The sequence below is a fragment of the Herbidospora galbida genome (assembly GCF_005233835.1).
GTDB lineage: Bacteria > Actinomycetota > Actinomycetes > Streptosporangiales > Streptosporangiaceae > Herbidospora > Herbidospora galbida.
Genome location: NZ_SZQA01000005.1, coordinates 169750 through 224589 on the forward strand (window position 1 = coordinate 169750; position 54840 = coordinate 224589).

Annotated in this window: 56 protein-coding genes and 1 tRNA gene (2 of these 57 cut by a window edge); 30 read left to right on the forward strand and 27 right to left on the reverse strand. The window is 69.9% G+C overall.

Annotated features, from left to right (window positions below; translation table 11 throughout):
- On the forward strand, positions 1–4 hold the final stretch of the coding sequence (locus tag FDA94_RS08210; protein WP_137246419.1) for a DUF309 domain-containing protein. Its footprint begins 431 nt before the window's first position; only the last 4 of its 435 coding nucleotides appear in the window; its start codon lies beyond the left edge, outside the window; the stop codon is at positions 2–4.
- Here FDA94_RS08210 and FDA94_RS08215 read toward each other — a convergent pair.
- Complete coding sequence (locus FDA94_RS08215) at positions 1–1176, reverse strand: MFS transporter (protein WP_137246420.1); 1176 nt, start codon at positions 1174–1176, stop codon at positions 1–3. The genes FDA94_RS08210 and FDA94_RS08215 overlap by 4 nt on opposite strands.
- A 100-nt stretch (positions 1177–1276) precedes the next feature.
- Between FDA94_RS08215 and FDA94_RS08220 the strand changes: the two genes are divergently transcribed.
- Positions 1277–2236, forward strand: coding sequence for a helix-turn-helix domain-containing protein (locus tag FDA94_RS08220; protein ID WP_137246421.1), 960 nt, complete (start codon positions 1277–1279; stop codon positions 2234–2236).
- A gap of 4 nt (positions 2237–2240) precedes the next feature.
- Here FDA94_RS08220 and FDA94_RS08225 read toward each other — a convergent pair whose 3' ends face one another.
- The gene (locus FDA94_RS08225; protein ID WP_137246422.1) at positions 2241–3827 is read right to left on the reverse strand and encodes an ATP-binding cassette domain-containing protein; all 1587 of its coding nucleotides are present in this window, start codon (positions 3825–3827) and stop codon (positions 2241–2243) included.
- A 77-nt stretch (positions 3828–3904) separates the two neighbouring features.
- Between FDA94_RS08225 and FDA94_RS08230 the strand changes: the two genes are divergently transcribed.
- On the forward strand, positions 3905–4585 hold the full coding sequence (locus FDA94_RS08230) for a TetR/AcrR family transcriptional regulator (RefSeq protein WP_212735224.1): 681 nt from the start codon (positions 3905–3907) through the stop codon (positions 4583–4585).
- Here the strand turns inward: FDA94_RS08230 and FDA94_RS08235 are convergent.
- Positions 4582–5772: a MarP family serine protease gene (locus FDA94_RS08235; RefSeq protein ID WP_246059645.1), complete on the reverse strand. Its 1191-nt coding sequence runs from the start codon at positions 5770–5772 to the stop codon at positions 4582–4584. The two genes, FDA94_RS08230 and FDA94_RS08235, sit on opposite strands and share 4 nt — an antisense overlap.
- 111 nt (positions 5773–5883) lie before the next feature.
- Between FDA94_RS08235 and FDA94_RS08240 the strand changes: the two genes are divergently transcribed.
- Complete coding sequence (locus tag FDA94_RS08240; protein WP_137246423.1) at positions 5884–6429, forward strand: HEAT repeat domain-containing protein; 546 nt, start codon at positions 5884–5886, stop codon at positions 6427–6429.
- Here FDA94_RS08240 and FDA94_RS08245 read toward each other — a convergent pair.
- Complete coding sequence (locus FDA94_RS08245) at positions 6379–7023, reverse strand: NUDIX hydrolase (protein ID WP_137246424.1); 645 nt, start codon at positions 7021–7023, stop codon at positions 6379–6381. The genes FDA94_RS08240 and FDA94_RS08245 overlap by 51 nt on opposite strands.
- Positions 7024–7060: 37 nt before the next feature.
- Positions 7061–7765, reverse strand: a complete 705-nt coding sequence (nth, locus tag FDA94_RS08250; RefSeq protein WP_137246425.1) for an endonuclease III — start codon at positions 7763–7765, stop codon at positions 7061–7063.
- A gap of 128 nt (positions 7766–7893) precedes the next feature.
- On the opposite strand from nth, the gene FDA94_RS08255 reads away from it, so the two are divergent.
- Positions 7894–8469 carry a hypothetical protein gene (locus FDA94_RS08255; protein WP_137246426.1) on the forward strand — a complete coding sequence of 192 codons (576 nt, stop codon included), beginning with the start codon at positions 7894–7896 and terminating at the stop codon, positions 8467–8469.
- Here the strand turns inward: FDA94_RS08255 and FDA94_RS08260 are convergent.
- Both FDA94_RS08260 and FDA94_RS08265 read right to left on the reverse strand, forming a co-directional pair.
- Positions 8456–9643 (reverse strand): NAD(P)-binding domain-containing protein, encoded by a 1188-nt coding sequence (locus tag FDA94_RS08260; protein WP_246059647.1) that lies wholly within the window; start codon positions 9641–9643, stop codon positions 8456–8458. The two genes, FDA94_RS08255 and FDA94_RS08260, sit on opposite strands and share 14 nt — an antisense overlap.
- Positions 9644–9651: 8 nt before the next feature.
- Positions 9652–10191: an OsmC family protein gene (locus tag FDA94_RS08265; protein WP_137246427.1), complete on the reverse strand. Its 540-nt coding sequence runs from the start codon at positions 10189–10191 to the stop codon at positions 9652–9654.
- Positions 10192–10237: 46 nt separating this feature from the next.
- Here FDA94_RS08265 and metX point away from each other — a divergent pair, with 46 nt between their 5' ends.
- The 3 genes from metX to FDA94_RS08280 are packed head-to-tail and all read left to right on the forward strand — an operon-like array spanning position 10238 to position 13208.
- The gene (gene metX, locus FDA94_RS08270) at positions 10238–11422 is read left to right on the forward strand and encodes a homoserine O-acetyltransferase MetX (RefSeq protein WP_246059648.1); all 1185 of its coding nucleotides are present in this window, start codon (positions 10238–10240) and stop codon (positions 11420–11422) included.
- Positions 11419–12741, forward strand: coding sequence for an O-acetylhomoserine aminocarboxypropyltransferase/cysteine synthase family protein (locus tag FDA94_RS08275; protein WP_137246429.1), 1323 nt, complete (start codon positions 11419–11421; stop codon positions 12739–12741). Before metX ends, FDA94_RS08275 begins: the two co-directional genes overlap by 4 nt.
- On the forward strand, positions 12738–13208 hold the full coding sequence (locus tag FDA94_RS08280) for a CoA-binding protein (RefSeq protein WP_137246430.1): 471 nt from the start codon (positions 12738–12740) through the stop codon (positions 13206–13208). Before FDA94_RS08275 ends, FDA94_RS08280 begins: the two co-directional genes overlap by 4 nt.
- Here FDA94_RS08280 and FDA94_RS08285 read toward each other — a convergent pair.
- Complete coding sequence (locus FDA94_RS08285; RefSeq protein ID WP_212735225.1) at positions 13205–14131, reverse strand: polyprenyl synthetase family protein; 927 nt, start codon at positions 14129–14131, stop codon at positions 13205–13207. The genes FDA94_RS08280 and FDA94_RS08285 overlap by 4 nt on opposite strands.
- A 24-nt stretch (positions 14132–14155) precedes the next feature.
- Positions 14156–15049 (reverse strand): SDR family NAD(P)-dependent oxidoreductase, encoded by an 894-nt coding sequence (locus tag FDA94_RS08290; protein WP_137246431.1) that lies wholly within the window; start codon positions 15047–15049, stop codon positions 14156–14158.
- Positions 15050–15140: 91 nt separating this feature from the next.
- On the opposite strand from FDA94_RS08290, the gene FDA94_RS08295 reads away from it, so the two are divergent.
- Both FDA94_RS08295 and FDA94_RS08300 read left to right on the forward strand, forming a co-directional pair.
- Positions 15141–15731: a TetR/AcrR family transcriptional regulator gene (locus tag FDA94_RS08295; protein ID WP_137246432.1), complete on the forward strand. Its 591-nt coding sequence runs from the start codon at positions 15141–15143 to the stop codon at positions 15729–15731.
- A gap of 41 nt (positions 15732–15772) precedes the next feature.
- Complete coding sequence (locus tag FDA94_RS08300) at positions 15773–16453, forward strand: Crp/Fnr family transcriptional regulator (RefSeq protein WP_030456245.1); 681 nt, start codon at positions 15773–15775, stop codon at positions 16451–16453.
- Here the strand turns inward: FDA94_RS08300 and FDA94_RS08305 are convergent.
- Genes FDA94_RS08305 through sp36 form a run of 4 tightly spaced genes read right to left on the reverse strand, consistent with a single transcriptional unit; the run spans position 16450 to position 18649 of the window.
- A complete protein-coding gene (locus FDA94_RS08305) occupies positions 16450–17232 on the reverse strand; it encodes an MBL fold metallo-hydrolase (protein WP_137246433.1) in 783 nt (260 codons plus the stop codon). The two genes, FDA94_RS08300 and FDA94_RS08305, sit on opposite strands and share 4 nt — an antisense overlap.
- Positions 17232–18020 carry an NUDIX hydrolase gene (locus tag FDA94_RS08310; protein WP_137246505.1) on the reverse strand — a complete coding sequence of 263 codons (789 nt, stop codon included), beginning with the start codon at positions 18018–18020 and terminating at the stop codon, positions 17232–17234. Before FDA94_RS08310 ends, FDA94_RS08305 begins: the two co-directional genes overlap by 1 nt.
- Before the next feature lie 21 nt (positions 18021–18041).
- A complete protein-coding gene (locus FDA94_RS08315; protein WP_137246434.1) occupies positions 18042–18497 on the reverse strand; it encodes a RidA family protein in 456 nt (151 codons plus the stop codon).
- Positions 18494–18649: a Sp36 family protein gene (sp36, locus tag FDA94_RS08320; RefSeq protein WP_137246435.1), complete on the reverse strand. Its 156-nt coding sequence runs from the start codon at positions 18647–18649 to the stop codon at positions 18494–18496. The genes FDA94_RS08315 and sp36 overlap by 4 nt, the downstream gene beginning before the upstream one ends.
- A 62-nt stretch (positions 18650–18711) precedes the next feature.
- Here sp36 and bagA point away from each other — a divergent pair, with 62 nt between their 5' ends.
- Both bagA and bagB read left to right on the forward strand, forming a co-directional pair.
- Positions 18712–19692, forward strand: a complete 981-nt coding sequence (gene bagA / locus FDA94_RS08325; RefSeq protein WP_137246436.1) for an ATPase BagA — start codon at positions 18712–18714, stop codon at positions 19690–19692.
- Positions 19689–20807: an ATPase BagB gene (bagB, locus tag FDA94_RS08330; protein WP_062430920.1), complete on the forward strand. Its 1119-nt coding sequence runs from the start codon at positions 19689–19691 to the stop codon at positions 20805–20807. The genes bagA and bagB overlap by 4 nt, the downstream gene beginning before the upstream one ends.
- A gap of 3 nt (positions 20808–20810) precedes the next feature.
- On the opposite strand, the gene FDA94_RS08335 is transcribed toward bagB, so the two are convergent.
- Positions 20811–21107, reverse strand: a complete 297-nt coding sequence (locus tag FDA94_RS08335) for a WhiB family transcriptional regulator (RefSeq protein ID WP_030456252.1) — start codon at positions 21105–21107, stop codon at positions 20811–20813.
- A gap of 287 nt (positions 21108–21394) precedes the next feature.
- Here FDA94_RS08335 and FDA94_RS08340 point away from each other — a divergent pair, with 287 nt between their 5' ends.
- On the forward strand, positions 21395–23605 hold the full coding sequence (locus FDA94_RS08340) for a transglycosylase domain-containing protein (RefSeq protein WP_342778454.1): 2211 nt from the start codon (positions 21395–21397) through the stop codon (positions 23603–23605).
- Between the two features lie 63 nt (positions 23606–23668).
- On the opposite strand, the gene FDA94_RS08345 is transcribed toward FDA94_RS08340, so the two are convergent.
- On the reverse strand, positions 23669–24124 hold the full coding sequence (locus FDA94_RS08345; protein WP_137246438.1) for a GatB/YqeY domain-containing protein: 456 nt from the start codon (positions 24122–24124) through the stop codon (positions 23669–23671).
- An 81-nt stretch (positions 24125–24205) separates the two neighbouring features.
- Here FDA94_RS08345 and FDA94_RS08350 point away from each other — a divergent pair, with 81 nt between their 5' ends.
- Both FDA94_RS08350 and FDA94_RS08355 read left to right on the forward strand, forming a co-directional pair.
- Entirely contained in the window at positions 24206–25108 is a 903-nt protein-coding gene (locus tag FDA94_RS08350; protein ID WP_137246439.1) for a metallophosphoesterase, read from the forward strand.
- A 46-nt stretch (positions 25109–25154) separates the two neighbouring features.
- Positions 25155–25228, forward strand: a tRNA-Pro gene (locus FDA94_RS08355).
- A 92-nt stretch (positions 25229–25320) separates the two neighbouring features.
- Here the strand turns inward: FDA94_RS08355 and FDA94_RS08360 are convergent.
- Positions 25321–26394 carry a site-specific integrase gene (locus FDA94_RS08360; protein ID WP_137246440.1) on the reverse strand — a complete coding sequence of 358 codons (1074 nt, stop codon included), beginning with the start codon at positions 26392–26394 and terminating at the stop codon, positions 25321–25323.
- An 895-nt stretch (positions 26395–27289) separates the two neighbouring features.
- On the opposite strand from FDA94_RS08360, the gene FDA94_RS41020 reads away from it, so the two are divergent.
- Together FDA94_RS41020 and FDA94_RS08365 are read left to right on the forward strand one after the other, a co-directional pair.
- Positions 27290–27418 (forward strand): hypothetical protein, encoded by a 129-nt coding sequence (locus tag FDA94_RS41020; protein WP_281286547.1) that lies wholly within the window; start codon positions 27290–27292, stop codon positions 27416–27418.
- Positions 27419–27563: 145 nt separating this feature from the next.
- Positions 27564–28118, forward strand: a complete 555-nt coding sequence (locus FDA94_RS08365; protein WP_212735226.1) for a pentapeptide repeat-containing protein — start codon at positions 27564–27566, stop codon at positions 28116–28118.
- Between the two features lie 740 nt (positions 28119–28858).
- Here the strand turns inward: FDA94_RS08365 and FDA94_RS08370 are convergent.
- Both FDA94_RS08370 and FDA94_RS08375 read right to left on the reverse strand, forming a co-directional pair.
- Complete coding sequence (locus FDA94_RS08370; RefSeq protein WP_137246442.1) at positions 28859–30721, reverse strand: serine hydrolase; 1863 nt, start codon at positions 30719–30721, stop codon at positions 28859–28861.
- A gap of 207 nt (positions 30722–30928) precedes the next feature.
- A complete protein-coding gene (locus FDA94_RS08375) occupies positions 30929–31813 on the reverse strand; it encodes a helix-turn-helix domain-containing protein (protein ID WP_137246443.1) in 885 nt (294 codons plus the stop codon).
- Positions 31814–31967: 154 nt separating this feature from the next.
- On the opposite strand from FDA94_RS08375, the gene FDA94_RS08380 reads away from it, so the two are divergent.
- The 5 genes from FDA94_RS08380 (at position 31968) to FDA94_RS08400 (ending at position 37415) form a co-directional block, all read left to right on the forward strand.
- Entirely contained in the window at positions 31968–32816 is an 849-nt protein-coding gene (locus tag FDA94_RS08380) for an SDR family NAD(P)-dependent oxidoreductase (RefSeq protein WP_137246444.1), read from the forward strand.
- A 144-nt stretch (positions 32817–32960) separates the two neighbouring features.
- Positions 32961–33407, forward strand: coding sequence for a (2Fe-2S)-binding protein (locus FDA94_RS08385; protein WP_137246445.1), 447 nt, complete (start codon positions 32961–32963; stop codon positions 33405–33407).
- Positions 33400–34380: an FAD binding domain-containing protein gene (locus FDA94_RS08390; protein WP_137246446.1), complete on the forward strand. Its 981-nt coding sequence runs from the start codon at positions 33400–33402 to the stop codon at positions 34378–34380. Before FDA94_RS08385 ends, FDA94_RS08390 begins: the two co-directional genes overlap by 8 nt.
- Positions 34377–36584 (forward strand): xanthine dehydrogenase family protein molybdopterin-binding subunit, encoded by a 2208-nt coding sequence (locus FDA94_RS08395; RefSeq protein ID WP_137246447.1) that lies wholly within the window; start codon positions 34377–34379, stop codon positions 36582–36584. Before FDA94_RS08390 ends, FDA94_RS08395 begins: the two co-directional genes overlap by 4 nt.
- Before the next feature lie 57 nt (positions 36585–36641).
- Complete coding sequence (locus FDA94_RS08400; protein ID WP_137246448.1) at positions 36642–37415, forward strand: hypothetical protein; 774 nt, start codon at positions 36642–36644, stop codon at positions 37413–37415.
- On the opposite strand, the gene FDA94_RS08405 is transcribed toward FDA94_RS08400, so the two are convergent.
- Positions 37412–38788 carry a serine/threonine-protein kinase gene (locus FDA94_RS08405; protein WP_170990835.1) on the reverse strand — a complete coding sequence of 459 codons (1377 nt, stop codon included), beginning with the start codon at positions 38786–38788 and terminating at the stop codon, positions 37412–37414. The two genes, FDA94_RS08400 and FDA94_RS08405, sit on opposite strands and share 4 nt — an antisense overlap.
- 80 nt (positions 38789–38868) lie before the next feature.
- Here FDA94_RS08405 and FDA94_RS08410 point away from each other — a divergent pair, with 80 nt between their 5' ends.
- Positions 38869–39471 (forward strand): TenA family protein, encoded by a 603-nt coding sequence (locus tag FDA94_RS08410; RefSeq protein ID WP_137246450.1) that lies wholly within the window; start codon positions 38869–38871, stop codon positions 39469–39471.
- 200 nt (positions 39472–39671) lie between these two features.
- On the opposite strand, the gene FDA94_RS08415 is transcribed toward FDA94_RS08410, so the two are convergent.
- The 4 genes from FDA94_RS08415 to FDA94_RS08430 form a co-directional block, all read right to left on the reverse strand.
- Entirely contained in the window at positions 39672–40511 is an 840-nt protein-coding gene (locus FDA94_RS08415; protein ID WP_137246451.1) for a PhzF family phenazine biosynthesis protein, read from the reverse strand.
- A gap of 8 nt (positions 40512–40519) precedes the next feature.
- Positions 40520–40969, reverse strand: a complete 450-nt coding sequence (locus FDA94_RS08420; RefSeq protein ID WP_062340627.1) for a DUF3307 domain-containing protein — start codon at positions 40967–40969, stop codon at positions 40520–40522.
- Between the two features lie 84 nt (positions 40970–41053).
- The gene (locus tag FDA94_RS08425; RefSeq protein WP_137246452.1) at positions 41054–41710 is read right to left on the reverse strand and encodes a Crp/Fnr family transcriptional regulator; all 657 of its coding nucleotides are present in this window, start codon (positions 41708–41710) and stop codon (positions 41054–41056) included.
- On the reverse strand, positions 41707–42588 hold the full coding sequence (locus tag FDA94_RS08430; protein ID WP_137246453.1) for an LLM class flavin-dependent oxidoreductase: 882 nt from the start codon (positions 42586–42588) through the stop codon (positions 41707–41709). The genes FDA94_RS08425 and FDA94_RS08430 overlap by 4 nt, the downstream gene beginning before the upstream one ends.
- A gap of 105 nt (positions 42589–42693) precedes the next feature.
- On the opposite strand from FDA94_RS08430, the gene FDA94_RS08435 reads away from it, so the two are divergent.
- Complete coding sequence (locus FDA94_RS08435; RefSeq protein WP_137246454.1) at positions 42694–43833, forward strand: MFS transporter; 1140 nt, start codon at positions 42694–42696, stop codon at positions 43831–43833.
- 18 nt (positions 43834–43851) lie between these two features.
- Here the strand turns inward: FDA94_RS08435 and FDA94_RS39845 are convergent, their stop codons facing one another.
- Together FDA94_RS39845 and FDA94_RS40355 are read right to left on the reverse strand one after the other, a co-directional pair.
- The gene (locus FDA94_RS39845) at positions 43852–44736 is read right to left on the reverse strand and encodes a hypothetical protein (RefSeq protein ID WP_212735228.1); all 885 of its coding nucleotides are present in this window, start codon (positions 44734–44736) and stop codon (positions 43852–43854) included.
- A gap of 25 nt (positions 44737–44761) precedes the next feature.
- Complete coding sequence (locus FDA94_RS40355; RefSeq protein WP_246059659.1) at positions 44762–45043, reverse strand: hypothetical protein; 282 nt, start codon at positions 45041–45043, stop codon at positions 44762–44764.
- Here FDA94_RS40355 and FDA94_RS08445 point away from each other — a divergent pair.
- From FDA94_RS08445 to FDA94_RS08455, 3 genes are all read left to right on the forward strand, one after another.
- Positions 44924–45901, forward strand: a complete 978-nt coding sequence (locus FDA94_RS08445; protein WP_246059657.1) for an NAD(P)-binding domain-containing protein — start codon at positions 44924–44926, stop codon at positions 45899–45901. The two genes, FDA94_RS40355 and FDA94_RS08445, sit on opposite strands and share 120 nt — an antisense overlap.
- Positions 45902–45976: 75 nt before the next feature.
- Complete coding sequence (locus FDA94_RS08450; RefSeq protein ID WP_137246456.1) at positions 45977–46927, forward strand: ATP-binding cassette domain-containing protein; 951 nt, start codon at positions 45977–45979, stop codon at positions 46925–46927.
- Between the two features lie 12 nt (positions 46928–46939).
- Positions 46940–47764, forward strand: coding sequence for an ABC transporter permease (locus FDA94_RS08455; RefSeq protein WP_137246457.1), 825 nt, complete (start codon positions 46940–46942; stop codon positions 47762–47764).
- Here the strand turns inward: FDA94_RS08455 and FDA94_RS08460 are convergent.
- The gene (locus tag FDA94_RS08460; RefSeq protein ID WP_212735229.1) at positions 47746–50787 is read right to left on the reverse strand and encodes an AfsR/SARP family transcriptional regulator; all 3042 of its coding nucleotides are present in this window, start codon (positions 50785–50787) and stop codon (positions 47746–47748) included. The two genes, FDA94_RS08455 and FDA94_RS08460, sit on opposite strands and share 19 nt — an antisense overlap.
- A 37-nt stretch (positions 50788–50824) precedes the next feature.
- Here FDA94_RS08460 and FDA94_RS08465 point away from each other — a divergent pair, with 37 nt between their 5' ends.
- Positions 50825–51685: a DUF4429 domain-containing protein gene (locus FDA94_RS08465; protein ID WP_137246459.1), complete on the forward strand. Its 861-nt coding sequence runs from the start codon at positions 50825–50827 to the stop codon at positions 51683–51685.
- Between the two features lie 22 nt (positions 51686–51707).
- Entirely contained in the window at positions 51708–52574 is an 867-nt protein-coding gene (locus FDA94_RS08470) for an aldo/keto reductase (protein WP_137246460.1), read from the forward strand.
- On the opposite strand, the gene FDA94_RS08475 is transcribed toward FDA94_RS08470, so the two are convergent.
- A complete protein-coding gene (locus FDA94_RS08475) occupies positions 52558–53013 on the reverse strand; it encodes an NUDIX domain-containing protein (RefSeq protein WP_137246506.1) in 456 nt (151 codons plus the stop codon). The genes FDA94_RS08470 and FDA94_RS08475 overlap by 17 nt on opposite strands.
- 107 nt (positions 53014–53120) lie before the next feature.
- On the opposite strand from FDA94_RS08475, the gene FDA94_RS08480 reads away from it, so the two are divergent.
- On the forward strand, positions 53121–54840 hold the 5' portion of the coding sequence (locus FDA94_RS08480; protein WP_137246461.1) for an MMPL family transporter. The gene runs 503 nt beyond the window's last position; 1720 of the gene's 2223 nt are visible here — the first part of the coding sequence; the start codon lies at positions 53121–53123; its stop codon lies beyond the right edge, outside the window.

Here is a 54840-nt window from a genome sequence, read left to right on the forward strand (position 1 = left end):
CTAGGCGGAGACCTCCGCGGGTCCGGGCCGCAGACCCGGAGCCAGGGCCAGGGTGACCGCGAGCGACGCCACGGCCAGCACCGTCATCGCGGTCGCCGGGCTGCTGAACTGGGCCACCGACCCCGCCACCGCCGCGCCCACCCCCTGCATGACCATCATCCCCGAGCCGTTCAGACCCAGGGCGTGCCCGCTGAGCTCGTCGGGGGTGAGGGCCATCAGCCGTTCCTGGAGGAGCAGGCCGGCGGCGTACCCGACGGAGGCGAGGGTCACCGCGGCGACCGCGACGCCGATCGGCGGGTCGGTGAAGAAGACCAGGTAGGGGACGGCCAGGAGGAGGCGCATCGGGGCGCCCAGCCGTGGCCGCCATCCGGCCGGGACGAACCGCCCGATGAGGGTGTCGCCGATCAGCATACCGAAGGCGGCGAAGGCGAACAGGACGCCGGCGCGGCCCGGGTCGTACGAGACGAACAGCGATTCGCACCCCACGATCAGCCCGTTCGGCACCCAGAGGGCCAGGAAGACATACCGCCGGGGCTTGGACGCCCACAGCCGCGAATTGCCCTGCCACGTCTGCGCCACCGACGGCCGCCCGGCCGCGCGCGGCGGCCGTTTCGACAGCCCGACCAGCACGACCAGCGCCGCGACGAACTCCAGGGCGGCGCTGATCAGCAGCGTCTGGACGGGGGTGAGCAGCGCGACCAGCAGCCCGCCGGCCGCGAACCCGGCGATCTGCGAACCGCCGACGGCCATGTTGAGCACGGAGCGGCCGAGCAGGAACCCGTCCCGCGTGAGGATCTCGTTCAGCAGCCCGTAACGCACCCCGCCGCCGACCGACGCGACCACGCCGACCACGACCAGCACGGCGAACCGCACCGCGATCGGCAGGTCGGGCACGGCCTGCACAGCCGAGCCGAGCCCGAACACCACGGCGAGCCCCGAGAGCGCCATCCGGGGCGGCAGCCGGTCGGCGGCCGACATCAGCAACGTCGCCCCGAAGACCTGCGCGAGCAGCGGCCCGAACATGGCCAGCGCCGACAGCAACGGCGACCCGGTCGCCTCGAACACGAGCGTCCCGAGCGCGAGATTCCCGATCGTCGAGGCCACGACCTGCAACGTGGACGTCGCGAACAGGGGCGCGAACTCCTTGGTAGCGAACAACTCCCGATATGTACGCATGAGGAGCACATTCCATCCCCGCAGGTCAGACCAGGTAAGGTTTCGCGCGGACGCGAAACGACCGGCCCCGAAGGCCTCTGAATCGATCGGGAGGGTGTGCATGGGCTGGTGGCAGATCGGCGCCGACACGTTGGCCGGGAGCAGGTTCGTGGTGTCGCCGCTCGCCGAGACCACCGCGTGCATGTTCGCCCTCGGCCGCGCCCACCCCGCCCACCCCGGTGAGCAGCACTGGTTCGAGCGGCACGCCGACCGCTACAAGGCCCGCCTCGCCGACGACCCCCTCGACGCCCTGCTGATGCGCGCCGCGAACGGAGCCGAGTGGGTCGCCGACTTCCTCGTCCCGACGCCCGCCGGAACCGGGGAACCGACGTTCGATGACGAGGTCGCCACCATCAGGGCCACCCCGCCCGACGTCGTGTACGCCGACCTCGAGGTCTCACTCGGCCGCATGCTGCCCGGCCCGCTGCGCCGCACCGACCTGGCCGAACGGGCGGCGTGCGTACTGGAATGGGTGTGGAAGGAGGCGGTCGAACCCACCTGGGACCGGCGCAGGCGCGTCCTCGAAGCCGACATCATCGGCCGCATCGGCAGCCTCAGCATGGGCGGCTGGGAGGCGGCGCTCAACGACATGCGGCCGGGCATGCGCTGGCTCGGCGACAGCCGCTTGCAGATCAACACGACCAGCAACCCGCCCCGCGACCTCGCGACGGCGCGGCTGATGTTCGTGCCGGTCACGCCCCGGCACAGATGGGTGTCGTGGGAGCATCCGCACCGATACGCGGTGATCTATCCGGCCGCGGGCGTCCTCACCGAGATCCGCGACGTCTCCAAGCCGCTCGGGCGGCTGCTCGGCAGCGCCCGCGCGACCGTGCTCGTCCTGCTCGACACCCCGAAGAGCACGACGCAGCTCGTCGCGCTGACCGGCCAGGGGCTCGGTTCGGTGGGCCGCCATCTGAAGGTGCTGCTCGACGCGGGCCTGATCGAACGCCGCCGGGCGGGCAAGTCGGTCCTCTACTACCGCAGCCGCACCGGCGACGCGGTGGTGGCGTCGTCGGGATAGCCGCTCACGACCAGACCGGTTCGGCGCTCTCGAAGACGGTCCCGTCGGCCCCGAAGACCAGGAACCGGTCGAAGTCGGCCGCGAACCACCGGTCGTGCGTCACCGCCAGCACCGTGCCGGTGAAGCCCGCCAGCCCCTGTTGCAGGGCCTCGGCGCCGGCCAGGTCGAGGTTGTCGGTGGGCTCGTCGAGCAGGAGCAACGTCGCCCCCGACAGCTCCAGCAGCAGGATCTGCAGTCGCGCCTGCTGTCCGCCCGACAGGGTCTCGAACGGCTGGTTGGCGGCGGGAGCGAGTTCATAACGCGCCAGCGCGGCCATCGCCTCGTTCAGGATCAGCGCGCCGGCCGCCATGACCAGTTCGACCGGCCGGCGGCCGTGCAGGTCGGGCCGCGCGTGGGTCTGGACGAAGCGGCCGGGCCGCACCCGCGCCCCGAGCCGGACCGCCGGGTTCGTCCCGTCGTAGGCCGCCTCCACGACCTGGAGGAACGTCGACTTGCCCGACCCGTTGGAGCCCAGCACGCCCACCCGCTCGCCGAACCAGACCTCGGCGCCGAACGGTTCGGTCAGCCCGGCCAGCTCCAGGCCTTCGCAGGTCACGGCACGTTTCCCGGTCCGGCCGCCGCGCAGCCGGATGCGGACGTTCTGGGCCTTCGGCGCGCGTTCGGGCGGTCCGGCCTGCTCGAACCGGCCGAGCCGGGTGCGGGCGGCGCGGTAGGCCGACGAGAGGGCGTCGTTGTTGGCCGAGGTCTGCCGCAGGGTGTGGACGAGCTGCCGGAGCTTGGCGTGCTCCTCCTCCCAGCGGCGGCGGCGCTCCTCCAGCCGGTCGATCCGGTCGGCGCGGGCGGTGGCGTAGGTCGCGAAGCCGCCGCCGTGGATCCAGACGCCGCGGTCCTCCACGGTGACGACGCGGTCGGCCACGTTCGCCAGGAGCTGCCGGTCGTGGGAGACCAGCAGCACCGTCTTGCCGCTGGCGGCCAGCCGGCTTTCCAGCCACTGCTTCCCGGCGACGTCGAGGTAGTTGTCGGGCTCGTCGAGCAGCAGGACCTCGTCGGGGCCGCGCAGCAGGGCCTCCAGGACGAGCCGTTTCTGCTCCCCGCCCGACAGCGTCGTGACCTGGCGTCCGCGGACCGCCTCGAACGGCAGGCCCATCGACGCGGTCACGCACACGTCCCAGACGGTCTCCATGGCGTAGCCGCCGGCGTCGGCGTAGTCGGAGACGGCCTGCGCGTAGGTGAGCTGGGCCGCCTCGTCGTCGCGGGCGGCCAGCGCCGCCTCGGCCGCCGACACGGCCTCGGCCGCGGCCTTGACGTGCGGGGGCGCGACCGACAGCAGCAGGTCGTGGACGGTGCTCCGGTCGCGGATGCTCCCGACGAACTGCCGCATGACGCCGAGCCCGCCGGTCTGCGCCACCCGCCCGTCGTCAGGTAGCAGGTCGCCGGCGATGAGCCTGAGCAGGGTGGTCTTGCCCGCGCCGTTCGGCCCGACCAGCCCCGCCTTCACGCCGTCGCCGACCCGGAACGACACGTCGCTGAGCAGCAGACGCCCGTCGGGCAGGACGTAACTCAGATGATCGACTTCGACATGGCCCGGCATCTCACCCTCCACCGGATCGTTGTTCGAGTAACCGGACCAACGATCCGGTCCTCGAACGTCATACTAGACTCGGCCAGGTGAACGCGAGAACCGGTGGGGTGTGGCTGAGGGCGTCCAGCCGCGAAGAACGGGGTGGCCCCCCGCTCAGCAGGCGGCGGATCGTCGAAGAGGCCGTGGCGCTGCTCGACGCCGAGGGGGCCGACCGGCTGACCATGCGGCGGCTGGCCGAGCGGCTCGGCACCGGGTCGACGACCCTCTACTGGCACGTGAAGACCAAAGACGACGTCCTCGACCTCGCGCTCGACGCGATCTTCGCCGCCGTCCCGATCCCCGAAGATCAGGAATGGCGGGCGGGCGTCACCCGCCTGATCGGCGACTGGCGGGCCACCCTGCTGCGCCATCCCTGGTCGGCCGCGCTACTGGGCCGCCCGATGCTGGGGCCGAACGTGCTGGCCAGAAGCGATTTCCTGTACGCCGCCCTCATCGGCGCCGGAGTCGCCGAACCCCACCTCACGGCCGCCGCGTTCGGGCTGTCGAACTTCGTCATCGGCTCGGCCCTCATGCAGGCGACCTGGCTCGTCAACGCCGACGCCGAGACCCGCGACGCCGCCCGCGACCACATGGACCACCAGCGCGACCGCTACCCGGCCCTCGCCGCGCACGGCCCGCTGACCGCGACCGACGACTGGGACGAGAGCTTCGAGCGCGGCCTGAACTGGCTGCTCGACGGGGTCGAGGCCACGATCGCGACCGGTTAGTCGCACTCCTGCGTGTCGACCCGGGCGATGGCCGCGCTGCCGTCTTCGGCGTCGGTGCGGACCTCTTCGGCCGTCAGCGCGTAGCCGGTGTCCTTCTGGTCGGTGGCGGCGGCGAAGATGACGCCGAAGACCCGGCCGTCGGGGGCGAGGAGCGGCCCGCCCGAGTTGCCCGGCTGCACCTCGCCGCGGATCGCGTAGACCTCGCGGTCGACCGTGTGGCGGTTGTAGATGTCGTAGGACTCGGCGGGCTGCTTCACCCGGATGCGGGCCGGCTTGATGGTGAAGCCGTGGCCCTTCGGGTAGCCCGCAATGATGGCGTCGTCTTTCGACTCGGCCGCCATGTCGAACTTCAGCGGGTTGACGTCGAGCGACTCGACGTAGAGGACCGCGATGTCGCGGTCGGGGTTGTAGAGAACGACCCGCGCCTCATGGCTGGCGCCCCGGTAGTCGGTCACCCGCAGGTCCTGCGACACGCCGGCCACGACGTGGGCGTTGGTCATGATGCGGTGCGGGGCGTAGGCGAAGCCGGTGCCCTCGATACGCTTGCGGCAGGTCGGGGCGGTGCCCTGCACCTTCACGATCGCGCGGCGCGCCCGCGCCAGCTGCGGGTCGTTGATGATGCTCTCGTCGGGGGCGGGCACGTCGACGAACTGCGCGCCGCCGATCGCGGTGAACACCTCGGGCCACGGCGAGGCGTCGACGAACTCGCGGAAGCCGCGCGTCAGGTCGCGGGCCGCCTCGGGCATCGCCTGGTCCATCGTCTTCAGCAGCAGGGAGTCGTTCACCTGCTGCTTGGGCAGCGGGAAGTTCATCGAGATGATGAGCGAGCCGATCAGCCAGGCGAACACCAGCACCGACAGGCCGCTGGCGAGCGAGCCGCCGAAGGCGTCGATGACGCGCGCGGGTTCCCAGGTGACGTGGGAGCGTACGACCGCGCCGATCGTCGAAGAGGCGAACTGGCCGACCGTCGCGGCGAGGAACACGATGACGATGGCGAGCAGGGCGCGTTCGGTCTCACCGTTGACCAGGGCTCCGGCGATCGGCGGCGCGATGAACATCCCGACCAGCGCGCCTCCGGCGAAACCCACGAAGCTGAACGCGCCGATGATGAAACCCTGGCGATACCCGGACACCGCGAAGGCCAGAATCAGGCCGATCAGGATGAGGTCGAGCAGATCGCCTTGCACGCCTGTTTTCCACCTCTATCGCCACCGGGCCCGGCCACCACCCTTAACCGTATCCAGCCACGCGCGGTCTCGTGCACGGGTTCTTCGCAGTCCACTCGATATCGTGACGCCATGGGGGGACCTGTTGAGGAACTGATCCAGACCGCACTGGCCGATGGAGACCCGGACGGCCCGACCCGCTGGGACGCCATCGCCGCCCTGCAAGAACGCGGTGACCTGGAGACATTCACCGCCGCGCGGCGCCTGTGCGCCGCCGACACGGCCACGGAGAGAATTCTCGGAATAGACATTCTGGGAGAACTCGGGCGTGACCGGCCGTTCGCCGACAAGACCTTGCCGGTGCTGCGTTTCCTGGCCGCGAGCGAGACCGAACCTCGCGTGCTCTACTCGGTGCTCATCGCCTTCGGTCATCTGCGCGACCCCCGGGCGCTGCCCTCGGTCATCGAACTCGCGTCGCATCCGGAGGCGACGGTCCGCTACGGCGCCGCGTACGCCCTCCCCAACGTCGTCGGCCGCCCGGCCGACCCGGCGGGGGTCGCGGCGCTGCGCCGCCTGGCGGCCGACCACGACGACGACGTGGCCGACTGGGCGACGCTGGGGCTGGCGCTAACGGGAGGCGAGGTTCACGACGTCAGGGGGCAGGTCCTCGATCCGTGACCGGTCCCACGGAACCTCGAACCCGCAGGTGGCGAGCATGCCGTCGAGCACTCCGGCGGTGAAGCCCCAGACCAGCAGGCCGCGCACGCGGAACGCGGGGCCGACGAACCCGCTCGGGTGACGCAGCTTGAACCGGTTGGCGGGATCGACGAGTTCGGCGACCGGAACGCGTTCGACCGACTCGACCTCGTCTGGTGAGGCGGCGTGGACGGCACAGGGGGTGTGCCACCAGCCGATGACGGGGGTCACGCGGTTGTCGCTGTGCGAGAGGTAGAGCTCGGGCATGGTGCCGAGCACCTCGACGCCCTCGGGGTCGAGGCCGGTCTCCTCGGCGGCCTCGCGGAGGGCCGCGCCGACCGGGCCGTCGTCGTCGGGGTCGACCCCGCCGCCGGGGAAGGCGGGCTGGCCGGCGTGGTTGCGTCCGGTGGAACTGCGCTGGATGAGCAGGATGTCGGGCCCGGCCGGGCCCTCGCCGAACAGCAGCAGAACGGCGGCCCTGCGGCCGCCGTTCCGTGGTGGGCGCATGGCCGGAGGGACGGGGGATCGACCGGCCTTCTCCGCCGCGTCGGTGATCCAGGCCGGTACGTCGGTCATGGACACTCCAACCGCCGGCGCCCCGCGAAGCTTCCCGTCACGAGAACGGCCCGGAACGCACCAGCTTGGCGGCCACTTCGGGATCGGTCGGGCCGGTGCCGTACGAAGGACAGAGCGCCGCCAGCGGACACGCCCCGCAGGCCGGTTTGCGAGCGATGCAGATCCGGCGGCCGTGCCAGATGATGCGGTGGGAGAAGACCGTCCACTCGTTCTTCGGGATGAGCTGCCCGATCTCCTGCTCGATCTTGACCGGGTCGAGCTCGCCTTCGATCCACCCGAACCGCCGCACCAGCCGCTGGAAGTGCGTGTCGACGGTCAGCCCCGGCACGCCGAACGCGTTCCCGAGCACGACGTTGGCCGTCTTGCGCCCCACCCCCGGCAGGGTGACGAGGTCGGCCATCTTGCGCGGCACCTCACCGCCGAACCGGTCTCTGATCGCGATCGACAGCCCGATGACCGACCTGGTCTTGGCCCGGAAGAACCCGGTCGGCCGCAGGATCGCCTCCATGTCGTCGGGATCGGCGACGGCCATGTCGTCGGGCGTCGGATATTTGGCGAACAGCGCCGGAGTGGTCAGGTTGACCCGCACGTCGGTCGTCTGCGCCGACAGGACCGTGGCCACGAGCAACTGGAACGCGTCGGCGAAGTTGAGCTCGCAGTGGGCGTCGGGATAGGTCTCGGCGAGGATCCGGTTCATCTTCCGGGCCCGCCGCACCAGCCCCAGCCTGGTCTCAGTCGCCATGGCCCAAGAGTAGGGGTGACGGTCGCGCAAGCAACCACTTACTCGACTGCTCGAAAACGGTTGAATTGTTATCTATTAGCCCGATTATGGGAGTTTCCTGAGAGGCCTCTGATCCCTGAGAGAGAACGATGCACACGTTGTTAGGAGCCCTCGTGCTCACCGCCGGCCTGGTGGCCGTACCCACCGCGGCACCCACCGCGGCGCACGCGGATCCCGTGGCCACGGGCCCGTGCTGGGCCGGGTCGTGGACCGTGACCAAGGCGACCGCGAAGGTCGTCGGCAAGAGGCACCGCTACTTCGTGGAGGGCGGCGCCGGCATCGAGGCGACGTTCACCCGCGACGGCAAGTACGTCGTCGCCCGCTACGACTTCCGCGAATCGGCCCCCCTGACCGGCGGGGCGACCCTCGCGATGGACGGCGTCGAGACGTTCACCTACACCTTCGGCGGCCATGGGAAGCACACCCACGGCAAGGTCGTCCTCAAGCCCCGCACCGGTGACTTCGGCGCCACTTTGGAGCGCTCCGGAGGCGGCAAGGGCTTCTCCGGGCTGCTCCGGGAGGCCGTCGCCCACAACGAGGACCTCGGGGCGATCCCCCGGAAGGGCACCTACACCTGTGTCCCCGACAAGTCGCTGCGCATCTTCACGCACGGCAAGTCGGGCCGGACCGTCATCACGATCCGGTGGGAGCTCACGCGCTCTTGAGCCCTTGGACGAGGTGCCCGATCACGTCGCGGGCGTCGTCTTCGATCCCGCAGATGAAGGTCGACCCCCGCCGCCGCAACACCGGCAGGCCGAGGGCGTAGAGGCCGTCACCGACCACACCCCCGTCGTGGACCAGCGCCCCCTTCTCGTCGACGACCGGCACGTCCAGCCATGAGTAGTCAGGACGGAAGCCGGTGGCCCAGACGATCGAACCGATCTCCCCTGACCGCAGATCGAGCCGCCAGCGGGCCGATGCCGGTACGCGAGTGGGCTCGTGCCGTTCCCCCGGAGCGGTTCCGGCCCACTCGTCGAAGGTGTCGAGCAGACGGTTCAGCTTGAGGTCGGCCAGCGCCGCCACGTTGCGCAGCCCTCCCGAGAACAGGGCCGCGCCGTCGCGGATGGTGGACAGCCGGCCGACCAGCTCCACCCCCATCGAGGTCAGCGCGTTCAGGTCGAGCGTCGACCCCGCGACGAGCTGGGGCGACGGCAGCCGCCGCGCCCGGGTCAGGTCGTCGAGTTCGTCGTAGCGCTGCGCCCAAACGCCCGCGTGGTGCATCCACCAGAGGACGTCGCGGTCCCGGTAGACGCGCGGCATCCGCACGTGCTCGCCGGCCGAGAGCACGACCGGGCGGCCCGATCGCTGGATCTCGGCCGCGAGTTGCACGCCCGTCGCCGACGCGCCCACGACGAGCACGCCGCCGTCCGGCAACCGGGAGGGGTTCCGGTAGTCGAACGGGGTGACCTGCTCGACGCGCGCCGGGACATCGAAGGCCGGCATGACGGGACGGTTGCAGGCGCCGCTCGCGATGACGACCGTCCGGGCCCGGATCGGGCCCTCGCTCGTCGTCAGCGTGTAGCCCTCGGGTGAGCGCCGCACCGATGTGACGTTCACACCGGTGCGGACCGGGACGTCCTTGGCGGACCGTTCCAGAAGGTCGACGACTTCGCCCATGTCGGCGTAGCCGTCGGGGTCGGGGCCTTCGTAGGCCGCGCCGGGGAGGCGGCTCAGCCAGTTGGGGGTCAGCAGCCGCAGCGAGTCCCACCGCTCGTGCCGCCAGGAGTTGGCGACCTCGCCGCGCTCCAGCACCACGTGGTCGACCGAGGCGGCGGTCAGGAAATGGCTGGCCGCGAGGCCGGCGTGACCTGCCCCGATGACGGCTGTGGTGACGTACACGACGGACCTCAGGCGACTTCGACGGTGACGTTGGTGGGGTTGGTCAGCGCGTCGAAGACGGCCGAGCGCTTCTGCGACTGGGCGACCAGGGCCTCGATGTCGGCCGGCGAGGCGTCGGCGTCGATCGTGAAGACCACCTTGATGTCGTTGAAGCCGTTGCGGACGTCGGGGTCGGCGCCGAGGATGCCGCGGATGTCGTGACCGCCCTCGACGGAGGCCTCGACGGAGTTGAGCTTGATGCCGCGGTTCTGCGCGACCGAGGCGACACCCGCGGTCAGGCAGCCGGCCAGGCCGACGAGCAGGTACTCGATCGGGGTGATGCCGTTGTCTTCCGCCGCGAAGATGGCGGGGTGGTCTGCCTCGAAGACCGACTCGTTCTTGTGGCTCTGCTCCTGGCCCAGGCCGAAGAACTTCTCGATCTTGGTGGTGCTGTGGACGCCGTGCTGCCACTTCGAGCTGGCCCGCCAGGTGAACTGCGCGGCCTCGGGCGCGCCCTTCAGAACCTCACGAGCGTCCAGCAGGGCCTGGACGTTCACTCCGTTCGACATGATCCCCTCATTTCCTACAGGTTAAATGAACAATACAATGAAACCCATGGGCTCCATAGGTTTCGTTGAAACTCAGTACCTCGACCTGCACGGTCCGATACGCCTCGACAGCGGGCGAGAGCTGCGCGACGTCCGCGTGGCCTACGAGACCTACGGCACCCTCTCCCCCGAGCGCGACAACGTCATACTCGTCTGCCACGCCCTGAGCGGCAATGCCCATGCGGCCGGTTCCGCGAAGACCGCCCCCGAGGCGAGCGCCCGCGACGGCTTCGGAGCCGAAGACCGCGACGGCGCGCAGGGGAAAGGGCTGGGTTGGTGGGACGGGATGATCGGGCCCGGAAAGGCTTTCGACACCGACCAATACTTCGTCGTCTGCACCAACCTTCTCGGCGGCTGCAACGGCACGACAGGCCCTTCCACCATTGATTCCGCCACCGGCCGCCCCTACGGGCCGGACTTCCCGGTGGTCACGGTGGCCGATATGGTCCGCACCGAACGCGCCTTCCTCGACGCGCTCGGAATCGAGCGGCTCGCGGTCGTCGCGGGGGGTTCGCTGGGCGGGATGCAGGCCCTCGAATGGGCGGTCCAGTACCCCGGTCAGGTCGACTCCATAGTGGTCATCGCCTCCACCCACGCCCTCCACCCGCAGGGATTGGCGTGGAACGCGATCGCCCGCGAGTCCATCATGCGCGACCCCGACTGGCAGGGCGGCCACTACTACGGCACCGGCCGCAAGCCCGACGCCGGCATGGGCGTGGCTCGCATGGTCGGCCACGTGACCTACCTGTCCGGCCCGGCCCTCACCGACAAGTTCGGCCGCCGCCTCCAGTTCGCCGACGACATCCGGCACACGATCGTCGAGCCCGAGTTCGAGGTCGAGAGCTACCTGCGCCACCAGGCCGACTCGTTCGTGAAGCGGTTCGACGCCAACAGCTACCTCTACATCTCCCGCGCGCTGACCTACTTCGACCTGGCCAGGGAGCACGGCGGCGGTTCGCTGGAGAAGGCGCTGGAGAACGTCAAGGCGCGCACGCTGCTTATCTCCTTCAGCTCCGACTGGCTCTATCCGCCGGAGGCGTCGGACGAGATCGCCGCCGCCCTGACTAATCTGGGCAAACCGGTGGAGAACCACCTCATCGACGCGCCGTACGGCCACGACTGCTTCCTGCTGGAGGAAGCACGGCAGACCCCTCTCATCCGTGATTTCTTGTCGAGGAAGATGGCTTCGTGAGCGACAGACCATTTCGTACCGAAGAAGCCCGGGAGTTCGGGTTCGAGACCCGCCAGCTCCACGCCGGTCAGCGGCCCGATCCGAACACCGGCGCCCGCGCGGTGCCCATCTTCCAGACCACCAGCTACGTCTTCGAAGACCCCGAGTCGGCGGCGGCCTACTTCAACCTCCAGGAATACGGCAACACCTACTCCCGGATCATGAACCCGACCACGGCGGTGTTCGAGGAGCGGGTCGCCAACCTGGAGGGCGGCACCGGCGCGGTGGCGTTCGCCAGCGGCATCGCCGCCCAGGCCGCGGCGCTGTTCACGCTGCTGGAGCCGGGCGACCACGTGGTGTCCTCCTCGGCCCTCTACGGCGGCACGGTCAACCAGCTCAAGCACCTGTTCCGCAAGATGAACGTCGAGCTGACCTGGGTCGACCCCGACGACCCAGAGGCCTGGCGCGGCGCGGTCAAGGCGAACACCAAGGCGTTCTACGGCGAGACGATCGGCAACCCGGGCGGCAACGTCCTCGACATCGAGACCGTCGCCACGATCGCCCACGAGCACGGCCTGCCGCTGATCGTCGACAACACCTTCGCCACGCCCTACCTGTGCCGGCCGATCGAGTGGGGCGCCGACATCGTCGTCCACTCGGCGACGAAGTTCATCGGCGGCCACGGCACCAGCATCGGCGGCGTGGTCGTCGAGGCGGGCACGTTCGACTGGTCGAACGGCCGCTTCCCGGTGATCGCCGACCCGTCCCCGGCCTACCACGGCCTGAAGTTCCACGAGACCTTCGGCGAGTACGGCTACCTGATGAAGCTGCGCGCCGAGACCCTGCGCGACCTGGGCGCGGCGATGTCGCCGTTCAACGCCTTCCTGTTCCTCCAGGGCCTCGAGACGCTGTCGCTGCGCATGGACCGCCATGTCGAGAACGCCCGTCAGGTGGCCGAGTTCCTGGCCGCCCACGACCTGGCCTCCAACGTGACCTACCCCGGCCTGGCCGGCAGCAAGTACAAGCCGCTGGTCGAGAAGTACCTCCCGCTCGGCGCGGGCGCGGTGTTCTCCTTCGAGTGCGCCGGCGGCCGTGAGGGCGGCCAGTCGTTCATCCGCGGTACGTCGATCTGGTCGCACCTCGCGAACGTGGGCGACGCCAAGAGCCTGATCATCCACCCGGCCTCCACCACCCACCGCCAGCTCGGCGACGCCGAACTGGCCGCCACCGGGGTGGGCGCCGGCACGATCCGCCTGTCGGTCGGCACCGAGTCGGTGGCCGACCTGATCTGGGACCTGGAGCAGGGGTTCGCCCACGTCGAGAAAGGCCTGAGCGCGTGAGGTACCAGGAGCCGCAGGACATCCAGCGGGTGGTCAACACCGCCCGGAGCGTCGCAGTGGTCGGCCTGTCGGGCAACGAGCTGCGGGCCAGCAACTTCGTCGGGTTCTACCTCAAGCGCCACGGCTTCAAGGTCTTCCCCGTGAACCCGCGCGAGAAGGAGATCCTCGGCGAGACCTCCTACCCGAGCCTCGCCGACATCCCCGAGCCGGTCGACGTCGTGAACGTCTTCCGCGCGCCCGACGCCGTCCCCGGCATCGCCCGTGAGGCGGTCGCGATCGGCGCCAAGGCGCTGTGGCTGCAGTTCGGCGTGATCAGCGAGGAGGGCGCCCGGATCGCCGAAGAGGGCGGCCTCACCGTGATCATGGATCGCTGCATGAAGATCGAGCACGCCCGCTACCTGGGCCGCATGCACTGGCTGGGCTTCAACACCGGGCGGATCACCTCGGTCCGCACCGGCATCCACTAACGTTCGCGGCCGACGCTGAGATTGGCCAGCAGACGCAGCTCCGGGGTGGCCCCGTGGCCGAGCGCCGCGAAAGCGAGCTCGACCTGACGGTCGGCCTCCCGGAGCGCCCACTGCCGGGCGCCCGTCTGTTCAACGAGGTCGGCCTGCGTCTCGGGGTCGGCGTCGGGCGATTCGGCCAGGCGGGCGGCGGCGGGCGTACCCGACTCCAGAGCGGCGACCACCGGCAGGGACTTGCGGCGGCACGCCAGGTCGGGAAGCAGGCTCCGCAGGTCGTCGGTGAGCCGGAAGGCCAGGCCGAGGCGGGTGCCGAACTCCCGGAAGACCTTCGTGTCGCACGCGCCCCCGGCCAGGGCCCCGAGCTCGCAGGCGGCACCGAGGAGGGCGCCGGTCTTGTTCCCGGCCACCGTCATGGCCTCGCTCAGGCTGACCGAGGGCCGGTTCACGAAGGCCATGTCGGTGGCCTGACCGTGGCACAGGTCGAGCAGCGCGTCGGCGAGAATGCGCACCCCCGGCGGCCCGACCAGCGACATCGCCACCGCCAGCAGGGCGTCGCCGGTCAACAGCGCCTCGCTGAGGCCGAAGACGGTCCAGGCGGCCGGGCGCATGCGCCGGACGTCGTCGCCGCCGATCACATCGTCGTGGAGCAGCGAGAAGTCGTTGACCAGCTCGGTCGCGACCGCCATCGGCACCGCGTCGGCCGCCTGGCCTCCCACGGCCCGCGTGCAGGCCAGCGTCAGCGCGGGCCGGACGAACCGGCCCTGACCGCCGAGGAGCTCATGGCCCTGCTCGTCCCACCAGCCGATGTGGTAGCCCGCGACATGCCGCAGCTCTGGGGAGAGGCGGTCGATCGCGGCCCGGTGGGCGGGTTCGATCAGTTCCCGGGTCGCGTGGAGGACCTCGCGCACGGTCATCGAGTCGGTCACCCGGCTACCGATACACGACCGGCCTCACGCCGCCGCGTCGCCATCGGGGCTCGTGGACAACGCTTGACCCAGAGGATCACGCTCCTGGGCGGTGGCGTCGTCGCGGTCGGTGGAACGGCTCAGTTCCTCGTACGCCGCATCGCGCTCCGCGGTGGTCCGCGCGGCGTACCGGGCGCCGTTGAGGGCGTCGGAGCCGAGGAGCAGCCGGATCGGCGGCTCGTCCATCTCGACGAGCTGGACGATCACCTGGGCGACCTTGGCCGGGTCGCCGAGAGGCTTGTGCCCGGCGTGCCGCAGCCGCTCGACGATCGCGCCGACGCTCTGCCGGTAGGGCTCGGAGATCGGCGGGATGGCCATCGACGCGCCGCCCCAGTCGGTGACCATGCCGCCCGGCTCGATCGTGGTGACCCTGACGCCGAGGGGCGCGAGTTCCTGCGAGATGACCTCGGTGAAGCCGTTCACGGCCCACTTGGAGGCCTGGTAGGCCGACAGGCCGGGCACGCCGAGCCTGCCGCCGATCGAGGAGACGTTGATCAGTGAGCCGCGCCCCCGTTCCCGCAGGATGGGCACGACCGACCTGGTCACGTTGATGACGCCGAAGAAGTTGGTCTCGACCTGGGCCCGGAAGTTGTCGGCCGGGGTGTCCTCGAACGCCGACGTGTCGGCCCAGCCGGCGTTGTTGACCACGACGTCGAGGCTGCCGAACGCCTTCACGGCGGCGGCCACGGCGTCGTCGACCGCCTGGGGGTCGGTCACGTCGAGGGGGAGGGCCAGGACGCGATCGCCGTACTTGGCGGCGAGGTCGTCGAGCTGGGCGGGGTTGCGGGCGGTGGCGGCGACACTGTCGCCGCGTTCGAGGGCGGCCAGGACGATCTCGCGGCCGAGACCCCTGGAGCTGCCGGTGATGAACCAGATCATGTTCGACTCCTTCTGACTAACTGGTTAGTTGAAACGCTAGGCAAGGGTCGGCGGAGTTGTCAACTAACCGGTTAGAAAATAGTCTTGGGGTATGCCTGGGAAAGCCGACGCCACCCGACAGCGCCTGCTCGACGCCGCGCTGGAGGAGTTCGCCGAATACGGCATCGCCGGGGCCAGGGTCGACCGCGTCGCGGCGGTGGCCGGCACCAACAAGGCGCAGATCTACCACTACTTCGGCAGCAAGGATCAGCTCTTCGACGCCGTCTTCAACCGGATCATCGAGCGGATCGTGCGGGAGACCCCGATCGACCCCCGCGACCTGCCGGGGTATGCCGCCGCCCTGGCCAGAGGCTATGAGGCCCATCCCCAGGTGATGCGGCTGGCGACCTGGCAGCGCCTGGAGCGCGCCGACGACCCGCCGGCGCCGCTGGCCGTCGAGAGCATGACCCACAAGGCCGAGGCGATAGCCAAGGCGCAGGCCGAGGGCGTCCTGCCCGCCGACTTCCCGCCGGGTGTCCTCCTGAGCCTGGTGCTCCATCTCGCCTCGGTATGGACGGCGGTCAGCCCCGAATCCGCCGCCCTGGTCGACTCCACGACCCCCGACGAGCGCGCCCGCTACGTCGAAGCGGCGGTCCGACGTCTGCTTTCTGGTGGTCCAGGTGATACAGAAGGCAGGGCATAGGCCACAATGGCTACGATCGCGAATGAAGTTGGGAGGCAGGCATGAGCACCGAAGAAGTCTTGAGCAGGGCCCCCCTCTTCTCCGCGCTCGACCGTGAGAGCGCCGCGGCGCTCCGCACGAGCATCACCGAGGTGACCCTGACGAAGGGTCAGACCCTGTTCAGCGAGAACGAGACGGGCGCGACCCTCTACGTGGTGCTGGAAGGCAAGATCAAGCTCGCCCGCACCGCCTCAGACGGCCGGGAGAACCTCCTGTCGGTCCTGGGGCCGTCCGAGATGTTCGGCGAGCTCTCCCTGTTCGACCCGCGCCCGCGCACCGCCTCGGCCATCGCCCTCACCGACGTGAAGCTGGCCGGCCTGTCCCACGACGACCTGCGGCCGTGGCTGACCGGGCGGCCCGAGGTGGCGCTGCACCTGCTCCGGGCGCTCGCCCAGCGGCTCCGGCGCACCAACGACGTGCTGGCCGACCTGGTCTTCACGGACGTGCCCGGCCGGGTGGCCAAGGCCCTGCTCGACCTGGCCGAGCGGTTCGGGCAGAAGGTCGACGACGGGATCCGCGTCCACCACGACCTGACCCAGGAAGAGCTGGCCCAGCTCGTGGGCGCCTCGCGCGAGACGGTGAACAAGGCGCTGGCCGACTTCGCCGGGCGCGGCTGGCTGCGCATCGAGGCCAAGGCCGTCGTGATCATGGACATGGAGCGGCTCTACAACCGCTCGCGCTAAAGGCTCTTCAGGTAGTTGAGCTGGGCGGCGACCGACATCTCCGCCGCCGGCCACAGTTCCCTGGGCACCTCGGCGTAGACCATCTCGACGATCTCCCGCGCGTCCTTCGCGCCGTCTCTGATCGCCTGGCGGATCTGGTCGAGGCGCTGTCTGCGGTGGGCGGCGTACTCGTCGAGCTTGCCGATCGGGTCGGGCAGGATCGGCCCGTGGCCGGGCAGCAGCGACTCGGCCGACGCCAGTTCGGCCATCGCCCTCAGCTTGTCGAGGCTGCGCAGGTAGTCGGCCAGGTCGCCGTCGGGGGCGATCACCGTGGTGCCGCGGCCGAGGACGGTGTCACCGGTCAGCAGGGCGCCGTCTTCCGGAAGCCAGAAGCACAGCGAGTCGAACGAGTGGCCCGGTGTGCCGATCACCCGGATCTCCACCCCGCCGACCGTCAGGACGTCGCCGTCTCCCAGGCCTTCTTCGCCCAGGACGTGGGCGCGGTCGAGGGCGCGTACCGGAGCGCCGACCATCTCGGCGAATCGCCGGGCTCCGCCGCTGTGGTCGTCGTGGCCGTGGGTGAGCAGGATGACCGCCACGGCCCGCTCGCCCAGGCGCTTCACGACCGTCGACAGGTGGGCCTCGTCGTCGGGGCCCGGGTCGACGACCGCGACCGTCTCTCCACGCCCGAGGATCCACGTGTTCGTGCCGTCGAGGGTCATTGGGGAGGCGTTGGGGGCCAGGACGTTGGAGGCGTGCGCCGTGCCCGAGCCGTCGATCGGTAGCGAGAGGCCGCTCATCAGATCTGTCCCTCGGTCGTCAGGACCATCTGCCCGGCCCTCTCGACGGGGGCGGGCATGACGGTGGTGATCTTGGGGTCGCCGGCGAACACGTCGGCGATCGTCTCGAAGGCCGTCAGCGTGTTCAGCGTGTGCAGCGTCGGCGGCATCAGGAAATATCCGGATGTCAGGGCCTCGGCGGGGCTCGTCCAGACGACCGTGTCGGCCTCGCCGCCCACGTCACGGGTCCGCTGGCCCGAGGGCAGGGCGGCCACGAAGAACCGGGTGTCGAAGCGCCGGGTCTCGATCTCCGGGGTGATCCAGTGGGCCCACGGCTTCAGCAGGTCGGACCGCAGCACCAGGCCGTTGGCCGCCAGGAAGTCGGCGAACGACAGCTCCCGGCTGATCAGCGCCAGCCGCGCGGCCTCCCAGCCGGTCGTGTCGGGGACGACCTCGCCCGCCGACCGCCCCGCCAGCAGGACGCCGCTCTCCTCGAACGTCTCCCGAACCGCCGCGCAGACGAGGCTCCGCGCCGTGTCCTCGTCTGCGCTCAACATCACGGCCCAGTCGGCGGGCGACGGCCCGGCCCAGCCGATGTCCACGAAGGCGTCCCGGGGATCGACGGAGCCCCCGGGGAAGACGTAGGCCCCGGCCGCGAAGGCCATCGTGGCCGCGCGCCGGAGCAGGTAGACCTCCAGAGGGGGCTCCCGCAGCAGGGCCACCGTGGCGGCGGCTCTGGCCGGGACCGGGACGAGCCGCCCGGCCAGCAGGTCACGCGCCCGTACACCCAGCTCGCCCGGCAGCGGAATGTCCACCGTCCGAGTGTAGAACTATCGGATCTCTGCGATCAGCTCCACCTCGACCGGGGCATCCCGGGGCAACACGGCCACGCCGACCGCGCTGCGGGCGTGGGCGCCCTGGAAGACCTCGCCGAGCAGCTCACTCGCGCCGTTCACGACCTGCGGCTGGCCCGTGAACGACGGCTCGGAGGCGACGAAGCCGACGACCTTGACGATGCCGGCCACCTGCGACAGGTCGCCGACGACCGACTTCAGGGCCGCGATCGCGTTCAGCGCGCAGACCTTGGCCAGCTCGTAGGCCTCCTCGGGGGTGACCTCGGCGCCGACCTTGCCGGTCTTCAGCAGTTCCCCGGCCGCGATCGGCAGCTGGCCCGAGGTGTAGACGTGGGCGCCCGAGCGGACCGCCGGGACGTAGGCCGCCAGCGGGGCCGCCACCTCGGGCAGCGCCAGGCCGAGCGCCGCCAGGCGGTCTTCGGGAGAGCTCACGCCTTGGCCCGCTTCATGTAGGCCACGAGCTGCTCGGGGTTCGGGCCGGGGACGACGGCCACGAGCTCCCAGCCGTCTTCGCCCCAGTTGTCGAGGATCTGCTTGGTCGCGTGCGTCAGCAGCGGCACGGTCACGTACTCCCACTTCGTCATGGCGGAAGGCTATCGATACTCCTCGGCGTATCGGGAAATCGCGTTTGGGTAGCCTCACGGGTGTGAGATCTCGCGACACCGACTGGGACGGAGTACGTCTCCATGTCGTGACCGGCAAGGGCGGCACCGGTAAGACGACCGTGGCCGCCGCCCTGGCCTTGGCCCTCGCGGCCGGCGGCCGCAAGGTGCTGCTCGTGGAGGTGGAGGGCCGCCAGGGCATCGCGCAGGTCTTCGATCTTCCACCGCTCCCCTACGAGGAGCGCAAGATCGCGGTGGCGCCGGGAGGCGGCGACGTCCACGCGCTCGCCATCGACCCCGAAGAGGCCATGCTCGAATACCTCGAGATGTTCTACGGGCTCAAGCGCATGGGCAAGGCCCTGACCAAGATGGGCGTCGTCGATTTCGCCACCACGATCGCCCCGGGCCTGCGCGACGTCCTGGTGACCGGCAAGACCAGCGAGGCCGTCAGGCGCAGAGACAGGACCGGCAAGAGGGTCTACGACACCGTTGTCATGGACGCCCCGCCCACCGGCCGCGTCACCCGCTTCCTGAACGTCACCCAAGAGGTGGCCGGCCTGGCTAGAGTCGGTCCGGTACGCACCCACGCCGACATGGTGCGCGGAGTGGTGGCCTCGCCCGAGACGGCTGTGCATTTCGTCACCCTGCTGGAGGAGATGCCCGTCCAGGAGACCCTCGACGGCGTCGCCGAGCTGCGCGCGGCCAAGCTGCCCGTCGGCGGGATCTTCATCAACATGGTGAGATCCGTCGACCCCACCCTCGACGGCCCCTTCGACGTGGCCGAACTGGCCATGGGCGTCAAGGCGGCCGGGCTGGGCGACGACGGCAACGCGGCGGTCATCGCCGAGGCCCTCGCCGGAGAGGTCACCGAGCAGCAGCGCCGGGCCGAGCTCGAAAGAACCGAGCGGGACGCGCTGGAGACCGCCGCGGTGCCACGATATGAACTGCCCCTGCTGGCGGACGGCGCCGACCTCGCGGGCCTCTACGAACTCGCCGAAGCGATCCGCACCCAAGGAGCCGCATGACCTCGCCCGAGCTTGATCTCGACGGCATCATCGACGATTCGGGCACCCGGATCGTGGTGTGCTGCGGATCGGGTGGCGTCGGCAAGACGACCACGGCGGCGGCTCTCGGCCTGCGGGCGGCGGAGCGGGGCCGCAACGTGGTGGTGCTGACGGTCGACCCGGCCCGGCGGCTGGCCCAGTCGATGGGGCTGACCTCGCTCGACAACACCCCTCGCAAGGTGGCGGGGGCCGACGGCGAGCTGTTCGCCATGATGCTCGACATGAAGCGGACCTTCGACGAGATCATCGAGGCCCACGCCGACCCCGAGCGGGCCCGCCAGATCCTGACGAACCCCTTCTACCAGTCGCTCTCGTCGAGCTTCTCGGGCACGCAGGAATACATGGCCATGGAGAAGCTCGGGCAGCTCCGGCGGTCGGGCGAATGGGATCTGATCATCGTCGACACGCCGCCCTCGCGGTCGGCGCTCGACTTCCTCGACGCGCCCGAGCGGCTGGGGCGGTTCCTCGACGGGAAGCTGATCAGGTTGCTGATGGCGCCCGCCAAGGCCGGGGGGCGCAGCGCGTTCAAGATCCTGAACGCCGGGTTCGGGCTGGTGGCCGGGGTGCTGACCAAGGTGCTCGGCGCCCAGGTGCTGAAAGACATCCAGACGTTCGTCTCCGCGCTCGACGCCGTCTTCGGTGGATTCCGCCAGCGGGCGGAGCAGACCTACAAGCTCCTGCAGGCCCCCGGCACCGCGTTCATCGTGGTGGCCACGCCGGAGCGTGACGCGATGCGGGAGGCCTCCTACTTCGTGGAGCGACTGGCCGAGGAGCGGATGCCGCTGGCCGGTCTGGTGATCAACCGGGTGCACCGCTCCCCGGCTCCCGATCTGTCCGCGGCGCGCAGCACCGCCGCCGCGGAAGACCTGGAGTCACGTGGTGAGCACGAGCTGACCGCCGCCGTGCTGAGACTGCACGCCGGACGGATGCAGCTCGCCGCCCGCGAGCACCGGGAGCAGGAACACTTCGCCTCGGCCCACCCCACTGTGCCGGTCACCCAGGTGCCCGCGATGTCTCAGGACGTACACGACCTCGACGGGTTGCGTGAGATCGGGGAGCTGCTCGCCAAGCGCTGAGGATCAGCCGGCGATCAGCTCGTTCGTCCGTTCGTATTCTTCCTTCGCCATCTCCAGCAGGTCGCGCCAGGAGTCGACGTCGGGCCGGCGGCGCAGGAGGGCGCGCCTTTCCCGTTCGGTCATTCCGCCCCAAACCCCGAACTCGATGCGATTGTCCAGCGCATCGGCGAGGCATTCGGTCCGGACAGGGCATCCTCGACAGATCAACTTCGCCCGGTTCTGTGCGGCGCCCTGAACGAACAGAGCGTCAGGATCCGCACCTCGACAGGCGGCACGGGAGGTCCAATCCGTGATCCACATTTTTCGACCCCACTCCCCTTAGGTGGTCAGTCGTGACTTCTGGGGCCGACGGGCGCGGTCGCCGAGCCTCCTTATTCAGTTGCCGCAGAGGAGAACGTACGAGACTCTGCGTCCGAATGGACAGACCCGCAGGGACCAAATTTGGCGGCCGGTCGTGTCCGGGTATGACTAGTCACCCCAAGCGCGGGTAATGCGCCGTGGTGCGTTTGGTACCGAATCTTCCCTTGCTTCGACGTACGCTTAGCTCCGTGCAAGCTTCAGGCAAACCCCGTTTCGGGAACGCGATCTTGACCCTCGTCAAGCTGATCGCCGCCGCAGCCATGGCCGGTGTGCTGGCCGCGGCCGTCGCGCTGCCTGCCGTGGGCGGAGCCGGGTTCGGCGCGAAGTCAGGCGTCGAGTCCTTGCGCATCGAGGCGGAGGAGCTCAACGAGCCTCCTCTCCCCGAGAAGACCGTGCTGCTCGACAACGACGGCAAGCAGATCGCGCAGTTCTACTTCCAGAACCGCGAGTCGGTGCCGTTGAGCAAGATCGCACCGGTGATGCAGCAGGCGATCATCGCCATCGAGGACTTCCGGTTCTACGAGCACGGCGCCCTCGACATCGAGGGCACGATCCGCGCCATGACGAAGAACTTCTTCGGCGGCGGGGTCGTGCAGGGCGGCTCGTCCATCACGCAGCAGTACGTGAAGCTGGTCATCTTCAACTCGGCCGAGACCGAGGAGGAACAGCTGAAGGCGATCGAGGCGACGTACACGCGGAAGCTCAACGAGATCCGCTACGCCATGGCGATCGAGAACAAGTACTCGAAGGACGAGATCCTCAACCGTTACCTGAACATCTCCTATTTCGGTGACGGCGCCTACGGCATCGAGGCGGCGTCCAAGCGCTTCTTCGACAAGCACGCCTCGGAACTGGAGCTGCACGAGGCCGCGACCCTCGCCGGCGCGGTGCAGAACCCGAGCCAGACCGACCCGGGCCGCGGCAAGGAGTACCGCGCGCGGCTGCTGTCGCGCCGCAACACCGTGCTCGACCGCATGGCCCAGCTCGGCAAGATCACCATCCCGCAGGCGGCCGAGGCCAAGAAGGCGAAGCTCGGCTACAAGGGCGAGAAGATGCCGGGCGGCTGCGAAGACAGCTCCTACCCCTACTTCTGCCTGTACGTCCAGAACGACATCCTGAACAACCCCGACTTCGGCAAGACCGAGAAGGCCCGGCGCGACTTCCTGAACCGGGGCGGCCTGACCATCCGCACCACGCTCGACCGGAAGATGCAGAAGGCCGCCGACGACACGATCAGGAAGTACGTCTACCCGACCGACGAGCAGGTCGCCGCCCAGGCGCTGGTCGAGCCCGGCACCGGCGCGATCAAGGCGCTGTCGGCCAGCCGCCGGTTCGGCGACAACAAGAAGAAGAACGAGATGAGCTACAACCTGGCGGCCAACCGCGCCCACGGCGGCGGTTCCGGCTTCCAGGCGGGCTCCACGTTCAAGGTGATCACCCTGCTGACCGCCCTCGACGAGGGCATGAAGCTGAACGACGGGTTCGGCACCGGGAAGACCTACGACATCCCGACCAACTCGCTGTCTCCGTTCCGCGACTGCAAGGGCAACCGGACCGGCGAGACCCACCAGGTGTTCAACTCCAGCGAGGGCGCCGGCGGGTTCAACACCCTCCAGACCGGCACCTGGGGCTCGGTGAACACGTTCTTCATGAAGCTCGAGGAGCACGTCGGCCTCTGCAAGGTCGTCAAGATGGCCCAGAAGCTCGGCATCGAGCGGGCCGACGGCACGAAGCTGCGCGAGGTGCCGACCTTCACCCTCGGCGTCAACGAGATGGACCCGGTGACGGTCGCCAACGCCTACGCCACGATCGGCGCCCGCGGCAAGTACTGCGCGCCGATGGTCATCACCGAGATCGTCGACCGCGACGGCAAGGCCACCAACTACAAGCCCGACTGCGACCAGGTGCTCGACGAGAAGGTCGCCGACGCGGCCAGCTCGATCCTCAGCGGCGTCTTCACCAAGGGCACCATGACGGGCGTCGGCGGCATCGGCCGTGACGCGGCCGGCAAGACCGGCACCACCGACGGCTACACCGCCGCCTGGTTCGCCGGTTACACCCCCGACCTCGCCTCGGCCGTCAGCATCGGCGACCCGCGCGGCGCCTTCAAGTACGACCTGACCGGCGTCACCATCGGCGGCGAGCCCTTCCCGTACGTCTACGGCGCCTCGATCTCGGGCCCGATCTGGAAGTACACGATGCTGAAGGCGCTGAAGGGCGTGCCCGCCACGAACTTCACGCCGGTCGACATGTCGGAGTTCGGCGGCTGCTCGCCCGGCTTCTGCCAGCCCAAGCCGAAGCCCAAGCCCGACCGCGGCGGCAACGACCCCGGTGACCACCGGGGCGGCGACGACGGCAACCGCGGCGGCGGCGACGACAGCGTCGACATCCCCCCGCCCGACGACGGCGGCGGCGTCATCATCCCCGCCACCAACTGACGAAACGGCTGAGGGCCCTGCCCCTATCGGGGGGAGGGCCCTCAGCCGTTCTCCTGCGCCGGATCAGCCCGCCAGCCGCGCCTTCACCGCCGCCGCGACCCGGCCGCCCTCGGCCCGCCCCGCGACCTTCGGGTTGACGACCTTCATGACCTGGCCCATGGCCTGCGGCCCGGCCGCCCCGGTCTCGGCGATCGCCTCGTCGACGAGCGCGGCCAGCTCGGCGTCGGAGAGCTGGGCCGGGAGGTACTCCTCCAGCACGGCCTGCTCCTCCAGCTCGGCCTTCGCCTGCTCCTCGCGCCCCGCCCCGGCGAACGCCTCGGCCGCCTCGCGGCGCTTCTTGGCCTCCTTGGTGAGAACCTTGACGATCTCGTCGTCGCTCAGCTCACGGACGGCCTTGCCCGCGACCTCCTCGACGTTGATGGCGGCCAGCGCCATGCGGATGGTCCGCAGCCGGATGTCGTCACGAGCCTTCAGAGAAGTCGTGAGGTCGGCCTTCAGCCTGTCTTTCAGAGCGCTCATGGCCCACTATCTTGCCGTGTCCCGGCCGGGGATCTCTCCGGGTTATCCCGGGCTCACCCGGCGTTCGGGCATGATTGGGATGTGCGGAAAGTCGTAGCGGTACCTCTGGGAGTGGTCGGACTCGGGCTCACCGGGCTGGGCTACGCGTCGATCGTCGAGCGCAACTGGTTCCGGCTGCGCCGCTTCGACGTGCCGGTCCTCGAACCCGGCCGCCGCCCCGTGAAGATCCTGCAGATCTCCGACCTGCACCTCACCCCGGGCCGCACACGCCTGATCAACTGGGTGCGGTCCCTGTCGCGGCTCGAACCCGATCTGGTGGTCAACACGGGCGACACGATCTCCCACCCGGACGCGATCCCCGCCTACCTCCGCGCCGTCGAGCCCTTCCTGGATCTTCCGGGCCTGTTCGTGTACGGCTCCAACGACATGTACTCGCCGCATTTCAAGAACCCGGCGCGGTACCTGTGGCGGACGTCCAAGACCGACAGCAAGAAGCGGAACATCCCCGACCTGCCGTGGCTGGAGCTCGGCACGGCGATGACGTCGGCCGGCTGGCTCGACATGAACAACACGACGGCGCGCTTGAAGGTCGGCGACCTTGACGTGGCTGTCGGGGGCATCAACGACTCCCACATCGACCTTGATCGCTATGACCGGATCGCCGGGGCGGCCCCCGCCGAGGCCGACCTGCGCCTGGGGGTCATGCACTCTCCCGAGCCCCGGAACATGACGCGGTTCGCGGCCGACGGCTATCAGCTGCTGCTGGCAGGGCACACGCACGGGGGGCAGCTCTGCATCCCCTTCTACGGGGCCCTGGTGACCAACTGTGGGATCGATCGGGCGCGGGTGAAGGGTTTGTCCCATCACGACTCCGCGTGGCTCCACGTGTCGGCTGGGCTCGGGACGTCCCCGTTCGCTCCGGCGCGGTTCGCGTGCCCGCCGGAGGCGACGTTGCTGACTCTGGTGCCGCGCGTGGCGCGGTGACGCAAGCGCGGCGAAAGTCCGCTAGACTCAACGAGGCAGAAAGCACCGGGGTGTAGCGCAGCTTGGCAGCGCGCTTCGTTCGGGACGAAGAGGTCGTGGGTTCAAATCCCGCCACCCCGACGGTGTAGTACCAGGTAAAAGGTCTGATCCACTTCGTGGGTCGGGCCTTTTTCTGTTGCTGAGGGTCTCAGGGAGCCAATCGGGGAGCCAACTCACTCGGACTCTGCGCGGCTTCTACCGAAGACGATGTTCATTGCCTGTGCGCCCTTCGTGATCACCGGCCTGAGCTGGTGCCGGTAGACCTCCTCCGTGAAGCTGGTGCCGGCGTGCCCGACGAGATCGGCGATGGTCTCGATGGGTACGCCCTGGTCGCTCATGATCGACACAAACGAGTGACGCAGTTCCCGGGGTGTCCAGTCGGTCCCGATCCCGGCGTCTTGGGTGATCTTGCGGAATGCGCGCCGCACGTTCGCGGCGTCCAGTCCCGTTCCGACGCTGGTGCAGAACACCAGATTGTGATCTTGCCACTCCTCCCCTGCTGCGAGCCTGTGGGCGGCTTGGCGGGTGTGGTGTTGCTTGAGGCTCTGTGCGGCCATCGTGGGGAGTTCCAGCGTGCGCCGCGACCGACGGGTCTTGGTGTCACCTCCTACTCGGTCGGCACGCCACACGTAGATGGCGAACCTCTTGTGGTTGAACCCTGCCTCCGTGACCGGCTGCCACTTCTTCTGAGCCGGTATCCAGGCGACGACGTGATCCCAGCGGAGCGCGCGGGCCTCTTCGGTCCGTACGCCCGTGGTGAGGCTGATCACCACATAGGCGCTGAGCCCGGATGACCTTGCAGCCTTGAGGACGTTCTCCGCCTGGTCTTGCGTCAGGGCCTTGCTCGGCGGCCTTCCTTGCCCGTGGGCGTGGTGACCAACTCGGCGACATTCCGGACTACCTTGTCGCGCGGCCGCCTGCATGATCACCACCCCGGCCGAGGACGGGGCTTTCAGCGCCTTGCGCGTCTGTGCCAGGACGCGCTCGCGGCCAGCGAACACCGCCGCCGCGGGGCGGGGCAGCCCGGAAAGTCCCGCGGGGACCTCGACCGTGGCGGCGTCCGGCAACGGTGCACGCGCCGCCTGATAGTGATGATCGTCGATCATGACGTTCCTAGCGGAACCGATCTGATTGACGTCCCCTCCGACGGTGGAACCAGTGACGTCCTGCACGCCGCCGACGTCGTCCGGGGCGGGTGCAGCCACGGCGGAGGCGTGGTGCGGGTCCGGCTCGGCGGACGCCGACATCACATGCTCTCCCTTCGCCAGCCCCCGAAGGTCAGCGTGATGGTAGCCGCCTCCCGCCACCGCCGAACAGCGGTTACGCGCACAGCAGCGCGGCTCCGAATGGGACAGGTATCGCGCGGAGACTGCGCTCGTCGACGGCCAGGCGGCGAACCTTTCGTCGGGCACCACGGCGACCGCCGGCGCGTGACGAATCAGCCGCCCATCACGTTTGGTGATCGTCTCAGAGTTTGTCTCACGTCTTCGTCTCAGTGCCTATGTGCAGACGCGCGCGAGACGAAGACAAAGACAACCGCTGAGACGATCACCAAGCGTCACTAACAAAGGAAGCGACTCAGCCATCAGGAGAACGATTCCCTGAGAATCACTGAGCAGCTCAAGATCATTAAGAGTGCTAAGGTATCGTCACTTCGTCGCGATACGTAGGCGGATGAACACCCCGTCGGAATGCGGCTCGATACGGTCGACGACCGCGCCAGCACCCGGGTCCTGGCCGCCACAGCGGCCTCACTTTGAAAGGGCTGGGCGGCGGTCGGGAGCGGTAAGGCGGACTTACCCACTATCTTGCTCCGCTGAAGGCGGCGGGTTCAGCCGAGCTGAACAGTTTGCAGCAGGGAACCCGACGCATATCGCGCTGTTGGCCCGGCTCTCCCGGCAACGCAAAGGGCCCCGGCGCTGGTGACGGCGTCGGGGCCCTGCTGGTCTTCTGGGATCCAGCGGGCCGGGTTCACAACCGTCCAGCGCGAGCCAGATCTGCTCCTGGACGACCCTCACCGGACACGAGATGTAGGGGAAACTCAAGCGCCTTGCAACCGGTTCCTCCTCCAATGGACCGCAGACGGGATCCCACCGATCCACCAAGCACTTTCCTGGTGCTTGAACTTCCTGAGGAGGAACCATGCACGTCAGCTACCTGGCCCACCTGGCCGACGAGCAGCGAATGCGGCGCGCCCGTTTCGCCCGCCGCCTGAACGACCACGTCCCCGCCAACCGCCGGACCACCACCGAGAAGGGGACTGAAGCCTGAATCCCCCGCGTGATTTCTTGTGATCATTCTTCCGTTCCAATTCTTCGGCGAGGATCGTTTCGGCTGGTGAAGGCCGGGTTTCAGGTGTGGAAGGACCGCCGTGCGCGGGTCACGGCCTGTCCGCGGGCCCTTCGGGTCGGGAGCGGTGGCGCTGGGAGCGTGGGTGACCGTGTGTGGTCGTTACAAGCCGGCGGTGATCAGGGGGGTGATTTTCGCCGGGGACGCCGGGTTCAGCGAGGCGACCTTCACTGAGTACGCCTGGTTCGGCTTCGTGACCTTCAACAAGGACGCCGGGTTCAACGAGGCGACCTTCACCGAGACCACCTTGTTCAGCGGAGCGACCTTCACCGGGGACGCCCAATTCGACGGGGCGACCTTCACCGGAGACGCCGCATTCAACTGGGTGACCTTCTGGGACGCCCGGTTCGGCGGGGCGACTTTCACCGGAGACGCCCGGTTCGGCAAGGCGACCTTCAACAAGCACGCCGAGTTCGGCAAGGCGACCTTCAACGGGGACACCTGGTTCGACGCGGCGATCTTCCGCCAGCCACCACACTGGCCGGAGGGTTGGCGACTGGAGCTCCTGGCATATAGGGCGCGTCTGGTGAAGGTCGGTGAGGGCGAGGCTGTCGAGGGATCCACAGCCCCGGAGGGCAATTGCCCACAAGGGGATGAAACACCTATTGATCTTCCATCATAAGCCTGGTTATGTAGGAAGATCATCCGTGGACTACCGGCGGCAACCCGCCGGACAGGTGTATCGCAACTGCGGGACGTCTCTTAGGTGTCCGCGAGTGGATTGTCACAGCGCTTACCTACCTGGCCGGGAGCCAGAGCAGGGAGCCAACGCACCACGGCCCCCTCAGCCTGACCCCGACCTCCTCCAAGCTTTCGCCCAGGTAAGGGCTACTCCGATCGACTCCCGTCGACTTCCTCAGACAGCCTGGTCTTCCTTCGGGACGAAGAGGTCGTGGGTTCAAATCCCGCCACCCCGACGGTGTATTACCAGGCAAAAGGTCTGATCCACTTCGTGGGTCGGGCCTTTTTCTGTTGCTGAGGCCAATTCACTTCATGCCGAAGACGCCCTTGTTGATCAACGATCGGAGCCGGTGCCGGCGTGCCCGACGAGATCGGCGATGGTCTCGATGGTGAGGCTGATCACCACGTAGGCGCCGATCCCTGACGACCTTGCGGCCTTGGAGGACGTTCTCCGCTTGGTCTCCTTGGTCGATCGGCCTTCCTTGCCCGTGGGCGTGGTGACCGGTTCGGCGACATATCGAACTGTTGTCGCGGGCCTGAGGCGACCAGGGACTCGGGCCCAATGGGAAGGTGATTCGCTGGATGTTCTGCCCGGGACGGATCGTGGCGAGCGTGGCCGACGCGATCCATCGGACGGTCAGCCGAACCGCGGCCCGGCGTGGGGCCCCGGGCCGACCGGGCTCAGAGAGGCGGACCTGCCGGCCAGTGATCGACCTGGTCGTGGATGGCTTCCACCAGTTTGGACAGCCCCGCGTTGGTGTCCAGCGGATCGGAGGCGTCCTTGAGATACCGCGTGTTGATCAAGGCTGCCACGCCGAATCCTCCGATGCGCCGCAGGAGCGAGGTACTTCCCGGAAGGTCTCCGCCGTGACCCCACCTGGACCCGTGAACCGACCACCCGCAGGCATAGCCGTCAGAGCCCGCCAGCCCCGAGGGCTTGGTCATGTAGGCGATCCAGTCGGGGTCGAGGATGTCCGGCGGGGTGGCCGACCCGTCCACCCGCGCGAGGAAACGCAGCAGGTCGCTCGCCCTGGCCAGCCAGCCGCCGTGCGCGTCCATCCGGGTCACGGCCATGCCATACGGGTCGCCCCCGTTCTGGTCGTAGTAGACGACCTCGCCGGGACGGCGGTCGGCCAGGGTGTCGCCCGCCAGTTCCATGTCGAAGATCCCGCACGGGGCCAGGATCTCCCGCCGTACGTAAGCCTCGTACGACTCGCCGGTCACCTCTTCGATGACCCGCCCGAGTACGCAGTAGCCGAAGTTGGAATAGGCGTAGCGGGTGCCCGGATCATGGTTCAGCGGCCGGTTGGCCAGCACCGACGTGATGAGCTGCTGATGGTCGAGGGAGGGGTCGCCGAACATCGGATCGTCGGGGCGGTACGGCCAGCCGCCGGAGGAGTGCCGCAGCAGGTGCAGGACGATGATGTCCTCGACTCTGGGATCGGTCGGCGTGCCGAACCTCGCCAGATGCCCGCTGTTCCCGAAGACCAGGTCGATGGTGCTGAGCCTGCCCGTCTCCGCGAGCTTCATGACGGCGGCGGACGTGATCGGCTTGGCCACGCTCGCGATCCGGAACCGGCTTGCGGCCGTCACCTTCTCGCCGCTCGCCCGGTCCGCCACGCCGTACCCCTCGGCGTGCACCAACCGTCCGTCGACGCTGATCGCCAGCGACAACCCCGGCACGTCGTAGTACTTCATGAACGTCTCGACCAGGCCCTCGATGACCGGGCCCGCCTCACGCTTTTCCCAGATCGGGCAGAACCGCTGCACGGCGGCCGATCCGAAACCGGCGGAGAATCCTCCCACCGACACCGGCCGATACTTCTCCCGTTCGTGGTGCTCGACCTCGGACTTGAAGGCGCCGACATCGAGGTTGTGCCGCGCGACGAACGGCCGCCCCACGCCCCTTCGCCACAGCGAGGTGAAGTGGTCGAGACGGTTGTAGGTGGAATTCGGAACGCTGAATCCGATGGCGCGAACCGGGCGGTAACGTTCTCGGTCCATTCCGTCGAAAGAGTTCTGGTAGTTGATGGCGGACACCTGTGGCTGAATCCAGTCCCACCTGGTGTCGTATCCGGGCCACCCCTCGAAGACGACAGAACAGAAAACGCCGCTTCCCAATCGGTATCCGCTGATGTCAACGGGAACGTAACCGTTCCTTCTGTGCTCCATCACGAGCGTGTAGAGATCGGCGAGCCCGACCACGTGATACGAAGTCCACAGCGGATGCCCCGCGCGCTCCTGCTTCTCCCAGACGGTGGCGAAGTAGACCTTCGTGCCGACGTTGTAGCCGTTGACGATGACAGGCCGGAATCCGGCGGCCCTGCGCTCGGTATAGACCGTCAGATAGTCGTCGAACGGAAGCGCGTGGTCCGTCCACTGCTGAGGCCCCGACCCGCGTTCCCAGATCGCCGCGTAATGCGCCTGTCCGGCGATCTCGTAGCCGCAGAGGTCCACGAGCCGCAGGCCCAAAACGACAGAGTAATTATCGTATGCCTGCCGGAACTTGTCGTAAGTAAGATCCCACCGAATATAGGCGGCCATTCAGCACCCCCGAGCGCCATCATGTGGTTCTGTACCCGCGGATCACCACCGGCCACCACGGCTGACTGCTCCGGCGCGCAGACGGGGGGCCCGTTTCTGCGAATCGCGCACCCGTGACACGAGGAACGAGCAGGGCATGACGGTGGCGAAGCCGGTGATGACCTTCTCTGTTGCTGAGGTCTCAGGGAGCCACGGTCACACGCATCGTCACGGTCTGCCCTCTCGTCCCAACGCATCCTCCTGAACACGGCCACCGGACAGGACCCAGCTGGTCAGGAGCCGCATGGCCTGGTGTGAGGCGGTTCCGGCCTCGGTGGTGTAGACGAAGAGGGTCTGGTCGGGGTCACCGGGCATCGTGAGCGTCTCGTAGTCGACCGTGAGCTCCCCCACGACCGGGTGGCGCAGGTGTTTGGAGCCGAACGTCCGCTGGTAGACCCCGTGCTCCTCCCACCACCGCCGGAACTCGGGGCTGCGCTCGGAGAGTTCGGCCACCAGTTCCTCGGCGACCCGATCCCCAGGGTCGTGCCCGACGTCGAGACGGAGGCTTTCCACGGCCGCGCGCGCCTGCACCTCCCAGTCGACGAACAGGTCGCGCGCCTGGTCGGTCAGGAACATCCACCGGGCGTAGTTGCGCTCGCGGGGGCGGAGCGCGTCGAAGTCGCTGATCAGGGCTCTGGCCATGCGGTTGGTGGCCAGCACGTCGGTCCTGCGGCCGAGGATGAGGGCGGGGGTGCCCTCCAGAGCGTCGAGGAACTGGTGCAGCCCGGGGCGCACCCTCTGCACGCTCGGGACGCGGCGGCGGGTCCCGGTGGCCGGTCCGATCAGGTGGCCGAGATGCTCGCGCCCGGCCGCGTCGAGGCCGAGCGCGCGGGCGATCGCGTCGAGGACCCCGGCCGACGGGGTGATGCGCCGCCCCTGCTCCAGCCGCGTGTAGTAGTCGGTGGACACCCCCGCCAGCAGCGCGACCTCCTCGCGGCGCAGGCCCGGGACCCGGCGGATGCGGTCGTCGGCCGGCAGGCCCGCGCGGGACGGGTCGACTCTGCTCCGGGCCCGACGGAGGAAATCCGCGAGCTCCCTGTTCTCGGCCGCCATGGCCTCATCTTGCCAAAAACCGCTTGGGCGAGCCTGGATCGGCCTTGCCTAGGACGCCGCGTCCTAGGACGCAGTGGGCCGGATATGAGGCCGGCCCGAGCCCTCTCGCGGCGAAGACTTGAATCACGCCCCACCACATGAAGGAGAGATTCACATGACCAACCTCCCCGCGACCTGGTTCGTCACCGGCACTTCCCGCGGTCTCGGCCTGGAGCTCGTACGGCAGTTGCTCGAAGCCGGTCACAATGTCACCGCGACCACCCGCTCCACCGAACGCCTCACCCAGGCCCTGGCCGACGTGGACACCTCCCGGCTGCTGGCCCTGGAGGTCGACCTCGCGGACGAGGCCGCCGTCGCCGAAGCGGTCCGCCGCACCACCGACCGCTTCGCCGGTTTGGACGTCGTGGTCAACAACGCCGGATACGGCTTCCTCGCCTCGGTCGAGGACACGCCCGACGCCGACGCCAGGCGGATGTTCGACGTCCAGGTCTTCGGCGTCTGGAACGTCCTGCGGGCCGTGCTGCCGATCTTCAGGACGCAGAAGCGCGGCCACGTTGTCAACATCTCCTCCGTGCTGGGCCTGGTCGCCGTTCCCGGCTGGGGCCTGTACTGCGCGGGCAAGTACGCGCTGGAGGGCCTGACCGAGGCGCTCGCGGGCGAGGTCGCGGAGTTCGGTGTCAAGGTCACCCTCGTGGAGCCCGGCTACTTCCGCACCAGCTTCCTGACCACCGACTCGCTGGCCCTGCCGACCTCGACGACGGAGGGCTATGAGTCCATCCGCGAGATGACCGACAACCACCTGAACCTCCAGGGCAGCCAGCTCGGCGACCCCGTGAAGGGCGCCGCCGCGATCATCTCGCTGGTGGCGACGGGGGAAGGCCCCCTCCGCCGGCTCCTGGGCTCCGACGCCTACTCCTACGCCTCAGCCAAAGTCGAGGCTCTCCAGTCGGACATCGAAGCGGGACGCGAGCTGGCCCACAGCACCGACTTCCCGCAGTCCTGACGCAAGGCTTGATCCGCTTCGTGGCAAACGGGGCGCCTTGCCAGGAGCAGGTCAGATCTCCCCCATGAGGGTGTTGATCCTCGTCCGTACACACTTGTGACCGTCCCCACCCCAATGGTTAGCGTCGCTACAAAGGGGGACCTCATGACCACGCTGACCGTCAACGGTACGGAATATCCGCTGGACCTGGCCGACCCCAGGGTCACTCTTCTCGACGCCCTCCGCGACAGGCTCGATCTCACCGGCACCAAGAAGGGCTGTGACCAGGGCGCTTGTGGCGCCTGCACGGTGCTCTGCGACGGCAGGCGCATCCTGGCGTGTCTCACGCTGGCGGCCCAGTGCGACGGGCGGGAGATCACCACCATCGAAGGGCTGGAGTCCCATCCGCTGCAGGACGCGTTCGTCCGGCACGACGCGTTCCAGTGCGGCTACTGCACGTCCGGGCAGATCATGTCGGCCGTCGCGCTGCTGGGGGAGAACCGGGCCGGTACGGATGCCGACATCCGGGAGTACATGAGCGGCAACCTGTGCCGCTGCGGGGCCTACTCCAACATCGTCGCGGCGGTGCGGGAGGTGGCCCGTCATGCATGAGTTCCGCTACGAGCGGCCGGCCACGGTCGCCGAGGCGATCCGGGCGGTGGCCCACGACCCGGAGGCCGACTTCCTCGCCGGGGGGACGACCGAGGTCGACCTGATGAAGGACGGCGTGTTCCATCCTGACCTGCTGGTCGACATCACCCGGCTGCCGCTCCGGGGGGTGCGCAGGGACGGGACGATGCTCCAGGTGGGGGCGTTGACCACCATGGAGGAGCTGGCGTCCGACCGTACGCTCATGGAACGGGCGCCCTTCGTCGTGGAGGCGCTGCTCCGCGGCGCTTCGGTGCAGTTGCGCAACATGGCGACCATCGGCGGCAACCTGCTCCAGCGGACCCGGTGCCGCTACTTCCGCGATCCGGCCGTGCCCGCGTGCAACAAGCGGGAGCCCGGGTCGGGGTGCGAAGCGGTCAACAGCGTGGCCCGGATGCACGCCATTCTCGGCGCGAGCCCGGCCTGCATCGCGTTGCACGCCTCCGACCTGGCGGTGGCGCTGGTGGCGCTCGACGCGGTGGTGCACATCCAGAGCGAGGAGGGCGAGCGGCTCGTCCCGCTGACGCAGTTCTACCTGATGCCCGGTGAGACGCCGGACCGGGAGAACGTGCTGCGGCACGGCGAGCTCATCACCGCGGTCGACATCCCGTTGCCGCCGGAGGGGACCAGGTCGATCTACCTGAAGATCCGCGACCGGGCGTCCTACGAGTTCGCGCTCGCGTCCGCCGCCATCGCGGTGATCATGGACGGGCCGGTGATCAAGGAGGCCCGGGTCGCGATGGGCGGGGTCGGGACCATCCCGTGGCGCGGCTTCGAGGCCGAAGAGGTGCTGCGCGAGGCCCCCGCCACCCCCGACACCTTCCGGAGCGCGGCCGACGGCACGATCCGCGACCCGTTCATCGTGCCGGGCACCGCGTTCAAGGTCGAGCTGGCCAAACGCACCCTGATCCGCGCCCTCACGGAGGTGACCTCGTGACGACCATTCAGCAGCCGCGCATCCTGGGGGCGGGCGTCGACCGCGTCGACGGCCCGCTCAAGGTGACCGGCCAGGCCAGATACCCCAACGACGTCAACCTGCCCGGCATGGCCTACGCCGCCGTGGTGCGCTCGACCATCCCGTCGGGACGGATCACGCGCATGGACACGACGGCGGCCGAGAAGTCGCCCGGCGTGCTCGAAGTGATCACCCACGAGAACGCCGACCATCTGGGCGAGGCGCCCGCGACGTTCATCAAGAACCCGCAGCCGCCGCTCCAGGACGACGCGATCCGCTTCTACGGCCAGTACATCGCCGTCGTCGTCGCCGACACGCAGCAGAACGCCACCGCCGCCGCCGGCCTGATCGAGGTCGAGTACGAGCGCCACGAGGCCATCCTCGACCCGCACGACCCGAGGGCCGAGCGCATCAAGGACCCGTGGGGGGAGGACACCGCCTGGGGCGACGTCAGGACGGCGCTCAACCGGGCCCCGGTGATGATCGACCAGACGTACACGACCTCGGAGAACACCAACAACCCGCTGGGCCTGTTCACCACCCTCGCGTCGTGGGACGGCGACACGCTGACCCTGCACGACTCCAACCAGTGGCCGAACATGATCCAGCAGGTGGTGGCCGCGATGTTCGGCCTCCCGAGAGACGCCGTGCGGGTGCTGACGCCGTTCGTCGGCGGCGGGTTCGGCGCCGGGCTGCGCTGCTGGTCGCACATCCCGCTCGCGGTGATGGCCGCCCGGCACGTCGGCCGCCCGGTCAAGCTGGAGCTGACCCGGCCGGAGATGTTCACCGGTCTAGGCCATCGCACCAGCAGCATCAACTGGATCAGGCTCGGCGCGACCCGCGACGGCCGGCTGACCGCGATCGAGCACGAGAGCCTCACCACGCTCCCGCTCGACGGCGACGAGTACGAACCCTGCTCCTCGGTCTCCACCTGGTCGTACGCCAGCCCGAACGTGACCGCCCGCGACCAGCAGGTCCGGCTCAACATTCCGTGGACGAACTTCATGCGCGCCCCCGGCGACGCCCAGGGCAACTTCGCGCTGGAGTCGGCCATCGACGAACTGGCGTGGGAGGTCGGGCTCGACCCGCTGGAGATACGCCTGCTGAACTACGCCGAGGTCGACCCGAAGACCGGGCGTCCGTGGTCGAGCAACGCGCTGCGCCGGTGCCTCGAAGTGGGCGCGCAGCGGTTCGGCTGGTCGAACCGGAACCCGGAGATCGGGTCGATGCGCGACGGGCACGAGCTCGTCGGCTACGGCGTGGCCGGGGTCAGCTTCTTCTGGTACCAGCAGCCGTGTTCGGCCAAGGTCATCGTCAGGGGCGACGGGTCGGCGTACGTCCGCAGCGCGGTCACCGACATCGGGACCGGGACGTACACGATCATGGCCCAGCTCGCGGCCGGGCTCCTCGGGCTGGAGGTCGACCAGGTCGAGATGCAGCTCGGCGACTCCTCGATGCCGGTGGGCACCGCCGCCGGCGGCTCGGGCCTGACCGCGGCGCTCGGCAGCGCCGTGCACGACGCGTGCGGGCGGCTCATCCAGAAGTTCGTCGACCTGGCCGGGACCGACCCGTTCTCGCCGCTGGCCAACGTGCCGTTCGAGGACGTCGCGGTGTCGGAGGGCCGCCTCTTCCGCAAGGGCGACCCGACGCGCGGCGAGTCGCTGGCCCGCATCCTGGCCGTCCACGGCCTGACCGAGCTGTCGGCCGACGGCAACTCGACGCCGAACTCACCCGACCAGCTCGGGATGACCCCGGCCGGGGCGCGCGGCGCCCGGTTCGTGGAGGTACGCGTCGACGAGGACCTCGGGCGGGTCAGGGTCGCCCGGATCGTCACGGTCAACGACGGCGGCCGGATCCTGAACGAGAAGCTGGCCCGCAGCCAGATCCTCGGCGGGACCGTCGGCGGCGTCGGGATGGCGCTGTTCGAGGACACGGTGACCGACAAGGACACCGGCCGCATCGCCAACGCGACCTTCGGCGACTACCTGATCCCGGTGAACGCCGACATCCCCGACGTCCACGTCGAGTTCGTGGGGGAACCCGACGCGTTCAACCCGATCGGGGTGAAGGGCATCGGTGAGATCGGGCTGGTCGGCGTGGCGCCCGCCATCGCGAACGGCATCTTCCACGCGACCGGGAAGCGGATCAGGTCACTGCCGATCACCATGGACGAGGTGATGGACTGATCGGGGCGAGGGCGGCCGGAAAGCCGACTGCAAGCCGGATTGAGCACCATTGGTGGCATGAAGGCCGCTCTCCCCATCGCCCTCGTCTTCCTCGCCATGACCGGCTGCGCCGCCGTCTCCGGCGAACAGCCCGCCACCACCACCGTCGTCAGCACCGCGACGCCGGACGCCGCAGAACCCGCCTCCTCCCCTGAGGAGTCCGCCGCACCCGCCTCGGACGTCGTCGCCGACGGCGCCGAGATTTCCGCCGAGCTCACCCGGGCCGGACAGCGGGACACCTACCCGCTCGACCTGGGCGAGGCCCGCGAGTTCTACGTGACCGACATGTCGGGTGACGGCATCGAGTTCCAGATCGTCTCCGAGGTCGACGGCGAACCGATCAGCCCGTCCGGGTTCGCGATGACGTGGGGCTCCACCGTCGTGAAGCTGACCAAGACCGGAACACACCGTCTCGAGGTGTACGGCCAGACGAACGTCGTCGGCCCCTACAGCTTCCGCGTGGCGACGGTGAAGGTGCGTGACATCCCCACCACGATCGGCCTGAGCGTCAACGGCCAGCTCGACGTGCCGGGCCGGATCGACCGCTACGAGTTCGACTCCGGCGGCGCGACGGCCATCAAGCTCATCGGCGGCAACGGCGCCTGCCAGGCCATCGAACTGGAACTCGTCGACGCGGCGGAGAAGAGCGTCGCGACGGCGCGCCAGCCGATCCCGCTGTGCGGCTACGAGGCGCCCATCCCGCTCGCCAACGGCGACGGGAAGTACGCGCTGGTGGTCAGGTCGGGGACGGCCAAGACCGGCGGGTACACCTTCCAGCTCGCGCAGGCCTAGCCCTTCGTCAGAGTGCCCTGGTAGAGGACGGAGCTGCCACCCTCCTGGCCCTCGAACGTCAGCTCGGCCGGCTCGGTCAGCGTGAGGGTGAAGTCGCCGCCCACGCACTGACCGAGCTGGACGACGGACATCTCCAGGATCTGGCCGTTCTGGCGGGTCGTGCGAAGCTTGACGTCCTGCTCACAGTCCCCCCGCCGCCAGGTGCCGCCCTGCGTTCCGCCTTCGAGGACGAGGGTGACGGAGGTTGGCCCGGACGGGCCGTCGACCGTGGAGACCGCGTCGCGGACGATGTCGCCGGTCCAGGTCCCGGCGAAGGCCGCGGGGACGCCGTCGCCCTGGACCGGAGCGGTGGCCGGCTCTGTCTGGACGCCGGTTTCCGGGGCGCGCGTCTCGGAGGCGCCGGTTTCGGACGTGCCGGTTTCGGACGTGCCGGTCTCGGGGGTGCCGGTCTCGGGGGTGCCGTTGAGGGCGGTCCACAGGATGCCGATCGTGACCGCGACGGCGAAGCCGATGCCCGCGGCGGCGGCCAGGCTCGGCCCGCCGCGCCGTCGTTGCTCCGTCAGCACCGCCGTCTGCGGCCCCACGCCGATCAGCATCACCCACAGCTCGTGGGCCGTGGGCCGCGCCTCCGGGTCTTTGGCCAGGCAGCGGGCCAGGGTCTCCCGTAAGGGCGACGGCACGCCGTCGAGGCGCGGGGCGGTGTTCAGGATCCGGCTGAACACGGCCGCGACGGTGTCGTTGCCGAAGGGCGGCTCGCCGGTCGCGGCGTAGACCATGGTCGCCGCCCACGAGAACACGTCGGCGGCGGCCGATCCGTGGACGCCGCCCAATTGCTCGGGGGCCATGTAGGGCGGCGTACCGGAGATGGAGGTCGGCAGGGTGCCGGCGTCGGCGAGCTGGGCGATGCCGAAGTCGACCACGCGCGGGCCGTCGGGCCCGAGCAGCACGTTGGCCGGCTTGAAGTCGCGGTGCACCACCCCGGCGCCGTGGATGGCCGCCAGGGCGGCGGCGGTGTTCACGGCCAGCCGTTCGAGCTCGCCCTCGCGCAGCGGCCCCCGGTCGCGCACGCGGTCGTGCAGCGACGGGCCGTCGATGAACTCGCTCACCACGAAGGGCGCGGCCACGTCGATCTCGGCGTGCAGGACCTTGGCGGTGCAGAAGGGCGCCACCCGCCGCGCCGACTCCAGCTCGCGCCCCAGCCGCCGCCGGATGGCCGGGTCGGCTCCGCCGCGCAGCAGTTTCACGGCCACGCGCTCGCCTGAGGAGGAGCGGGCTTCGTACACGATGCCCTGGCCGCCCTCGCCGAGACGCCCGACGAGCTCGAAGGTGCCCACGAAGGGCGGGTCTCCCGGCTCCAACGGGCCAGCGGGCATGGGTCCTCCCCCGGGCGCACACGACGTCCACACCATAGCGCCCGGCGGAATCGTCGGACGTGGCGGGTAAAAATGGGGGCGTGTCGCTTTCCACCGAACTACACAGCCTCGGCCGTCCCCTCGTGGAGCGGCAGCTCGCCCATCCGACCGTCCGGGGGATCGCCGACGGCAGTCTGCCCGAGGCCGCCTTCCGGGCCTGGCTGGAACAGGACTACCTGTTCCTGCTCGACTACGTGCGGGTCTTCTCCCGGCTCGCCTGGCAGGCCCCCGACGCCCACCTCGGCGACCTGGTCGACCTGGCCTACTCGACCTTCCACGACGAACTCGCCCTCCACCGGTCGATGTCGGCCCGCTACGGCGCCGACCTGAACACGGCCACCAAGGGCAAGGCGTGCGCCGCCTACACCGAGTTCCTGCTCGACAGCGCCGCCCACTACGGCGAGGGCCTGGCGGCGCTCTATCCGTGCATGTGGGGCTATTCGACACTGGGCCAGGCGCTGGCCGAGACGGCCGCCCCGCGCTACCGGGCCTGGGTCGAGACCTACGCCGACCCGGGCTTCCAGGCGCTCACCGAACGCATCGCCAAGATGATCGACGAGGCCGACGTCCATCCGGGCCGGGCACGCGAGCTGTTCCTGCGCGGGATGGAACACGAAATCGCATTTTGGGACGTCACTGGTTAGCCCGCGAGCGGATCGACGTTCCACACCTCGGGGAGATCACCACAGAAGACGACGCCACCCGGCCTGATCAGGGCCGCCAACTCCGAAGCCCACCGGTAGCTCCGCCGGTGCACGCCGTCCCTCTCGCGCGGCGGCGACCGCCAAGGCCCCGCCGACCAGGGCCATGACAGTGCCGAACCCCCAATATGACCGACGTCGTGTCAGATCTCCGTGAAGCGGACGGCTCGGCCGCTCACCCTGATGCGCTGGTCGTCGGGGAGCGGGGCGGCGGTCAGCAAACTGGGGCGGCCCATGTCGGCGCCCTGGTGGATGGTGACGACGTCGTCTTCCTTGATCAAGGCCAGGTCGCGCAGATAGCCCGTGAAGGCCGCGGCGGCGGCGCCCGTGGCCGGGTCTTCGACCACGCCGCCGGGCGGGAACGGGTTGCGGGCGTGGAAGATCACGGGTGACTCGGCCCAGAAGAGGTGCACGGTGATCCAGTCGCGGGCGGCCATCAGGGCGCCGAGGGCCTCGAAGTCGTAGTCGAGGGCGGCCAGCAGTTCTCGTGAGGCCAGGCCCACCACCAGGTGGTTCATGCCGGCGTTGGCGACGTGGACCGGGAAGGCCGGGTCGAGGTCGTCGGGGGTGTAGCCCAGGGCTTGCAGGGCCGCCTCGACGTCGGCGGGGTCGGCCGGGCGGGTGGCGGCGGGCGGTGAGGTGAGGGTGGCGGTGACGGGGCCGTTCGGTTCGGCGACCACGTCGACGTCGACCGGGCCGGCCTTGGTCGTGAGGTGGATGGTGCCCGAGCCGGTACGTTCGCCGAGCGCCACCGAGGTCGCGATGGTGGCGTGGCCGCAGAAGGCGACCTCGGCCAGCGGGCTGAAGTAGCGGATCGTGTAGCGGTCGCCGCCCTCGGGGAACAGGAACGCGGTCTCCGAGTAGCCGACCTCTGCGGCGATGGCGAGCATCTCGGCGTCGCTGTGACCCGCCGCGTCGAGGACGACCCCGGCCGGGTTGCCTCCCGACGGGTCGGCGGTGAAGGCCGCGTACCTGAGGATCATGACGCCCCCTAGACGATGATCAGTGCCGAGACGAACAGCCAGGCGAGATGCCAGGTCTGGTCAAGAACATACGCCCCCGTCCCGATGGACGGGTTGTCGTCGTGGCCGGGACGGGGCACGCCGAGGGCGGCGAACCTGCCCCGGCCGGTCTTGGCGGCGAGCCACTGGATCGGCCAGCGGCGGTCGGCGATCCAGTGGGTGACCCCCGTGACGGCCAGGCCGATCGCGACGTCGGCGGGCGCGAAGACCGCGCCGAGCTGCCAGACCAGCACCATCAGGCCGGCGAAGGCCAGCACGACGTGGGTGAGGACGTGGGTGGTGTTGGCCAGCCGTCCGGCCCAGCCCGGCTGGATCTTGGTGCAGGCCTGGTGGTCGGTCTGGATCCAGTGATCCACGATCATGTGGGTCGTGTAGAGCGTGACATAAACGGCGGCGAACTCCGCCAGGCGGTCGCTCATGTCCACATCTGTCCTTCCAGCACCATTCCCCAACATGATCGACAGTAGGGCGGGCTGCCGGGAAGTTCTGTGAACCAGTACTCACTACGACTGACGTGCGCGGCGCCGCAGTCCGTCCATGTCATTGATAAGTACGCGCCGGCGGCCCGTCTCGATCAGACCTCGATCACGCAACCCGCGAAGCGCCTTGTTCACGGCCTCCCTGGAGGAGCCCACCCAGCTGGCCAGTTCGTCCTGCGAGAGCGGCAGTTCGAGGCTGACGCCGCCCGGCACCTGCTCGCCGTAGCGCTCGGCCAGTTCCACGAGCCGGTTGGCGACCCGGACGGCGGTGTCGAGCACGCCGTACTCGATCCGCTTGCGGTCGGCGTCGCGCAGGCGCTCGGTGACCGTACGCATGATCAGCACCGCGACGCGGCCGTTCTCCCGCAGGAATCCGGCGAAGTCGCGGATGGCCAGGCCCTCGACCGGTTCGACCGCGGTCACGGTCGCCGAACGGGGCTCGCCGTCGATGGAGGCCATCTCCCCGACGACGGCGCCGGGGCCGCGTACGGCCAGCACCACGTCGGTCCCCGATTCGGACGCGGCCGAGATCTTCACCTTGCCCGACAGGACCAGCAGCACCCACGTCGAGGGGTCGCCCTGGGTGAAGACGATCTCTCCCCGGGCCCAGGTTCGGGTTCGGCCGCGGGCCCGCAGGTCGATCTGCTCCTCGGGGGTGAGCTTGCCGAACAGCTCGGTCATGAGGTCCTTCTGAGTTCCGGCAGCACGTCTGCCGCCACCGCGTCGAGGACCGATTCGTCCCCGGCCCAGATGCCAGTCTCGCGCGGCCAGGGCGCGGCGATGTCGGTGTAACCGAGTTCGGCAGACCTTCCTACAAAATCGCGATAACACTCGACACTCGACAGCGAATAGACGGGGGCGGAGTCCGACTGCAGGAACCGCCGCACGCCCTCACGCGGACGCCCCAGGTCCGCCAGCGCGTCGTCGAAGCGGCGCGAGGCCTCGGCGACCGCGTCCCACCAGGCGCCGAGGGTCTCCTTGCCGCGTCCGCCGAGGGTCACCCAGCCGTCGCCGAACCGCGCGGCCAGCGCCATCGCCTTCGGGCCGTCGGCGGCGACCAGGAAGGGCAGGCGGGGGCGCTGCACGCAGCCGGGGGCGTTGCGGGCCTCGACCGCCTCGTAGTAGTCGCCCGACCACGACACCCGCTCCTCGCGCAGCAGCAGGTCGAGCAGTTCGACGAACTCGGCGTAGCGGGCGTGCTGGCTGGCGGGTTTCCAGCCCAGGACGCGGGAGTCGTAGTCGCCCCGGCTGCCCGCGCCGATCCCGAGCGTGAAGCGGCCCTGGGAGAGGTCGTCGAGGGCGGTGAGGTCGCGGGCGAACGGCACCGGGTGGCGGAAGTTGGGCGAGGAGACCAGCAGGCCGATCTCGATGGTCGAGGTGACCATCGCCGCGGCCGCCAGGGTCGGCACCGAGCCGAACCAGGGGCCGTCGACGAGGGTGCGCCAGCCCAGGTGGTCGAAGGTCCAGGCGTGGGCGAAGCCGTAGGCCTCGGCGGCTCGCCAGCGGCGTTCGAGCTCGGGTCGGCGGTGTTCGGGCAGGATCGTGATTCCGGCACGCATGTAACCATCGTGACATGCTGGCCAAATCCCTACATTTCCGATCGGTCTTCTAATCTGGTCAGGTTTGCGTGCCCTCCCCTCCCTGACCGATCGAGAGGACACCTGTTGGCCCACGACCTGACCCGGGCCCGATTCGGAACGACGTCGTCCTTCGTGCTGTGCGGGATCATGTCCGGCACGCTGACGGTCCGCGTCCCGGCCATGACCGACGCGATCCACCTGACCAAATCGCAGCTCGGCATCGTCCTGCTCGCGTGGGCGGTCGGCGGGCTGCTGGCCATGCAGGGCTCCCGGCCCATGCTGCGCCGCCTCGGCAGCGGCCGGTCGCTCACCCTGGCGATGCCGCTCAGCGCGCTCACTCTGGCCGGGGTGGCGCTGGCGCCCGACTACGTCGTGCTGATCGTCGCGGCCGCCGCGTTCGGCGTGGCGGTCGGCCTGTTCGACATCTCGATGAACGCCCAGGGCTCGGTGGTGGAGAACGCCTCGGGCCGGTCGCTGATGAGCGGGTTCCACGCCGGGTGGTCCGTCGGGGCTATCGCGTCGGGGGCCCTCGGGATCGGCGCGATCAGGCTGGGGCTGTCGTTCCGCGACCATCTGATCCTGGTGGCGCTGGCCGGCCTGCCGGTCGCGGCGGCGCTGGCGCGCACGTACCTGCCCGACCCCCGCGGCGACGACGGCGGCGCGGCGGTACGCCGGCGGCTGCCGCCCGTGGTCTACGTGCTGGGCGTGGTGGTCTTCGCGGCGTTCATGATCGAGGGCATGGTGGGCGACTGGAACGGTCTCTACCTGCGCGACGTATTGGGCGCCCCCGAGTCGCTGGCCGCCCTCGGATATCCGCTGTTCGCCGGCGGCATGCTGGCCGCCCGGCTCGCCGGTGACCGGCTGCGCAGACGCTACGGCGCCGCCGCGTGCCTGCGCTTCGGCGGGCTCGTGGTGGCGCTGTCGTTCGGGGTGGTGATCACGGCGCCGGTGGCCGAGGTCGCGCTGGTCGGGCTGCTGGTCGCCGGGGTGGCGATGGCCACCGTGATCCCGTTCGCGCTGTCGCTGGCGGGGGGAGCCGACCCGGCGCAGTCGGGGCCTGCCATCGCGCAGACGGCCGCCATCGGCTACGCCGGGTTGCTCCTCGGACCAGTCCTGATCGGGTTCCTCGCCGACGCGACGTCGCTTCGGCTGGCCCTTTCTGTGGGACTGGTCCTCGGAGCGGTGATCTGGCTGTCAACCCGGTATCTACCGGCCGACTCCTGAATCGTCAGGCGTGAATCATCAGGAGTGGGCCAGGCAGCTCGACGAGACCGTCACGACGGTCGGCAGGCTGCCGGTGTTCATGAACTGCATCTGCCACTGAGCGCCGCTGGCGGCGCTGCGGATGGGCGCCATCGGGACGCCCTGGCTGAGCAGCGGAACGGTCCACGAACCGCCGACCAGCGTGCTACCCGCGGGGCAGCTACCGCCGTTGACCTGAGCGTTCAGCTGCGGAAGCAGGGTCACCGGCTTGCCGGCGACGTGCACGACGCCGGTGATGGTGGAACCCGCGGCGGCCGGACCGGCCGAGCCGCCGATGGCGCCGCCACCGAACTCGTCGTCATCCTCGAAGCCGTCCTCTTCCTCGAAACCGTCATCGCCGGTCTCGTCGTAGAAGTGGCCATCCCTGCAGTGACGGTCGTGCGAGCCGACAGCCACACGCTGGGCCGAACCCTCGAGGCCCTCGAAGCCGTTCGTCGCCGGCGGCTCGAGCGGAACCATCGGCGGACGGTGGTGGTGGTGCGGGCGGTGGTGGTGCTTGTGCGGCTTCTTCAGGTGCTCGTGCTCGTGGTGGATGTGCTTGTTCCAGCAACGGTCGTGAATGATGTGGTTGTCGTGCTTGTGGTGGTGGTGCCTGTGCACGAAGTGGCGCCTGTGGTGGTGGTGCTTGTGCAGCCAGTGCTTCGTGTGGAAGATGCGGTGGTAGTGGTGGATGTGGTGCCATTCAATCTTCGGGCGAATGCGGATGTGCCGCTTCTTCACCCGGTACTTGATCACCTTGACTCTCTTGGCTTTCTTGTACTTCTGAACCGGCGCGTGGCCCACGACCTGGGTGTCAGAGAGAGGGGCGGCTTGCGCGGGAAGCGCGACCCCCATGAAACCGAGGCCCATGATTAGGGCGATCATGTACGTTCCGTACCTCATGTGCCGATCATGCAATAAGTGGGCGGATCTCCTTTGGCAGCACACACAAAGGCGCGGGAAAGCTCGGCCAGGAAATGTCCGTTAATTCGGGAAGTTCCGCGAGGTTCGCTTGGTTGAGGATGTCGTGATCGATGTCGATGTTGTGGTGATCGGGGCAGGTCAGGCGGGATTGTCCGCTGCGTACTTCCTGCGGCGGTTCGGGTTGTCGCAGGTCGTGCTCGACGCGGAGGACTCCCCAGGCGGGGCGTGGCGGCACCGATCCCCCACGCTGACAATGGATCGCGTGCACGGCATCTTCGATTTGCCGGGGATGTCCCGGCCTGCTGTCGACCCGGGAAAGGCGGCGGCGGAGGCCGTACCGGATTATTTCGCCTCTTATGAATCACAAATGGGTTTGGACGTCGTGCGTCCACACAAAGTAGGAAAAGTCGAACCGGGATTCACGGTCGACGACACCTGGCGCGCACGGGGAATCGTCAACGCCTCCGGCACCTGGACCCGCCCCCATTGGCCCTTCTATCCCGGGCGTTTCGACGGCAGGCAGCTCCACTACGCGTCCTATGCGGGCCCGGCGGAGTTCGCCGGGCTGAACGTCGTGGTCGTCGGGGGCGGGCACTCCGCGATGCACGTGCTCTCGGAGGTCGGCGCGGTGGCGCGCTCGACGCTCTGGGTGACACGCCGTGAACCCGACTTCCGCCCCGAGGGCTTCGACGGCCGCGACGTCGTGGCGCTCGTCGACCAGCGGGTGCGCTCTGGCCTGCCGCCCCAGAGCGTGGTGAGCGTGACCGGCCTGACGTACACGCCGGTCGTCACCGAGGCCCTCGAACGGGGCGTGCTGACCCGGCGGCCGATGTTCACGCATCTGGTGAGCGACGGCGTGTCGTGGGGCGAGGAGGTCTTCCGCGCCGACGTCATCGTCTGGGCCACCGGCTTCCGCGCCGACCTGCGCCACCTGGCCCCGCTGAAGCTGCGCGAACCCGGCGGCGGCATCCGCATGGACGGCACCCGCGTCGTGGTCAACCCTCTCGTCCACCTCGTCGGTTACGGCCCCTCCGCCAGCACGGTCGGCGCGAACCGGGCCGGCCGGGAGGCCGCCCGCGACCTGGCCCGGCGGCTGGCGCCGCACAGCTCGCTGAGAGCGGGCTGAGACGCTGCTGAGGGCCCGCTGAGGCTGACAGCGCGCTGTGCGCCGGATGACAGGGGCGAGCCGCACCCTTGAGGCATGGAATACGCATTCGAGGCCCGGGGCCTCGTGAAACGCTACGGGAAGACGACCGCCCTGGCCGGGCTCGATCTCTCCGCCCCGCAGGGGACCGTGCTCGGGGTGCTCGGCCCGAACGGGGCCGGCAAGACCACCGCCGTCCGGATCCTGGCCACGCTGCTGCGCCCCGACGAGGGACGCGCGTTCGTCGGCGGGCTCGACGTCGTCAAGGACGCCGCCAAGGTCCGCCGCCTGATCGGCCTGACCGGCCAGTACGCCTCCGTCGACGAAGACCTGACCGGCATGCAGAACCTGGTCCTCATCGGCCAGCTGCTCGACCTGCGCAAGAGTGAGGCGATCGCCAGGGCCACCGAGCTGCTGGCCGAGTTCGGGCTGGCCGACGCGGGGGCGCGGCAAGCCAAGACCTACTCGGGCGGCATGCGCCGCCGCCTCGACCTGGCCGCCAGCCTCGTCGGCCGGCCCGACGTCATCTACCTCGACGAGCCCACCACGGGGCTCGACCCGTCGAAGCGCGACGACGTGTGGAACATCGTGCGCGGGCTGGTCAAGGACGGCGTGACCGTGCTGCTGACCACGCAGTACCTGGAGGAGGCCGACGCGCTGGCCGACGAGATCACCGTCGTCGACCACGGCCGGTCGATCGCCCACGGCACCCCGGCCCAGCTCAAGCAGATCGTCGGCGGCCAGACCATCCTCGCCCGCCCGGCCGACCCGGCCCGCCTCGCCGAGACCGAGGCCATCCTCACGAGCGTCTCCGGCCGTCCGGCCGAATCGCCCAGCCGCGGCGTGGTCACCGTGCCCGTCGACGGCGACGCCCAGTTCACCGAGGCGGTGGCGCGGCTGGCCCAGGCCGGCGTGTCGGTCACCGAGCTCTCCCTGCGCCTGCCCAGCCTCGACGAGGTGTTCTTCACCCTCACCGGCCAGCGCGCCACCGACGAAGAAGCGGCCTGAGAGGAATCCCCCATGACGACGACCACGCTCTCCCCCGTACAGTCCCCGAAGACCGCCCCCACCCGCTCTCAGCCACGCCCTTTCGGGCTGGTCAGACATAGTCTCGCCCTCGCGCGGCGGAGCTTGATAAAGACGATCAGGACGCCCGAGCAACTGCTCGACGTGACCCTCCAGCCGATCATCTTCGTGGTGCTGTTCGTGTTCCTGCTCGGCGGCGCCATCGCCGGCGACACCCACCAGTACCTGCAGTTCCTCCTCCCGGCGATCCTCGTGCAGACCGTCGTGTTCGCCTCGGTCGCGACCGGCGTGAGCCTCAACACCGACCTCAAGAAGGGGGTCTTCGACCGGTTCCGCAGCCTCCCGATCGGGCGGTCGGCGCCGCTGATCGGGTCGGTGCTCGGCGACCTGATCCGCTACGTCGTCGCCACGCTCTCCCTCACGATCTGCGGGCTGGTGCTCGGTTTCGAGCTGGTCAACGGCATCGTGCCCGCGCTCGCGGCCGTGGTCATGACCATCGGGTTCGCGTTCTGCCTGAGCTGGGCGTTCGTCCTGCTCGGGATGGTGCTGCGGGAGCCGGGGGCGGTGCAGGGCGTCGCGTTCCTGACGATGTTCCCGCTGACGTTCGGCACCGGCATGATGGCCCCGGTCGACACCCTGCCCGGCTGGCTCCAGTCGTGGGTGCAGGTCAACCCGGTCGCCCACGCGATGGAGGCCGCCCGCGGCCTCATGATCGGCGGACCGGTGGCCGGCCACGTCGTGTGGGTCGTCGCCTGGGGCCTCGGCCTGCTGGCGGTCTTCGCGCCGCTGGCGGTGCGGGCCTACCGGCGCAGGACCTGATCGATCGCGGCCGGCCGGTCGAGGGCCGCGCCCTTGCCGTAAGCCTGCTGGTAGGCCTCCTCGCCGAGGGTCTCCCGCAACTGCACGGAGATCCGGAAGACATCGGGGTTGTACGCGTCGGGGGCGCCCCGGAGCTGCTCGCTCGCGCCGAGCAGCCGGGCCGCCCCTTCGGCGTTCCCGCGTACGCCCTCGACCTCGGCGGCCAGCACGCCCACCCTGGCCAGCACCGGCCGGTCGCGCACCGAGTCGGCCAGTCCGGCGGCCTCGGCGGCGAGGGAGGCCGCCGCTTCCAGGTCGCCCTCGGCCACCGCCAGATGGCCGAGACACGTCAGCACCAGCGCCCGGAACTGCGGCGACACGATGCCCGACTGGTCGACGGCGACGGCGGCCTGCTCGTACTGGAACCTCGCCTCGACGAGGTCGCCCACCTCGCGGGCGAGGTCGCCGAGCCCGATCCGGGAGAAGGCGGCGTCCCTGATCGACCACTCGTTCCGCCTCGACTCGGCCATCAGCCGCAGCTCGTGGCGGGCGCCTTCGACGTCGCCCTGCCGGCTGCGCGCGGTGGCCAGGTACATGCGCTGGTGCCCGGCGTCGTCGTCGGGGTTGAGCAGCCGGGTCAGCTCGATGGCCTCCTCCAGCGACTTGACCACGAGGTCGAAGTCGCCGAACAGCATGGCCGCGTCGGCGATGAACGTCAGCGCCTGGGCCAGCCCCCAGCGGTCGCCGACCTCGCGGAACCCGACGGCGGCCTCCCGCAGGTCGGCCAGCATGCCGTTGGGGTCGCCCTCGTTCTCCAGCATGAAGCCCCGGAACATCAGCAGCATCGCCCTGCTCCACGGGGAGGCCACGCCGAAGGCCCGGTCGATCGCGGCGAGGCCGCCGTCGACGTCGTCGAGGAACAGGTGGTAGATCGGGGTGATCAGGCAGAGCAGCGGGTCGTCGTCGACCTCGGCCTGCCGGGAGATCTCGCCGAACCGGGCGATCAGCCCGTCGACGTCCTCGACCGGCTGGCTCATCAGCGAGTTCAGCAGGTACATCATCGTGGTGATCAGCCACGCGTTCCGGTCGGGTTCGCCGTCGAGGTCGAGGGCCGACTTGAGCCACGGCACCGACTCCGACCGGCGGCCGGTGATCATCCAGAACGTGCCGAGGGCGGCGGTGATCCTGGTCGCGGTGGCGGCGTCGCCCCGCTCGATGGCGTAGTGGAAGGCGGCCAGCAGGTTGTCGTGGTCGGTGCCGAGGATGCGGATCCAGCTCAGCTGCCCGTGGCCGTGCATCTGGGCGCCGCCCTGCTCGGCCAGGTCGAGGAAGTAGCGCGTGTGGGCGCGGCGGACCTCGTCGACCTCGCCGCGTTCGGCCAGGCGCTCCAGGCCGTATTCGCGGATGGTCTCCAGCATCCGGTAGCGGGGCCCGTCGATGAGCTGGAGCAGCGACCGGTCGACCAGGGCGGCCAGCAGGTCGAGCGAGCCCCCCACGGCCTCGGCCGCCTCGGCGGTGAACCCGCCGGGGAACACCGCGAGCCGTTCGGCCAGGTCGCGCTCGTCGTCGCCGAGCAGGTCCCAGCTCCAGGCCACCACCGCGCGGAGCGTCTGGTGCCGCGCCATCGCGGTACGGCTCCCGCCCGTCAGCAGCCGGAACCGGTCGTCGAGCCGGGCCGCCACCTGGTCGACGGTGAGCGAGCGCAGCCGGGCCGCGGCCAGCTCGATCGCCAGCGGCAGGCCGTCGAGGCGGCGGCAGATCTCCCGTACGACCGGCGTGTTGGCCTCGGTGAGGGCGAACCCGGGACGCACCGCCTCGGCCCGGTCGAGGAACAGCCGGACCGCCGGTTCGTCGGCCAGCGGCGGCACCGGCCACAACGACTCGCCGAAGATCCCCAGGGCCTCGCGGCTGGTGGCCAGCACCGTCAGGCGGGGGCACAGCCCGAGCAGCTCGTCGGCCAGCCTGGCGGCGGCGTCGATGAGGTGCTCGCAGTTGTCCAGCAGCAGCACGCCCTCGCCGCCCGACAGCACCTCGACGATGCGGGCGATCGTGCCCTCCTGCGCCTTGGTCTGGCCCGCGCCCACCGCCGTCAGCACCGCCTGCGGCACGTCGTCGGGGTTGGTGACCGGAGCCAGCTCGACCAGCCAGACCGGCCGGTCGAGCCCCGCGGCGACCGTGCTGGCCAGCCGGGTCTTGCCGGCGCCGCCGGGCCCGACCAGGGTGACCAGGCGGCTGTCGGCCAGCCGCCGGGCGATCTCGGCCATGTCGTGGTCGCGGCCGACGAAGCTGGTCAGCGGCGCCCGCAGCGCCGGACGCCCCCGGCGCGGCGCCTGCTCCTCGCGCAGCACGGCCAGGTGGGCCTCGCGCAGCTCGGCGCCGGGGTCGACGCCGAGTTCGTCGGCCAGGACGTGCCGGACCTCCTCGAACACGGTCAGCGCCTCGGCCCGCCGCCCCGACGCGGCCAGCGCCCGCATCAGCAGCGCGTGCACGCGTTCCCGCAGCGGATGGCGGGCGGCCAGGTCGCGCAGCTCGGAGATCACCGGCTCGGCTTCGAGGCGGTCTTCGGTGGCGGTCAGCCAGGCCTCGTCGAGGCCGGCCACTGCGGCGTCGGCGAACGGCGCGTCGGCCACGTCGGCCAGCGGACGCCCCCGCCAGAGCGCGGCGGCCTCGCCCAGGAGCCCGGCCGCCCGCCGGTGGTCGCCGGAGGCCAGCGCGGCGCGTCCGCTCGCGGCCAGTGCGGCGAACCGGTGGGCGTCGACGTCCTCTTTCGGCAGCGTCAGCCGATATCCGCCGGGCTCGGAGCGCAGCGCCGCAGGGTCGGGCAGCACCCGGCGCAGCCGCGACACGAGGGACTGGAGGGCGTTGGCCCGGTCGGCCGGGGGCGCGTCGCCCCAGAGGGCTTCGGCCAGCTCGTCGTGGGTGATCAGCCGGCCGGGGTCGAGCGCGAGGCGTACGAGCAGGGCACGGAGGCGGGCGCCGCCGATCGTCACGGCCTCGCCCCCGCCGGACCGCACTTCGAGCGGCCCCAGAATCCCCACGCGCATAATCCCCACTTTGCCACCTGATGCGTAGGATCCCGCCATGACCGAGGTGCTGGTACGCGACGGCTCGTGGACCTTCAACGGCGACGTCATCCGGATCGTGCCCGCCAAGGAGCGCGGGGTGAACAAGCTCCGCCAGGCCCTCGGCGAACTCGTGGTGCCGCTGGCGGCCGTGGCCGGGATCGCCTACCAGCCCGCCCGCAAGGGCGGCCAGTTACGCCTGCGCATGCGCGAGGGCGCCGACCCGTTCAGCCACGCCACCGGCGGACGCCTCCCCGAGGCCGCCGACCCCTACCGGCTCACCATCGACGCCGACCGGACGGGCGCGGCCGAGTACTTCGCCGACGAGGTCCGCGCCGCCCTGCTCTCCGAGGGGGTGCCCGACGGGCCCAGCGACCGCTTCCTGCTGCCCGGCCCTCCGGTGCCGCTGACCGCCAACGCCTCCGACGGCCTGATCACCTTCGACGGCGAAGTGATCCTGATCGAGTTCAACTGGGCGGCCGACACCACCAAGCGCAAGGCCGGGCCGCAGCGCATCGCGCTGGCCGACCTCGCGGCGGTCGAGTGGATCCCCAACGGCGGCCTGGAGAACGGCCGGCTCAGGTTCACCCGCAAGGACGAGCCGTCGACCCGGCCGCCGATCAAGTACGACCCGTCCTCCGTCGTCCTGTGGGGCCTCGACAAGGAGACCCGCACCGTCGCCCTGCTGGTGACCGCCGTCGTCGCCCGGCTGCCCCATCCGCTGGCCGAGCCGCCCGCGATCGAGGCCGCCCCGCCGAAGGACGACGATCACGACGTCGTGCTGCGCCGCCTGCGGGAGCTCGGCGCGCTGCACCGCGACGGAGTGCTCACCGACGAGGAGTTCACCACCGCCAAGCAGGCTCTGTTGAAACGTCTGTGATCGCCCTGGTTAGCCTGAGGGCATGATTAACCGCCGCATCGGAAGCCGCCAGGTCAGCGCCATCGGCCTTGGCGCGATGCCCATGTCCACCGCCGGTCACATGCCCGACGAGGCCCAGTCGATCCGCACCATCCACGCGGCCCTCGACGCCGGGGTCACCCTCATCGACACGGCCGACGCCTACACGCCCTCGCACACCGACGTAGGCCACAACGAGCGCCTGGTCGCCAAGGCCCTGAACAGCTGGAGCGGCGACGCCGGGGCGGTACTGGTCTCCACCAAGGGCGGCCACACCCGTACGCCCGGCGGCGGCTGGGGCAGGGACAGCCGGCCCGAATACCTGTTCCAGGCCTGTGACCGCTCGCTGAAGGCCCTCGGGGTCGAGTCGATCGGCCTCTACTTCCACCACCGGCCCGACCCGCAGGTCCCCTACGAGGTGGCGATCGGCGCCATCAAGGACCTCGTCGAGGCCGGGAAGGTCCAGATGGCCGGCGTCTCCAACGCCGACCCGGAGCAGTTGCGGGTGGCGCGGGAGATCCTCGGCGACGACCTGGTGGCCGTGCAGAACGAGTTCTCGCCCCGGTTCCGCACCAGCGAGCCCGAGATCGACGTCGCCGACGAGATCGACATCGCGTTCCTGTCGTGGTCGCCGCTGGGCGGCATGGGCTCGGCGTCCGAGCTGGGCAGCCACCACGCCGCCTTCGGCGAGATCGCCGAAGCCCACGGCGTGTCGCCGCAGCAGGTCTGCCTGGCCTGGCAGCTGGCGCGCAGCCCGCGCATCGTGCCGATCCCGGGCGCCAGCCGCCCCGAGAGCATCCTCGACTCGCTGAAGGCGCTCGACCTGCGCCTGTCCGACGACGAGCTCGCGCGCCTCAACTCAGGTAGGTGAACCCTCCCGACGCGCGCGCGGCGACGGAGGCGTGCAGCCGCCGGGCCTGCCAGTCGGGCAGGATCTTGTCGGCTTCGGCGGGGGTGAAGAACCCCCAGTCGTCGAGCTCCTCCTCTTGGAGGGTGATCCGCGCGCCGTCGGGCAGGGCTCCGCAGTCGAAGGTGAAGTGGACGAGCGGATAAGGCCGCTCGTCCTTCAACGGCACCCAATGGACGACGAGCAGCCGCCCCACCGGGAGCGTCAACCCGACCTCCTCCCTGAGTTCCCGGCCGCAGGCCTCCTCAGGGGTCTCGTCCTCGTCGACGTGGCCGCCGGGCCAGCCCCACAGGTCGCGGTAGTTGGGTTTCACCAGCAGCACCCGGTCGTCGGCGTCGGTGACGAACCCGGCGGCGGCCGGGATCACGCGGTGGATCTGGGCGTAGAACACGTCTGCGGGCATCACAGCCCTGAGGTTAGCCGGGGTTGTCCCCTAGCTCTCCGGAAGGAGGGCCGATCTCCCATCCACGCAGGAGGTTCCGGCCCCGATCGATTTCTACGTTCGTAGACATGGTTCGGAATCGGAACATCGCCGCCCGGGTGGGCGGCTGGAGCGCACGCCACCGCTGGTGGGCGCTGTTGATCTGGGTGGCGTTCGTGGCCGGGGCCACGTTCGTCGGAGGCGCCGTCGGCACGGCGGAGATGAAGTCCTACGAGAGCGCCAACGGCGACTCGCGCGCCGCCGGGCAGATCCTCGACGGCGCCGGGTTCGTCGACCCGGCCGGTGAGATCGTGCTGGTGCAGAGCACCCGGGTGACCGTCGACGACCCGGCCTTCAAGGCCGCCGTCGACGACGTCGTGCGCTCGATCACCGCGACCGGCCAGGCCGAGAACGTCACGACCCCCTACGACGCCCAGCCGTCGCCGGTGACCGCCGACAAGCGGACCACCCTGATCCAGTTCACCATGAAGGGCGACGCCGACACCGCCGCCGACCGGGTGAAGCCGGTGCTCGACGCGGTCGAGGGCGTGCAGGCCCGCCACCCCGATCTGCGGGTCGAGCAGGCCGGCGGGGCCAGCGCCGACAAGCTGATCGGCGAGGCCATCGACGACGACTTCGTCCGGGCCGAGCAGCTCTCGCTGCCGATCACGCTGGGCATCCTGCTGGCCGCGTTCGGCGCGATCCTGGCCGCGATCATCCCGGTGGCGCTCGCGCTGACCGCCATCGCCGGGGCGACCGGCCTGCTCGCCCTGACCAGCCAGTTCCTGGCCGTCGACGCCGCCACCACCAATGTCATGCTGCTGATCGGCCTGGCCGTGGGCGTCGACTACTCGCTCTTCTACATCATGAGAGAGCGGGAGGAACAGGCGAAGGGCCGGAGCAAGCAGCGCGCCATCGAGATCGCCGCCGGCACCTCCGGCCGGGCGGTGCTGATCTCCGGCATCACCGTGATCGTCGCCATGGCGGGCATGTTCCTGACCGGCAACGGGATCTTCATGGGCTTCGCCGAGGGCACCATCCTGGTCGTGCTGACCGCCGTGGTCGGCTCGCTGACCGCGCTGCCCGCGCTGCTGTCGCTGATCGGCGACAAGATCGACGCCCGCGCGTTCCACGGCACCGTCCGGGTGCTGACCCGGGGGCGGGTCACCTGGCGGCGCATCCTGGGCGTGCGGGGCGGCGAGAGCCGCGTGTGGGGGGCGATCCTGCGTCCGGTGCTGCGGCACCCGATCATCTCGGTCGTGATCGCCGGCGGCCTGATGATCGCGCTGGCCGTGCCCGGCCTGAGCCTCAAGCCCGGCCCGCAGACGATCGACGAGCTCCAGGGCGACTACAAGATCGCCGAGACCTTCAAGGCGATCGACAAGGCCTTCCCCGGCGGCAACGAGCCCGCCGTGGTGGTGGTCGAGAACCCCGACACCGCCGCGATCGAGCGCCTCAAGGAGCAGGCGCTGGCCTCCGGTCACTTCAACGAGCCGTTCACCGTCGACGTCAACCCGCGCGGCGACGTCGCCCGGATCAGCATCGGCATCAAGGGCACCGGCACCGACGCGGTCTCGGAGAACGCGATCCACGCGCTGCGCGACACGATCATCCCGGCCACCCTGCCGGGCGCGCACGTCACCGGCTCGACCGCCGGGTCGATGGACTTCAACGACCAGATGTCGGCCACCCGGCCGCTCGTCTTCGGGTTCGTGCTGCTGCTCGCGTTCATCCTGCTGCTGGTCTCGTTCCGCTCCCTGGTGGTCGCGGTCAAGGCGATCCTGCTCAACCTGCTGTCGGTCGCGGCGG

Bases quoted from the DNA above. Each gene is read 5' to 3' on its own strand.
- FDA94_RS08215 (WP_137246420.1), bottom strand. From the start codon at position 1,176: ATGCGTACATATCGGGAGTTGTTCGCTACCAAGGAGTTCGCGCCCCTG.
- FDA94_RS08220 (WP_137246421.1), top strand. From the start codon at position 1,277: ATGGGCTGGTGGCAGATCGGCGCCGACACGTTGGCCGGGAGCAGGTTC.
- FDA94_RS08225 (WP_137246422.1), bottom strand. From the start codon at position 3,827: ATGCCGGGCCATGTCGAAGTCGATCATCTGAGTTACGTCCTGCCCGAC.
- FDA94_RS08240 (WP_137246423.1), top strand. From the start codon at position 5,884: ATGGGGGGACCTGTTGAGGAACTGATCCAGACCGCACTGGCCGATGGA.
- FDA94_RS08245 (WP_137246424.1), bottom strand. From the start codon at position 7,023: ATGACCGACGTACCGGCCTGGATCACCGACGCGGCGGAGAAGGCCGGT.
- nth (WP_137246425.1), bottom strand. From the start codon at position 7,765: ATGGCGACTGAGACCAGGCTGGGGCTGGTGCGGCGGGCCCGGAAGATG.
- FDA94_RS08255 (WP_137246426.1), top strand. From the start codon at position 7,894: ATGCACACGTTGTTAGGAGCCCTCGTGCTCACCGCCGGCCTGGTGGCC.
- FDA94_RS08265 (WP_137246427.1), bottom strand. From the start codon at position 10,191: ATGTCGAACGGAGTGAACGTCCAGGCCCTGCTGGACGCTCGTGAGGTT.
- metX (WP_246059648.1), top strand. From the start codon at position 10,238: ATGGGCTCCATAGGTTTCGTTGAAACTCAGTACCTCGACCTGCACGGT.
- FDA94_RS08290 (WP_137246431.1), bottom strand. From the start codon at position 15,049: ATGATCTGGTTCATCACCGGCAGCTCCAGGGGTCTCGGCCGCGAGATC.
- FDA94_RS08295 (WP_137246432.1), top strand. From the start codon at position 15,141: ATGCCTGGGAAAGCCGACGCCACCCGACAGCGCCTGCTCGACGCCGCG.
- FDA94_RS08300 (WP_030456245.1), top strand. From the start codon at position 15,773: ATGAGCACCGAAGAAGTCTTGAGCAGGGCCCCCCTCTTCTCCGCGCTC.
- FDA94_RS08305 (WP_137246433.1), bottom strand. From the start codon at position 17,232: ATGAGCGGCCTCTCGCTACCGATCGACGGCTCGGGCACGGCGCACGCC.
- sp36 (WP_137246435.1), bottom strand. From the start codon at position 18,649: ATGACGAAGTGGGAGTACGTGACCGTGCCGCTGCTGACGCACGCGACC.
- bagB (WP_062430920.1), top strand. From the start codon at position 19,689: ATGACCTCGCCCGAGCTTGATCTCGACGGCATCATCGACGATTCGGGC.
- FDA94_RS08335 (WP_030456252.1), bottom strand. From the start codon at position 21,107: ATGTGGATCACGGATTGGACCTCCCGTGCCGCCTGTCGAGGTGCGGAT.
- FDA94_RS08345 (WP_137246438.1), bottom strand. From the start codon at position 24,124: ATGAGCGCTCTGAAAGACAGGCTGAAGGCCGACCTCACGACTTCTCTG.
- FDA94_RS08360 (WP_137246440.1), bottom strand. From the start codon at position 26,394: ATGTCGGCGTCCGCCGAGCCGGACCCGCACCACGCCTCCGCCGTGGCT.
- FDA94_RS41020 (WP_281286547.1), top strand. From the start codon at position 27,290: ATGCACGTCAGCTACCTGGCCCACCTGGCCGACGAGCAGCGAATGCGG.
- FDA94_RS08370 (WP_137246442.1), bottom strand. From the start codon at position 30,721: ATGGCCGCCTATATTCGGTGGGATCTTACTTACGACAAGTTCCGGCAG.
- FDA94_RS08375 (WP_137246443.1), bottom strand. From the start codon at position 31,813: ATGGCGGCCGAGAACAGGGAGCTCGCGGATTTCCTCCGTCGGGCCCGG.
- FDA94_RS08380 (WP_137246444.1), top strand. From the start codon at position 31,968: ATGACCAACCTCCCCGCGACCTGGTTCGTCACCGGCACTTCCCGCGGT.
- FDA94_RS08385 (WP_137246445.1), top strand. From the start codon at position 32,961: ATGACCACGCTGACCGTCAACGGTACGGAATATCCGCTGGACCTGGCC.
- FDA94_RS08390 (WP_137246446.1), top strand. From the start codon at position 33,400: ATGCATGAGTTCCGCTACGAGCGGCCGGCCACGGTCGCCGAGGCGATC.
- FDA94_RS08400 (WP_137246448.1), top strand. From the start codon at position 36,642: ATGAAGGCCGCTCTCCCCATCGCCCTCGTCTTCCTCGCCATGACCGGC.
- FDA94_RS08405 (WP_170990835.1), bottom strand. From the start codon at position 38,788: ATGCCCGCTGGCCCGTTGGAGCCGGGAGACCCGCCCTTCGTGGGCACC.
- FDA94_RS08415 (WP_137246451.1), bottom strand. From the start codon at position 40,511: ATGATCCTCAGGTACGCGGCCTTCACCGCCGACCCGTCGGGAGGCAAC.
- FDA94_RS08420 (WP_062340627.1), bottom strand. From the start codon at position 40,969: ATGAGCGACCGCCTGGCGGAGTTCGCCGCCGTTTATGTCACGCTCTAC.
- FDA94_RS08425 (WP_137246452.1), bottom strand. From the start codon at position 41,710: ATGACCGAGCTGTTCGGCAAGCTCACCCCCGAGGAGCAGATCGACCTG.
- FDA94_RS08430 (WP_137246453.1), bottom strand. From the start codon at position 42,588: ATGCGTGCCGGAATCACGATCCTGCCCGAACACCGCCGACCCGAGCTC.
- FDA94_RS39845 (WP_212735228.1), bottom strand. From the start codon at position 44,736: ATGATCGCCCTAATCATGGGCCTCGGTTTCATGGGGGTCGCGCTTCCC.
- FDA94_RS08450 (WP_137246456.1), top strand. From the start codon at position 45,977: ATGGAATACGCATTCGAGGCCCGGGGCCTCGTGAAACGCTACGGGAAG.
- FDA94_RS08455 (WP_137246457.1), top strand. From the start codon at position 46,940: ATGACGACGACCACGCTCTCCCCCGTACAGTCCCCGAAGACCGCCCCC.
- FDA94_RS08460 (WP_212735229.1), bottom strand. From the start codon at position 50,787: ATGCGCGTGGGGATTCTGGGGCCGCTCGAAGTGCGGTCCGGCGGGGGC.
- FDA94_RS08465 (WP_137246459.1), top strand. From the start codon at position 50,825: ATGACCGAGGTGCTGGTACGCGACGGCTCGTGGACCTTCAACGGCGAC.
- FDA94_RS08470 (WP_137246460.1), top strand. From the start codon at position 51,708: ATGATTAACCGCCGCATCGGAAGCCGCCAGGTCAGCGCCATCGGCCTT.
- FDA94_RS08475 (WP_137246506.1), bottom strand. From the start codon at position 53,013: ATGCCCGCAGACGTGTTCTACGCCCAGATCCACCGCGTGATCCCGGCC.